This is a genomic window from Endozoicomonas montiporae CL-33 (genome assembly GCF_001583435.1).
Taxonomy (GTDB): Bacteria; Pseudomonadota; Gammaproteobacteria; order Pseudomonadales; family Endozoicomonadaceae; genus Endozoicomonas_A; species Endozoicomonas_A montiporae.
In genome coordinates, this window is sequence record NZ_CP013251.1 from 187,501 (window position 1) to 245,171 (window position 57,671).

The following is a 57,671-nucleotide window of genomic DNA, read 5'->3' on the forward strand; positions in this document are numbered from 1 at the left end:
TTTAGGAGGCGAACCCGGGGAACTGAAACATCTAAGTACCCGGAGGAAAAGAAATCAACCGAGATTCCCCTAGTAGCGGCGAGCGAACGGGGACCAGCCCTTAAGCAATTTTGGTGTTAGTGGAACACTCTGGAAAGTGTGGCCATAGTGGGTGATAGCCCCGTACACGAAAACACCTTTATTGTGAAATCGAGTAGGACGGCACACGTGAAATGTTGTCTGAACATGGGGGGACCATCCTCCAAGGCTAAATACTACTGACTGACCGATAGTGAACCAGTACCGTGAGGGAAAGGCGAAAAGAACCCCGTTGAGGGGAGTGAAATAGAACCTGAAACCGTGTACGTACAAGCAGTGGGAGCCTACTTGCTCTTTATTGAGCGATGGGTGACTGCGTACCTTTTGTATAATGGGTCAGCGACTTATTTTCAGTGGCAAGGTTAACCGAATAGGGTAGCCGTAGCGAAAGCGAGTCTTAACAGGGCGCCGCTCTTTTTAGAGTAACAAGTCGCTGGGAATAGACCCGAAACCGGGCGATCTATCCATGAGCAGGTTGAAGATCAGGTAACACTGATTGGAGGACCGAACCCACTGTCGTTGAAAAGCCAGGGGATGACTTGTGGATAGGAGTGAAAGGCTAATCAAGCCCGGAGATAGCTGGTTCTCCTCGAAAGCTATTTAGGTAGCGCCTCTTGTATCACCATCGGGGGTAGAGCACTGTTTGGGCTAGGGGGTCATCCCGACTTACCAACCCCATGCAAACTCCGAATACCGATGAGTGCAATCAAGGGAGACACACGGCGGGTGCTAACGTCCGTCGTGGAAAGGGAAACAACCCAGACCGTCAGCTAAGGTCCCAAAGTAATAGTTAAGTGGGAAACGATGTGAGAAGGCCCAGACAGCCAGGAGGTTGGCTTAGAAGCAGCCACCCTTTAAAGAAAGCGTAATAGCTCACTGGTCGAGTCGGCTCGCGCGGAAGATGTAACGGGGCTCAAACTATTCACCGAAGCTACGGGTTCAACAGTTTACTGTTGAGCGGTAGAGGAGCGTTGTGTAAGCGGTTGAAGGTGTGCCGGGAGGCATGCTGGACGTATCACAAGTGCGAATGCTGACATGAGTAACGATAAGGGGAGTGAGATCCTCCCCCGCCGGAAGACCAAGGGTTCCTGCGCAACGCTAATCGGCGCAGGGTGAGTCGGCCCCTAAGGTGAGGTCGAAAGACGTAATCGATGGGAAACAGGTTAATATTCCTGTACCCCTTTTGACTGCGACGGAGTGACGGAGAAGGCTAGGCCAGCACGGTGATGGTTATCCGTGTTTAAGGTTGTAGGCAAGGGTCTTAGGTAAATCCGGGTCCCTCTTTAATAGAGAATGCCGAGAACTGATGACGAACCAGCTACGGCTGGGAAGTGGTTGATGCCATGCTTCCAGGAAAAACTTCTAAGCTTCAGGTCAAAAGGGACCGTACCCCAAACCGACACAGGTGGTCAGGTAGAGAATACCAAGGCGCTTGAGAGAACTTGGGTGAAGGAACTAGGCAAAATGGCACCGTAACTTCGGGAGAAGGTGCGCCGGCTGGTGTGAAGGGCTTGCCCCGTAAGCACCGGCTGGTCGAAGATACCAGGTGGCTGCGACTGTTTATTAAAAACACAGCACTGTGCTAACACGTAAGTGGACGTATACGGTGTGACGCCTGCCCGGTGCCGGAAGGTTAATTGATGGGGTTAGACTCTCTTTTAAGAGAATCGAAGCTCTTGATCGAAGCCCCGGTAAACGGCGGCCGTAACTATAACGGTCCTAAGGTAGCGAAATTCCTTGTCGGGTAAGTTCCGACCTGCACGAATGGCGTAACGATGGCCACGCTGTCTCCACCCAAGACTCAGTGAAATTGAAATCGCTGTTAAGATGCAGTGTATCCGCGGCTAGACGGAAAGACCCCGTGAACCTTTACTACAGCTTCACAGTGGATCTTGATGTTGCTTGTGTAGGATAGGTGGGAGGCTTTGAAGTGTGGACGCCAGTCTGCATGGAGCCATCCTTGAAATACCACCCTGGCAATATTGAGGTTCTAACCCAGGTCCCTTATCGGGATCGGGGACATTGTGTGGTGGGTAGTTTGACTGGGGCGGTCTCCTCCCAAAGAGTAACGGAGGAGCACGAAGGTTGGCTAAGCACGGTCGGACATCGTGCGGTTAGTGTAAAGGCACAAGCCAGCTTGACTGCGAGACGTACAGGTCGAGCAGGTACGAAAGTAGGTCTTAGTGATCCGGTGGTTCTGAATGGAAGGGCCATCGCTCAACGGATAAAAGGTACTCCGGGGATAACAGGCTGATACCGCCCAAGAGTTCACATCGACGGCGGTGTTTGGCACCTCGATGTCGGCTCATCACATCCTGGGGCTGAAGCCGGTCCCAAGGGTATGGCTGTTCGCCATTTAAAGTGGTACGCGAGCTGGGTTTAGAACGTCGTGAGACAGTTCGGTCCCTATCTGCCGTGGACGTTGGAAGTTTGAGGAGAGCTGCTCCTAGTACGAGAGGACCGGAGTGGACGAACCACTGGTGTTCGGGTTGTGTCGCCAGACGCATTGCCCGGTAGCTAAGTTCGGACGGGATAACCGCTGAAAGCATCTAAGCGGGAAGCCCCCTTCAAGATGAGACTTCCCTTGGCCCTAGAGGTCACATAAGAGACGTTGAAGACTACGACGTTGATAGGCTGGGTGTGTAAGCGTTGTGAGGCGTTGAGCTAACCAGTACTAATGACTCGAGAGGCTTGACCATATAACGCCAAAGCGATTTGGTGCCATGCACTAGAGAGTGTAAGAGCAAGAACAAAGCTTATTTTACTGACAACGTTCCAGACGTTGTTCAGCATTTCCTCCATCCTTGGAGGTCAGATTTTGGATTCCGGAAGCTAGCTGAACAGCTAACTTCAACCAGTTTTGCCTGGTGACCATAGAGCGTTGGAACCACCCGATCCCATCCCGAACTCGGAAGTGAAACGATGCATCGCCGATGGTAGTGTGGGGATTCCCCATGTGAGAGTAGGTCATCGCCAGGCACTAATTAGAGAAGCCCGATAGAGAAATCTGTCGGGCTTTTTGCTGTGTGCGGAAAAAGAAGCAGAATATAGAAAGTAGCTAACGCTTAATTGATTTATTAAGGTGGGTGAAACACTATGAACTCTCTAATTTAACGTTTTTACAAACGCTGAACTTGAATGTGTTGGATTTTCCCATTAAAAATAACCACATCTTCCAAGCCTGAGTACTCGATTACTTCGCCCGTCTTAGCTTTACCCTTAAAATTAAACTCAAAATGAATGATTCCGGGTTTGATTTCAGAGACATTATTTACTGTCCATTCAAGAGCTGTAAATTGTCCATGATAAGTCTTTTGCATAGGCATGATGTTATCAACACCCAAAAAGAGTTCACCTGTTCCTGATCTGAATGTAGAGCTGTCATCAAACAGTTTTTTGATTTCCCCAAAGTTACTTTCATTCGATAGTTGGAAGTAAAGGTTCGCCATTTCCAAAGGGGTCATTATCTGTAAATCCTCTCATTTTTACTCAGCAAATTTGTATTATAGATTTGTTCTGTCATATAAATTACGCCATCTTGAAACAATAAGAGGTAGTCATGGCAAAAACAGCAGTTGTTGTTGGTGCAACAGGTTTGGTGGGAGAAGAGCTGGTTAAACAGCTGATTCGAAGTGATGGCTTTGACAAGGTGGTAACCGTGACCCGAAGGTCTCTAGATATAGAGTCAGATAAACATCAGAATCACATCATCAATTTTGAACAGTTGGATCAACACGCAGATTTGATCAAAGGTGATATGCTGTTTTCTTGTCTTGGAACAACCAGAAAACAGGCAGGTTCCATTGCAGCTCAACGACGCATAGATTACGACTATCAGTTGCAGATTGCACAACTAGCTGCTAAAAATAATGTTTCACACTATTTGCTGGTCAGTTCCAGTGGCGCAAATGCCAAGAGTTCCGCTGCATACATGAAAATGAAAGGCGAGTTGGAAGAACAGGTTAAACAACTCCCCTTTAAACGAGTCAGTATTTTTCAACCTTCTCTTCTGACGGGTAAACGTAAAGAAACAAGAACCGGAGAAGGCATTGCAGCTTACATCATGCCGGTTTTATGTAAACTGACTTTTCTGCGTAAATATCGACCGATTACGGGTAAACAGGTTGCCAGCAAAATGCTGGAAGTGTCTCTTTCCAAAGGAAAAACACTGGAATATTTTGTTTTGGATGATGTTTTTCCCAAAACACCCTGAACGTTCAATGGCTTGGAAAACCGGCGGCTGGCAAGGGTTTATGCTCCTTGGTTTCTAACAGCTTGTTGTATATAGTCCGCAGCCTTAGCTGTAAGCGGAATGTAAAACGATATGCCTCAATCAAAAGCTCTGTTGTCTGAATACGATGTCATCATTATTGGCGCGGGTGCGTCCGGTTTGATGTGCGCCCTGACGGCAGGCAAACGAGGCCGAAATGTGCTGGTTCTGGATCATGCCAACAAGATTGGCAAGAAGATCATTATCTCTGGCGGTGGGCGTTGTAACTTTACCAATATGTACACAGAGCCTGCCAATTACCTTTCCGGAAATGCACATTTCTGTAAATCCGCCCTCTCCCGTTACACGCAGTGGGATTTTCAGGCACTTGTGGATAAGTACCAGGTTGCCTGGCATGAAAAGACTCTGGGCCAGTTATTTTGTGATGATCGCTCACAGCAGATTGTTGATTTACTGGTCAGCGAGTGCCGCGATGCTGGTGTGACTATTCGCACGAAAACCAAAATTGAACAGATTAAATGCCAACAGCATGGCGAAGCACCTGTTTACCAATTAAATACGACACTGAGCGAATTTGTCTGCCAGTCACTGGTCATAGCAACAGGCGGTCTTTCTTTTCCCACCATGGGAGCAACCGGCTTTGGCTATGAAGTGGCTGAACGGTTTGGACATGAGCTGATTCCTGTGCGCCCTGCCCTCGTGCCTTTCACCATGCCAAAAAAATGGCTGGATCACTTTGCTGAACTGTCCGGTGTCAGTGCTGAAGTGATTGCCAGTTGTAATGGACAGTCTTTCCGTGAAAATCTGTTGATTACCCATCGTGGCGTCAGCGGGCCAGCTATTCTTCAAGTGTCTTCTTACTGGAATGAAGGCGACAAGGTTTCAATAAACTGGTTACCGGGTATGGCTATTTATGACTGGTTAAAGGAATCACAGGAACAACGACCTAGGGCTGCAACCTACACTATTATTTCTCAACATATGACTAAACGACTGGCTCAGGCTTTATGTCAGCATGGGAAGCTGCGACTGATGACTGAAAGTGGTCATAAGACAATGAATCACTACAGTCACGCTGAACTGGAACAGCTGGCAGAGGCTTTGGAAGAGTGGGAACTAATCCCGAGTGGCACCGAAGGGTATAAAAAAGCCGAAGTGACCTTAGGTGGAGTATCAACCGATAAAGTCTCTTCCAAAACCTTTGAAAGCCGGCTTCAGTCAAATCTGTTTTTTATCGGTGAAGTGTTGGATGTGACAGGCCATCTGGGTGGTTTTAATTTTCAGTGGGCCTGGGCGTCCGGACATTGTGCCGGGCAGTATGTCTGAGAGAGTATTAAAAGCCGGGCTAAAGAGCCCGGCCATCTTAACTTGAGAAAGGCGACATCAAGCCGACTGTGGCTGCTGACTTGTGCTCCGACGAGTCAGTACGGCAACGGTCAATGCCAGAAGCACCAGTCCGCACAGTAATCCGGCAATAATAGAACCTGTCACACCCAGTGCCAGGTAACTGGCGATGGCAATCACAGCGGCAATCACAGCGTAGGGCAGCTGGGTTGCCACGTGATCGATGTGGTGGCAGCCAGAACCTGTAGACGACAAGATTGTAGTATCAGAGATCGGTGAACAATGATCACCGAATACACCTCCGGCCAATACGGCAGCCATACTTGGCAGCATCAGGCTGGCGTCCAGAGCGCCTGCAAGGTTTGCCGCAATGGGCAGCATAATGGCAAAGGTGCCGTAGCTGGTACCGGTTGACAGAGCAGCAAAGGCACTCAGTACAAAAATCAGAGCAGGTACAACAGCAACTGGCAGGTTGCCTTCAGCCAGACTTGCCAGATAGCTACCCGTTCCCATGTCAGAGATAACACCGGCAATAGTCCAGGCCATCAATAGAATATAAACGGCAGGCATCATGGACTTTATGCCGGTGCGAATCGCCAGCAGCAGATCAGAACCGGTAACGCCCTGAGCAGCAAACCAGATGGTGGATACGATAGCTGTCGTCAGTCCAGCTGCAAACATGGACCAGGAGCCCGCAGCATTTTCCAGTGCACCAATCAACGAGAAGCTTTGACCATCAGCGGCCAGTGCGTCACCACCAGAATAAAGCATCAGGCCGACAACCAGCGCAATCAACATTGTTAATGGTGCAATCAGGTTCGCAACCCGACCATTTTCCAATTCTGGCAGACCAACTTCTTCGCCGGCAGGCAGACCTTTGCCCGGGTTCCAGAGTTGCCCCTGTGCTGCCCGTTGTTCTGCAGCAGCCATTGGTCCGATATCCAGATTAAAGACGACTACACACAACAGCAGCAGTAAGGCAAAGATGGCATAAAAGTTCATTGGAATCATCTGAACGAATACGCTGAGCGCGCTGCTACCGTCCAATCCGTGAATAGCAATAATGCCTACCAGCAGAGAGATGATGTACGCACCCCAAGTGGAAATCGGGGATACCACACACACAGGCGCAGATGTGGAATCAATGCAGTAAGCCAGCTTTTCACGGGAAACGCCGTACTGATCAGTGACAGGGCGGGCAACATTGCCGACCAGCAGAGCATTGAAGTAATCGTCGATAAAGATCACTGCGCCCAGCATGATGGTTACCAGCTTGGCATCACGACCATTTTGAATTCGCTTTCGTGCCCAGTGACCAAACGCCCGGGTGCCACCCGAAACAGACACCAGAGCCATCAAGACACCCACAGTTAGCAGAAAGCCAATGGTGTAAAGGTTCCAGGTTTCCAGTGCGCCATCGGACCAGACCAGTGCGGTGACACGGCTGAAGGTGTCAGACACCGTGGCGCTGAGGGAGAAATCAGATAACAGAAGAATACCGCTCAGAATACCAAGGCCCAGAGAAAGCAACACCTTACGTGTCACTATGGCCAATGTAATCGCCAACACTGGCGGTAGCAGAGAAAGCGCTGAATCAGCGTAGTTTATATAAGTATCAAGAGCCATCGAATACTTCTTTAGTTTTTTGTACGATGGAGGCTGCTGCCGCAGGACAGGTTAAAACCTGACTGGGGTATACACGCAAATAGTTGTATACCATCCTTCAGTAGCGCTCCATAGTAAATTTCAATGTCTGCCTTCCTGGCGGAGTTACTATGGCAGTGTTGTACCTGTTTAATACAACCCCAGCACAATGGGATGACGCCCAGTGCACTTCGGCATCGAATCCTTTCACTCAACGTCATTGGCTGTCTACCTCGACTGAGTTACTGATAGGCGATGCGCCTCTACATGTCGCAATATACGACGATGGAAAATGCTAGATGAATTCTGTCTAACAAGTCAAGAAATAACGTTTCAGGCTGTCTTATATAATCTGTTTATGTAATGGAGAAAGGACAGGTTGACGATAGACTAATTCAGCCCGTGACACTAATAAAGAGAATAATATGTCGCAGAATTCATACTCTAACCCTTACCGCTACTATGTACTGGCAGTGTTGTTTATCGCCTATGTTTTCAACTTCGTTGATCGTCAGGTTATGACCATTCTCATTGAGCCTATCAAGAATGAGTTTGGTGCTTCTGATACCCAGATGGGATTGTTGTCGGGTTTTGCGTTTGCCATTTTCTATGCATCGCTGGGTGTGCCGGTTGCCCGTTTGGCAGATAAATGGTCAAGACGTAATGTGCTGACGATCTCTATTACTCTCTGGAGTGCTATTACGGCTTTATGTGGTATGGCGGCTAATTTCTGGCAGATGGCCCTGCTCAGAATTGGTGTCGGAGTGGGCAAAGCTGGCGGTACTCCGCCTTCACAGTCATTGTTGTCGGATTATTTTCCACAGGAAAAACGTTCACTGGCGCTGGGTATTTACTCTGCGGCTCCCCATGTCGGTGTTCTGGTCGGTTTGTTTGGTGGAGCCATGATTGCCGATGCTTATGGCTGGCGTGTGGTATTCGTTGTATTTGGTTTGCCGGGATTGTTGCTGGCACCCATCTTATATTTTACCGTTCGAGAGCCGGTTCGTGACATCAAACCTCAGCCTGATGCAAAAGACTCACTCTGGGGAACCGTGAAGCAGCTTTATAAAATGCCAACCTTCAGCTATATCAGTCTGGCCATTGGTGTAACGGCTATTTCGGCTTTTGGTCTTGGTGCCTGGGCGCCCAGTTTTCTGATTCGTATACACGGCATCAGCATTGTAGAAGCAGGGTTATACCTAGGCCTTGTCGGAGCTTTTTGTGGAGGCATCGGTGCCGTATTGGGTGGCTACATCTGTGACCGGATGGCTGCCAGAAACCCTGTGTGGCAGTTGAGGTTTCCGGCTATCAGTATTCTGTTGTCGTTGCCTTTCCTGATGGGTTTTATTCTCTGGCCGGAAACCGACACCGTAGCCATTCTGGGTAAAAATGTTCCGGTGGCCATCCTGTTTATGATGTGTTCCACCCTGTTGGCAGGTTTCTGGGTTGGACCAACTTATGCGGCGGCACAGAACCTGACCCCTCCTGAATGTCGGGCGCAGGCTTCAGCGTTATTACTGCTTGCTTTTAACCTTCTGGGTATGGGGTTTGGCCCTTTCCTGATTGGTGTATTGAGTGATGCTTTCGTTGATACTTATGGCGCAGAGTCAATTCGTTACGCTCTGGCCTGGAGTCTGGTGACAGTGGTGTTGGGAGCGTTCTTTTTCTGGAAAGGCAGTGGACATTACCGGCAAGCAATGGAAGGCAGAGAACAAGAAGAAGACTACCCTGCTGAACTCGGAAACAGCACAGAATCGACAGCCTGATTTTAAATTGGCCTGCGTATGCTTCAGACGTTAACCTTGGGGCAGTTAATTTGCTGTTTTAGTCCCAAGGAATTTCATTGTGAAGTTTGTAAACCGTTGTGTCGTTAACCTCAAACCAGCCCAACCCTTTATCGACTGGGCTAAGTCACTTGGCGCTGATTTGCCTGAAGACTGGTCTCTGGAAGGGGGCGCTTATCTTCTGGATGAACAGGATACCGAGGAAGACCTGAACATCATTATTGATCAGCACGCCCGCGATATGATGGAGAATGAGCTGTCGGCATGGGAAGAAGACACTGCACGCTGGCCGAAGGAGCGCAATGCGGAGCAGCTGCGTCGCTGGTTTCAGGTGCATATAGCGGTAGCGGGTTTCGATCTGGGCAGAGAAGACCTGATGCGTGCCGATCTGGCTGACCTTGAAGTCATGTGAGTCTCCGAAAATTAAACGACTTGGTATAAGAAGGTGTATAGAATGCTGAAACGGATTACGGTTCTGTCGTTACTGTTTCTTATGGCGGGTTGTCAGATGCTGGAAAAGCAGCAGGCAAAATTTCCTTTGTCCATTGTTGTCAGTGCTTCTCCGTCGGGTGATGTCAAAGTGGAAAGTTACTATCCGGATGGTTCTAAAGTCATGGCTGGTCGCGTTGTGGTTAAAACCGTGAATGACCGGAAGGTAGCCGATCAAATGATCGGCGAAGATGGCTCAGTACGCTTTTTCTATTCCGTACAGAACATTCAGCTGCTTATTCAGGTTCAGTCTGAAGAGGGTTTGCGCGGAAGGAGAACGCTGAACATTGGTCAGGCGTTCCCCGGATTGGGCAGTCAGGGCGGTTTCGTTCCTGGCTATTAAAAAGTTATTAGAAAGAAAGTCATTAGGACGTCACCAAAGAGCCAGTTCCAGTCTTGGTCCTATCTCCCTGAACCCCTGTCGTTTGTAGAATGACAGGGTTCTTGCCCACTTGGGTTGCTCAGGGGAACCGACTTCCAGAAACGGCCAGCCTTTGCTTTTAGCGAAGTCTCTGGCCGCATCAATCAGCATTGCGCCCACTCCGGCAGAACGATGCTCCGGTTCAATGTACATTTCCATAATTTCACCGAAATGGCCGCCCGCATAAAGCGCTGCACACTCGCTGAGCGTCATTACTCCCACGGTTTCACCGGTGTGATCCTTAGCCAACAGTGCCCAGAAGCCTGATCCGGAAAGCAGTGTTTCGGCAGCGTTGATAAATGCCTGCTTATCCAGCCCTCCGGTGTTGCCTTCCCAGAGCTCTGATTCCATGCTGAAAGCCATGGTTCCGACCTTCTCAGCCTCTGTGCCGGAGGCTTTGCAAACGGTGTATAACGTTGACATGACAAATTGCTGTTGCTGATAAATCGCCAAGTTTATCAGAGATTCGCTTGCTGATCGGGTCGCAAATACGTAACGTGCGCCCCTTTGAATGAGTAACGAATGTCCGGCAATGATGAATGAAGGCGTAACAAAGGCAGTATCTGAAAAAACCTATGAACCTCTGGAAATCCTTTATCAGGATGATGAACTGGTTGCTGTGAATAAGCCTTCCGGGTTGCTGGTGCACCGATCCATGATTGATCGGCATGAAACCCGTTTTGCCCTGCAGGAAGTCAGGAATCAGATCGGGCAACGGGTTTACCCATTGCATCGGCTGGATAAACCGACATCCGGTGTTTTACTGTTTGCCCTGTCTTCCGAAATAGCCAGACAGATGGGACAGCAGTTTGAATCAAACCGTGTGAGTAAGAAATATCTTACGGTTGTGCGTGGTTATGCGCCGGAGTACGGCACGGTTGAACATGCCCTGAAAGAAGAGCTGGATAAAATGACGGATCGTAAAGCGCGTACAGACAAACCGGCTCAGGAAGCCATCACCGAATTCACTCGTCTGGCGACGGTTGAAATACCCGTGGCGATCGATCGTTATCCACAAAGTCGTTACTCATTGGTTGAATGCCGGCCCCGAACCGGGCGCAAGCATCAGATTCGTCGTCACATGAAGCACATTGCCCACCCGATTATAGGGGATGCAAAACACGGTAAAGGCAATCATAACCGTTACTTTGCAACGCACTTTGGTGCAGACCGGCTGCTGCTGGCCTGTGTTGAAATGGAGGTCAGACACCCTGTCAGTGGCAAAAAACTGTTGTTAAAGGCATCGCTGGATAAACGTTTTTCTGATCTGGTGGTGCGCTTTGGCTGGGCTCAAAACGTGGTTGAATATTTACACACGAAAACACCATAGAAACTAAATTACCTTTTTAATACACAATTTCGCTGTTTTCTATTCTTGTTCTGGAGCTTATTGAATTTATTGGTTATTATTGAGTTTCTGATCTATTTTTTAAGATCGTTAAACGATAATTATCCGTTATGCTCATATTATCCGTTATGCACAGTCCGTTATGCACAAAGAGTGCTACTGAGTTCGATGTATGAATACTCTGGAACGTTTATCTGAATACCGCTTTACGGCTTCCCAGCTGGCTCGTTTTCGCAGGCTTGGAGAGTTTCTCGGGCGTCAGCCGCTGGTGATTCGTCAACAGCCCGAAGTGCTTGATACATTGCGTCAGGTGGCAACACTGGAGTCGGTGGAATACGGCAACAGTCTGGATAATATTCTCGCGCCACGGGAGATTATTCGCAAACTGGTGTTACAGGAAATTCGCCCGCGTACCCCTGTCGAGCGTCAGGTAGCCGGTTACCATGATGTGCTGGATTTGGTGGTTGACCCGGCAGAGCACACCAATCTTTCTGTAAGTCTGATCAGTCAGTTACATGCCTTGCTTTACAGTTATCTGCCCCATGAAGGCGGACGCTGGAAAGCGACCAATAAAGACATTGTCGAGCGTGATGCTTCGGGTACCAGAAAAGGTGTACTTTACCGCACGGTTCCAGCGGCAGAGACTGCTGCCGCTATGCAGAAGACGGTTGAGTTGTATCACGGTGCTCTGGATCGAACGGTTGAACCATTGCTGGTAGTCAGCTGTGCCGTATTGGACTTTCTCTGTATCCATCCTTTCAGCGATGGCAATGGCCGTATTGCCCGTTTGCTGGCACTGATTATGCTGTCTCTGAATGGCTATCAGGCTGGACGATTCATCAGTATGGAACGCATTTTTGCCCGCAATCAGGAAGCTTATTTTGATGCACTGCAGCGTAGCGTTAAAGGCTGGCATGAAGGCACGCATAACCCTATGCCATGGATCAACTTCTTTCTTGATGCATTGATCCAGGCTTATGATGAGCTGGAAGTGCGTGTTGAAGCATTGCAGGGGCAAAGCAGCCGGGCACCAAAATCGCAGTTAATTACGGTGGCCATTGAAGAGCGGGAAGAGCCGTTCTCTGTGGCGGATATCTGCCTGCAGATTCCTACTGTCAGTCGTGAACTGGTGAAGAAAGTGATTCAGGGGTTGCGTGAACAGGGGCGGCTGGAGCCAATAGGCAAAGGTCGTGGATCTCAGTGGCAAAAAGTAAGTTAGTGATTACTTTTAGGGTTAAATAAGCCGGAGATTTCTCCGGCTTATTGCTATCAGAGCATTCTTTTTAATCAGCCGGAGTATGATCCGGCTGCGCTTGGCTAAAGCATCTTCTTCAAAGAATCGTGCTCAGGGGAATCCATAAAGCGATGCTTGAGTACCCCGAGAACGTGCAGAGCAATAATCCCCAGCAATACGTAAGGGATAAAAATGTGAATGCTGTGCAGAGTGCCGGCCATCTCTTTATTGTTTTCAATCACTTCAGGCAGGGTTAGCAATCCAAAGAAAGGAATGGGCTTGCCGCCAAATTCTGACATAAGCATACCGCTGACGGGTACTGCGATCATTAACAGGTACAAAGACAGATGAGCAAGCTTTGCCAGTGCTTTATCGAATGAAGGCAGGCTTTCAGTAATGCCTGGATGTTTGCTTGAAAGACGAATGGCGATGCGTGCAACAATCAGCAGCATAGCCAATACGCCAAACGATTTGTGCCAGAAGTAGATATCGTATTTGTAGGTTGCGACTTCAGGATCCAGACTTGCCATGAACCAGCCACTTCCAATCAGACCCAGAATGGTAATGGCCATGAGCCAGTGCATGAGACGCATCAAGGCAGGATATTTTTCAGTCTCCATGGGCTGTGTTCCTCTTTTTTTATTGGCTTTCAGTCAACTGAGCAACGAGCTGCTGAGGATACAGAGTAGCAAGTTAAGCAGGGATAAACCAAAAAAACGGCTAAAGGATGAAGAGGTAAAGGCTGGCTGTGCGATAACGTTTATGGCACAGCCGTTTATGGGGGAGTGCAACGCTTATTAACTGTCAGCGTCGATTTTATCAACAGTCGATTTTATCAACAATAGAAGCAACAGATTCACTGTACAGTGATTCCAGTTCCTCTGGGGCTGTCACGCACATACCGAGATCCCTGAGCAAACCATCATTAAGGCCGTAAATCCAGCTGTGTACTGCGAGTTCCTGTCCGCGATCCCAGGCATCCCGAACAACGGTGGTCTGGCACACATTCACGACCTGCTCCAGAACATTCAGTTCACACATGCGGTTGAACAGACTCTCGTCACTGGCAATGCGATCCAGCGCTTTCTTGTGCTTGTGCTTAACATCCTGAACGTGACGTAACCAGTTGTCGATCATGCCCAGCTTGCTGTTCTTGGTGGCTTCAACAACACCGCCACAGCCATAGTGGCCACAGACAATAATGTGCTTGACGTTCAGATAGTCCACTGCGTACTGAATAACAGACAGACAGTTCAGATCGCTGTGAATCACCTGGTTTGCAACATTGCGATGCACAAACAGGTCGCCGGGCAGCAGGTCGGTGATCTGGTTAGCAGGAACTCGGCTGTCAGAACAACCAATCCACAGGTACTCGGGAGCCTGCTGTTGTGAAAGCTTTTCAAAAAAGTCCGGTTCTTTCTGGCGGACGGAAGCTGACCACTGTTTGTTTTTGTCAAAAAGGCTTTGTAATCGACGCATAATCCGAATTCCGTATCTTCACCAAATTGAGGTACATCGTAGCAGACAGCCCGAAACCGGCAGAGTTCCGGACTGTAGCGAATTGTTATCGGTACTGGTTTACCTGATCACGCAGCTCAATGGCTGCTGCCCGAGCCGCTTCTGCGAAGTTCTCATCATTACCAGCGTAAATAATGCCGCGGGAAGAGTTAACAATAATACCTTCGCCCTGACTGTTCAGGCCGCTTTTAACCGTCGCTTCCACGTCACCGCCCTGGGCGCCAAGACCTGGCACCAGGAAGGTCATATCACCGGTGATTGCCCGGATACGCTTCAATTCATCCGGGTTAGTAGCCCCGACAACCAGCATGATGTTGTTATGGTGGTTCCAGTCTTTCATGGCGGTTTCAGCGATCACTTCGTAAAGGAACTGGTCGCCTACCTTCAGGTTTTGAATAGCACCTGCACCCGGGTTGGAAGTGCGGCACAGCAAAATGGTGCCTTTCTCTTCGTAGCGGGTAAATGGCTCTACGGTATCAATACCCATATAAGGGTTAATGGTGACGGCGTCGGCACCATAGCGCTCAAAGGCTTCAGTGGCGTACTGATCGGCAGTACTGCCGATATCGCCCCGTTTAGAGTCAAGAATGACCGGAATATCGGGATAGTTATCCTTGATGTATTCAATGGTCATCTGCAGTTGGTCTTCAGCTCCGCGGGCATGGTAATGGGCCACCTGAGGCTTGTAGGCACAGACCAGATCGTGCGTGGCATCAATGATGTACTTGTTGAACTCGAAAATAGACTGGTTCAGCTCTTGAATATGAGCCGGGAATTTTTCAGGCAGAGGGTCGAGGCCAACGCAAACGAGGGAGTTGTTTTTGCGAACAGCAGCACGGACTTGATCCAGAAAACGCATAGCAAAGCCTTTTTACATAATCTGGGCGCGCAGTCTAACAGAATTCAGATCAAACCGGGCGATTTTACGTTCAAAAAAGATGATTAAAAAGCCAGCTGTTTAGAAGAGCGTGATATCTGGGACGGTTATTTTTGCTATCGCCTGAGCCGGTAAAATCAGGTATGGTCTGCGCCTTCTGATTTACCCCATTTACAGGACGCTGTTGCATGCATGAACTTTTAATACCGGACGTCGCACAGATTGAAGCCTGGCTGAGACAGGCCGGTTATGAGTTCTGGATGTGTGACAAATGCGATGGCCTGCATATTTCGGCTTTGCAGCAGCTGGATGGTATTCTGGACAGTCGCCTGTTTATCGAACCTTATGGCATTTTGTTCAGTACGGAAATGGATTTGAAGCTGTCTTCGGTCATGAAGCTGAATGCAGAGCTGGGGCGGTTTAATGCTTCGTTGCCCACCATGAAACTGTTTATGGAAATCATGGATAACGGCGGCGCACTGTTGGTGTCCAGTGATGCCCTGATTACCACCAAAGGTGTCACCTACGACCAGTTTTACGATTTTCTGGATATGACCGTGGAAGCTAAGAAGTGGCTTTTAAACGAATGTCATGAACTGCAGGTGATTTTTCAGGGAGAGACGGGGCCAACGGCACATCAGTCAGAGGTGACCCCTTCACTGCACTGACAGGACTCAGAGTTTCTGCCATCAGGCAGAAGCCAGTGACTCTGAAATCAGGGTCGTACTTGTGTGATATGGAGTTTATCGACGGGTTTGTTCTTTGAAACTCTGGGTGGAAGCAGGATGATTTCCAAAACTTCAGTCTCGGCTGCTGTTAATGGGGCGTTTTGTGAGTCTGCATTCGGATCAGGGATAAAGCTCACTGCCTTAGGATAACGAATGTCCTTTCTGAAGTTTGGATATTCTGGTTTTGGAAAACGTATATCTGGGGCTGATGAAAATTTAATGCGAAGCCTTGGGTCTAATTCCCCGCAGCTTGCTGCGAACTACTCAAGAGCTAACTTGATACCCCGGAGCTTGCTCCCTGGTAGTTCATTAAAAATGCAGTCTGGTTGTAGTCGCTGTCATCAGAGCCTGAAGATGCTCTTGAATCAAAAGTATATCGTAGTAGTCTGGTGCTTAAATCAGATCGGTGATGCAGGTGATTTTCACCGCATGTCATGATTCGGAATGTATTATAATTTTCATCTCTGACTTTTTCTTGATAGTAGTCTAACTTCGTCGTTAATGCCTGCAAGGCAACTGTAGTTTGTATGGGAGTGCTCATAGGGACGACATTAAGAGCAATCCTTTGGTAATCAAGGCCTACAGCTATGACTGGGATAAACATGAACTTTGCTGTTGAGCCATATAATGCGACCTGAGCGAAAGCCCTTGCAAGACTTGTCACCTGTGAGCCTATCTGCAGGCCTTATTTGCCAAGGCCTTTCGCTTAATGTCGTCCCTATGTGGGAGTGCTAGGCGTAGGCACAGGCGATGTTGGTTTGGCAAATGCCTGCATTGAGCCCAGTATGAGAGTGAATGCCGCTTTAAATAAAAGTGATTTATCTTTCATGTTGATAGAGTGCTGAAACCCGATATAAATTGCAGCAAAAGTGTAGTAGCCGCTATCAGGTAAACAAGTGTTAAATCACATTAATATCACCGCTAAAACAGACATGGCTTTTTGGTATGGATGGCCAAAAACGTCACCTTGATATCTGACCGTTCAGGCAGATAAAGATTTTTTTCTTTATGGAACTTTCTCTACGGCAGGGAGTCTTTAAGACTTCAGTCAATCTACCTTGGGAGGAGTCAGATCCCGGGTAATATTTGAGATCGGACCATGAATCCTGTTTTGTTGTTTTCACTTTGTTCCCTGATCTGGGGGTCAACCTGGTTTGCCATTACCTTTCAGTTAGGGGTTAGCAGTCTATGGTCGGTGTTTTACCGCTTTCTTCTGGCGTCCGTTTTGCTGGCGTCTTACTGCTGCCTGCGAACCGGCTTTCCACGTTTCAGCATGGCCCAGCATTTACGTCTGTTCTTTCAGGGGGCTTGCCTGTGTGGCATATCATACTGGCTGGTGTATGAGAGTGAACGATACATCAGCAGCGGGCTGACGGCCGTGTTGAGCACCAGTGTCTTGTACTTCAATGTCATCATCCGGCGTTTATGGCTGGCGAAGCCCGTTGAGGCAAAAGTGGTGACAGGTGGTGTTCTGGGCAGTTTTGGAGTGTTACTGGTGATGCTACCTGAGCTGACTGTTCAATCGGTATTTGATGCTTCCGGCAAAGGTATAGTGCAAGCACTTATAGCCTCTCTGGTACTGTCGATTGGCTGTGTTGCCTGCGAACGCAACGAAGAAGATAACCTGCCGATGTTGCCATCCATTACGCTGAACATGCTGTATGGTTCTCTGACCGTGGCGCTCATTGCACTGGCTCAGGGCATTAAGCCGGAATTCAGTGTTTCTTCAGAGTATATCTGCTCGCTGATTTATCTTGCCGTCTTTGGCTCAGTCGGTGCCCTGTCATCTTACATTGTGCTGATTCGCAAAATCGGTGCGGATCGGGCTGCTTTTATAGATGTGGTTTTTCCGGTGGTCGCTCTTTGCCTGTCTTCGCTGGTGGAAGGTTATGAGTGGAGTTTGACAGCTTTGTCCGGCGTTGCCTTTATAGCGGTGGGCAATACGATTGCGTTGAAGCCAAAGAAAGTGGAACTGCCAGCCAGAGTGTCTGAAAATCAGGGCTAAACTCAATCAGGATCGATTCACGTTTTGCAATTGACTGAGTAGAACCTTATGAGTGAGCACAGCCGCTATATTTCCCGAACTGTCGAGCTGGCAAACCGCGCAATGGAGTCAGGCAATCACCCTTTTGGAGCCTTGCTGGTGCATAATGGCAAGGTGTTGTTAGAGGCAGAAAATACCATCATTTCTGAAAATGATGCGACCCGGCATGCGGAGCTGAATCTGGTCAGCCATGCCAGCCATCAGTTGGCTCCGGACATTTTGCGCGAATGCACGCTTTATACCAGCACTGAGCCTTGCGCCATGTGTGCCGGAGCTATTTACTGGGCAGGTATTCGAAAAGTGGTTTATGGTGGCAGTGCTGAAGTGTTAAGTCAGATCGCCGGGCCGGGCATTGGTATTTCCGGGCAGGAAGTCTTTTCGACCTGCCATCAGTCTGTAGAGTTGATTGGTCCAGTGGCTGAAGAATTGTGCAGTGAAGTGCATTTACGTTACTGGCCCCACCCTTCCTAAAGCAGCGATGATCGAGGCAGATATTGTGTTCTGCCTGCCGTCTTCAGCTGGATTTCTGCATACGTCTTTCCAGCTTTCTGGCAAGAAACGAGAAAAGTAATACCAGCAGCAGATACTCCAGCACCAGAAACGAATAGATTTCCATGGCTCGATATTCCGAAACCTGAAGCTCATTGGCACGTCGGGTTAGCTCCTGAACACCGATGACTGATGCCAGAGAAGACATTTTCAGCATATAGACGAACTGGTTTGCCAAAGGTGGCAGCATGTTGCGAATAGCCTGAGGCAGAACGATCAGCTGCATTTTTCTGACATACGACAGCCCAAGACTATCAGCTGCTTCAAACTGCCCCGGGTTGACGGCCTGTATTCCGCCCCGGAAAATTTCGGCATGAAAGGCACTTTCACACAGAGCAAGGGCCACCACAGCTGCCGCAAAGGCAGGTAACTCAATGCCCGTTACAATGGGCAGCCCATAGTAGATCCACAGAATCATCACCAGAACCGGAATAGAACGCAGAGTTTCAACATAGAAGCGGTTAATTAACCGCAAACCTTTCAGAGTCGAAAGTCCCGGCAGTGCAATCAACAGCCCGACCAGCATGGCAAGCACAAACGCCATCAGGCTGATACCAAGGGTGAAAAGAAATCCATCCATCAGGAAGCCAAGATTGATCCTTCCCGTCTCCGTTTGCGGGGACAGGACATGCCAGCCCCACTCGTAATCACTGCTGCAACCGTTCAGCAGAATGGTCAGAAGAGTTATGCTTGCTTTGAACCGAAAGGCTACTGGCTTCAAAAGACTACTCCAGCCGTTTATTAGAGTTTTTATGGTGGTTAAGCATAACGGTTTTGTGTGTGAAAGCCGAACCTGACATACAGACGCAGACTTTATTGCTGTTTTACGTTAGGGTGTTCCCCTTGAAGCGAAATGAATAACAAGAGAAACGCTTTATATGTTCAAGGGAAAAAAGACATCTCGACTGGCAGCATTTTCTGCTTTTCTGGTTCTGACATCAGCACTGTGGACGGGGATGACCCATGCCAGCTCCAAGCTCCAGTCCATTCTCAAGAGTGGTGAGTTACGGGTGGGAACCACCGGTGACTGGGATCCGATGACGGTAAGAAATCCGGCAACAAACCAGTATCAGGGCTTTGATATTGATCTGGCCAGAGAGCTGGCAAAGGATATGGGCGTAGAGCTTAAGCTGGTTCCTGCTGACTGGAAAACGCTGGTTAATGGTCTTAAGGCCAATAAATACGATATGACCACCAGTGCTTCTAAAAATATGAAGCGTGCGACAGTCGCTGGCTTTTCAGACAGTTACTTTTCTGTGGGGACTGTGCCGGTTACGCAAAAAAAGTATTTGGATAAATACCGGCATTGGAGTGACATCAATCAATCCGGTGTCCGGGTAGCAGTGACTCTGGGTACGGTGTTTGAACAGGAAGCCAGAGAATACTTTCCCGATGCAACCATTCGCACCGTTGAAGCGCCTGCCAGAGACTTTCAGGAGTTACTGTCTGGTCGTTCCGAAGTGGCAGTGACTTCCAATCTGGAAGCCAGAAAGCTGGTGGCGAAATATCCTAACCTTGCCATTGTGCCGGTCAGCAAGCCCCGTAAGGCCAAACAACTCTCCATTATGTTGCCTCAGGATGATCAGGTCTGGATCAACTACATCAATCACTGGATTGAAATGAAAGAGACGCAGGGATTTTTTGATCAGCTGGAAGATAAGTGGATGCAGTAAAGACTTATGAAGGCTGGTGGCTCTGATGCGCTCAGCCTTCATTTATTGATGAGCGTGTCTGCTTCTTTGCTGGTGTTCAGATCAGGTGCGAAAAGATCCAGCAGTTTCTGGTTTGCGTTATAGTTTGTCATTAAGTTTTTTCTGAACAAACGCCATTCCCCACTCTGAATTATTCTTTTGAGAGAATTGCTTTTGGCATCGGGGCGAAATGTGTTGAAGAATTGCTCTATATTTTCAAGGCCTTGTCGTTTAGCAATATTACATAGGGACGACATTAAGCAGCACCGCCTGAGACCAACTCTAATACAGAACGCCCGGTTTGCCTATCTCTGGCCGGGTGTTCACGCTTTGCGCTCTTCTCCCAGAATGAAATCAGGTTTTTCAGGTCACGAGACAAGCACCGGCTTTTTTTCATTAGCGATTTCATGACATTTCCAAAAAGATGAGTGCCACATTTCGCCACTTTATGGGTCGATATTTCAGCATCCATATCGGCTTCCGTTGCATGAGCCAAATATCGCTTCAGTGTTGCTAAAATAAACGACAGTAATACCAGACTGATAACCAGAGTGGCAAATTTAGTATTGAACCGGTGCCAGCCTGCGTATGATTTAACTTCCTTGAATATCAGTTCAATCTGCCATCTCAGGCGATAGCCCAAGAAGACTTGCTCCAAACTGAAATTATCTCTGCTTAAATTGGTGACAATAAATACCCAACACTCTCTCTGGCCATTCCAGCGCACAACAAGGCGAAAGGTTCGCTGACTTAGCTGAGGCCACTCCACATCAAGATCCATGCACTTGTCTTTGGGAAAGGAAGATAATACCTCATTGAGCTTTTTCCCTTCGTAACGGTGATACTGCTTGCTGTCCTCTCTTTCACACCAGCTATTCCCGCTGAATATACGTCTTAAGACGTATATTCAGCGGGAATAGCTGGTCAGCAGCAGAACCTCAATCCAGTTATCGCAGGTTGAAGCGCTTTCTTACCTTGCATACATTCTGTTATCAGTCGATTGCGAAGCTGCTACTTCATTGGTTACCAATGCAAACTTACACGCTCTGCCTGGACAGAACCAACTGGCAGCACGGCCAGAAAGACATCAACTTTCTGGTGCTTTCCATCGCATGGGAGGGCTGCTCAATCCCTATATTCTGGGAGCTTCTGCCAAAGAAAAGCAACAGCAATAGCCAAGAGCGAATAGATCTTATGATACGTTGCCTGGAGGTTATTCCAGCCGACAAGATTGAATGCCTTCTGGCAGATCGTGAGTTCATTGGCATTAAGTGGTTCCAATGGCTGATGGACAACAATATTCGCTTTCGTCTTCGCATTAAGGGAAATACGCCTGTTATTGGCAATAGCGGGAAGCAGATCAAAGCCTGGCAATTATTCAGCCACCTTCGTATAGGGTGCCAGGAAACCTGGATGACTCGGCGAACAGTTGCAGGGTTAAGCTTGCACATTGGCGCTCATCGATCACTTAAGGGACTGCTTATTGTGGTCAGCCCCAATCAACCAGACAACATGGTCAAAGACTATTATCGCCGCTGGAGTATTGAAGTGCTTTTCGCCAATCTCAAATCTCATGGATTTGATCTGGAAAGTACACACATTACAGACCCGGAGAAACTGAAAAAACTCATGGCAGTGATGGCGATAGCGGTGTTGTGGTGCCTTCGGGTTGGTCACTGGAAACACGGCCCTTACAACCAACTTCCACTGCTCAGTCATTGGAGACCGGAAAAGTGCCTTTTCAGATATGGTTTGGATCTTTTACGTCGTTCTCTCAAAAATGATTTTACCCGGCAGGAAAGATTGTTTTTTGAGTTGCTTCAGGTTTTGTCCCCTACCTACATAGGCGAACACTATAAAGTTGTATCGCCCCCATCGTTCCGACCTGAATGCCTCTAACGTAGTGATTACCGTTACTTTTTGAGGTAGCAACACAGACAGTGGCTGAAACAGGATCTTCAGCCACTGCCTGAACCCTTCAGGGTACGTGATAACCTGTAGGTTTATTGTTGTCATGCTGCAGCCAGATTTTGTTCAGCCACTCTTCTTCGCCCAGCCATTCCAGCACCCAGCGCAAGCCGTTGCCCATGTTTTCCTTGTTCCAGGCCATATAACAGCTGTCGTTCATGGGAATATCCACTACATCACAGCTCACCAGTTGTCCGGCGTCGATATGAGGTTTGGCAAAGTGCGATGGCAGAATGGTTGAACCCAGTCCCTTAATCAGACACTCAATCGCCATGCGGAAGCTCGGAACCGTCAATACCTGCTGGTCATCCAGCAAAAGGTTATAGCCGTGTTGGAACACCCGGGAAGTATCCTGAATGGAAATGGTGGTGTGTTCGCGGATAATGTCCTGGGTCAGAGATTCGTCAATCTTCGCCAGAGGATGATCGGGGGAAACAACAAAGTCCCAGCTCAGGTCGCCCATGGGTTTCCATTGAAAACGGTCATTGGCAAGAATGTTGTCCGGTATGTTTTTAGGTGCGCCCAGTACCAGTTGGCAGCGGTTATGGAACAGGGCATCCCAGGAACCATTGTGTACTTCAGTGTTAATAATCAGGTTGGTTTCCGGGCGTACTTCCTGAAAATCTCTGACCAGATCATAAACCATGCCCTGATTGACCACGTTGTCCAGAGCTATACGTAGCTCCTGTTCCCAGCCGGTTGCCATTTGACGGGTGCTCTGCTCCAGCTCTTCCAGCTCCAGCAGCAGGCGGTCCGTGTGTTTGATAAAGTGTTCACCGGCTGGCGTCAGTTCTACCCGCTTGCTGTCTCGCAGAAACAGCTGAACGTCGAGACGCTCTTCCAGTTTACGAACCGTATAACTGATGGCAGAAGGCACCTTATGCAGATGTTTGGCTGCTGCGGTGAAGTTTCTGAAATGGGCGACAGCCCTGACGATCTCAAGGGAGTCCGTTGGTATCATAAGGAGTTACTGCTTTTTTAAAGGGTAGAATGGCGGCAAGGATATAACTAATTCCATCATTCTGTGAACTATTTGAACAGAGAATCCCTGAACATAAAGCATTCTGATTCAAAAATAGAGAATACGCATACAGAATAAGTTAATGTACGTATAGGTTTGATTTCCATAATATACGTCCCTCGCTTCGATGCGCAGCGCAACATGCCTGGTTGCCTGACGCAGTTGCTATGCAGTCTGAACGACATTGTTGCCTGTTCCCGTCGTTCAAAATCCGCAGGCAGAAGCGAATGAGGCTGCACTCAAAAGCAGGCTCAGGTGGATGATCAGCAAAATAACCTCTGTAACTTTGGTGCAGGGGTTTTTTTGCAGTCACCTAACCCCTCCTATAGTATTTTTAGATTAACACTCATCTTCACTCCCCCTTGACGAAATTAGATTAACATCCGTACTATTACTTAGATAATAAGAATCAAGGATGCAACTTCGTCATGGAGCATTTCTACCACCTCGTAGAGTCAAGCCCATCGATCAGAATTGGTGACGTGGTAACTGACGACGATGGCTCTTTCCGCATTGAAAAACCGCTGACATTCAAAGGTGTGATGATGCTGCTTACCAGCAAAGGTAAGCCTGTGTTTGAGCCGAATGCGTTTATCCTGAATCGCCGTATCGTTGAGGGCACCAAGGATATTAAGCCGACATGCTTTCACCTGTTGAGGTACTACCGGTTTCTGGATGCCAACCATCTCAAATGGGACGATCACGAGGAGCAACTTCAACGCTATCCAATATTTCTTTACCGCGTCTATCTGGACAGTGAGATTGAAAGGGGCAAGCTGAGTCGCACTACTGCTGTGGCAGCCCTGTCTATCGCAAGACGGTTTTACATGTTCTGTTACCGGCATGGCTACATTTCAAAGCTACCTTTTAAAGTGACGGGTGTTACCAAATACGGTCAAACGCTGACGGACTGCTCAATCAGGAGTCAAACAAGGGATACCAACCTGCAACCCTTAAACGACATCGATCTTCAGCATGTCAGAGACAACTGGTGCAGTAATGGATTGTCTATGGAGTTTCGCCTGATGGTCAGTGTCATGCTTTGCGTGGGCCTGAGAGCGGTAGAAGTTGCAGATATCAAGCCCGAGCATTTTGCAATCCCAAAAGGATTTAACGGGAAGACAGTGACAGGTGTTTGGATTGGCTCTGACCACAACTGTAAAACCAAGTACGGCACTAACCGGCAGGTCTCCATGCCCGTTTGGTTGATGCAGTCGATTAATCGATACCATCAGAGTCAGCGGTACAAGAAACGGCAGCGGTTGTATTTCATGAATACGGGCGACATGGCAACCCCTGCTTTCATCAATAAGGACGGCGACAGGTTTTCAACTCAAAGCCTCAATACGCTCTGGGGGAAATTAAGAACGGCCATCCAGAAGAACAGTAATCCCCATTTCAAACATAAACAGCATGACTGCCGGGCCACCTTTGGAGCCTATAAACTTGATTCGCTAGCCCAGATACCAGAGCTGTCCATGCTGCAAGCCCTGGAAACTCTAAAAAAAGAAATGGGCCATAAGGATCTGGATACCACCATGCTGTACCTGAAGCACTACGAGGGCAATCCGGAGAAGAATCAAGTTCCAGAAATAACCATGAATCTGCTGGAAGGGGAAGCGTTATCATGACGGATTTTCTGGACACACAACAGAAGGAAAATACACGCACCTACCGCTCCACCCCGACAACTGAAATGGTCACGGATAATACTTTGACCACCATTACTAAATGGAAATATGTTTGGAAAAACAGTAGTGGAGGCAATCAGACCTGTGATTTTTCCGATCTTAAGGTGTATGCCGCAGGTGACAATATTCGCTTGTTGATCTCCAAATTCCAGCAGTCGGGCTGGCGAGACGCAACAAAGGCTGGTCATTTTAAAAGAATCCGGGCAGTGCTGAAACACGCGTTTAATACACAAAGCGGTCAGCAAAAAGCCAAAGTACAGTTCTCGCCGCAAACCTGCACTCAGTTTATTCATGCTAACTATTTGTCCATGGCAAGCACAGGAAAAGGACTGAGCGGCAAACCTGTGAAGGCCACATATCTTGGTTGGATGGGCTCAAATCTGAATGCTCTTTGCAAAAAGTTTGGCTTCGGACAAATCCCCAAAGCAGCCAGAAACCTCGATACCCGGTCAGCCTCACTGGACTCTGATAATTACACAGTCAAAGAGCTACGCACCATTGCCTTTGCGTTACTGGCAGACCGAAAAATATTGTTGGCTCGTTACCAGGATGACAGGCTAAGTGAGGCTCAAAGACGATTAGCCTTTGACAAGCTGACGTACAATGCGGTGTTTCTTACCATCTACTATCTTGGCACCGGTCAGACTGAAACATTAAGCATGTTTTTGGAAGATGAGTGGGTTTGCCAACAGTCCGGAACGGGACGTATCAGCATTGAGGGATTTAAGACACGCGGGAACCAGGTTGAGCTTCGTACGTTCACACCGCGAGCAACCTGTAAGGGGTTCTTTGCATCTCATCTTGCGCTCTCAAAGGCACACTCCGCCAGTTTGGGTCTGGATAGGCATTACCTGTTTCGAAGAGCAGGCGGCAAAGCGCCTTCTGCACAAAACCTTGCTATTTACACTCAGAGCTACCTGGTTAAACACTCAACGCGCCTTCAGTCGTTAATCAGCAGCAACCCAGATTTTCGGCTGAACTGTGAACGGCTGAAATCCTCCATTAAACAGTATGCCGAACAGAAAATGGGCAGAGCGAAGGCGGCAGATAATACGCGCAATGCGCCTTCAACCTATGATAATTCCAAATACGGCAAGGTCTCCAAAGGTGAAGCCCGAAACCAGTTGGTGGTTGGTTTAACGGCCTTGCATCACCTGGGGGAAAGCCCTGATGGTGGCGCTATTGTTGCGGTGGCAAAGGCGAAAGAAGCCGCAGGCGATGTGATCTCACGTGAGGAGTGGGAAGTCCTCAGAATCAACGATAAAAAGCATCAGGTGGTAGAGATTCAGAACGGAGGATTCTGCAAAGGCGCTGACACGCCGGAAAAGAGGAAGTTCCAGAAATACGTTGATCAGGCAGGCACTCTCAGTGATAGAGATAAGTCCGAGCTAGGGTGTGGTTTTGTCGTAAAATGTTTTGGCTGCTCCAACTTCGGTGTGGTGGATGATCCGAACGACATATGGCGTTTACTGTCGTTTGAAAAGCGTCTGAATGAGGCTATGGATGCCCATCAGAATGTCGAGCATTTCATGGCCAATTTCGGTGAGGTGAAAGCCAAACTGAATGCCCTTAAGGGGCGATTCAAGAAAACGCATTTGAAGGCGGCTATGAAGCAACTGGCGCGTGAATGCCACCCATTATGGGATGAAGAATCAGTCATGGATATATTCAGGGGGTAGCGATGTTCAGTGTCAGCATGGATGTCAGAAAATTTGAAAGGTACGCCTTGCCACAAGCCTCCGACCAGTTTGTTATGCCGGATAACAGAACAGTGGTCAGTGTCGATAAAGACGGAAATCCCGTGTCCCACTTTGGTGATGATATCTGGGATTTCAATGCGTTTTTTAACCGCACCAACGAGATTGAGTCGATCTACCAAATTAACTTCCTCCCAGAGAAGCACAACCCAGAATTGCTTCTGGAGTTAAAGCAGCGCATGTATTTTCTGATTTGGGGCGCGAAAGGCAACTTGTTGCACATGGAAGGCGAGACGTTGCGTAAATTTAGTAACTGCCGCGAAATACAGAAAGATTCCAACGCGGCGTTAAGAGTATTCAAAGGCGTCTCTATTAGCTCCTTTTCGTTGCTCAGCAATGAGCTGGTATTCAGTCAAATCCTTCATGCAGGAAAGATGCTTAGTCAAAAGTCAGTCAAAAACCGTATCCAGTGTCTGAGCGTGCTAACTCAGGTCAACTCGCATTTCCCAGAACACTTGCGTTTCACGCTAGGGCTGCCTGAGGGCAAGACTTTTGAGCAAATCGCCAAGCAATACTCTACTGCCGGAGAAGGGCATTACCCGACAGTGATCCCAGTGATTTATGAGCAGATGATGGGGCGATTAATGCAGGAGGTGAACAATGCCCATGAAAAGCTGTCCCACCTGCGTGATGTCAAAGCCTACGCAGCGCAATACAACCTGACAGATCGACTGGCTGTTAATGAATTCAAAGCCATTGAGGGGGCGTGCTTTATGTCACTCTCTGCCTTTACCGGGATGCGTCTCAGTGAGCTGTCTCAGATAAACGTCGCCTCCTACAAGGAGGTTGACCTTGATGGTTTAACGCTTTGCACACTGCGTTCATGGACGCGTAAGTTAGAGAAACTGCCCAGAGAAGATGCCTGGGCCTGCGCGCCTATCTGCAAAAAAGCATTAGAAGTGCTTGCAGTCCTCAATGATGACTACCGCTCAGTTAAAGGCGATATCTACTTTTCTCCGCGCTTTAAATTTGATGGAAACGGTGGCGGTGGCGACAATTTTTTGCGTCAGCTGGAAGATGTCATTTTAAATACAGCCAACCTTAGACGGTTGTTTACGGATTATTCCAAGCACCTTGATATCACTTATGAACCCAGCGAGATGGATGAGGTGTATCGTTTGCTCAATCCGGTTGTTCCCGCTAGATACAACCCGATGAAAACGCGGGAGAACGGTACGTTTTACTGGCATTTTTCCTCGCACTCGCTGAGACGCACCTTTGCACACTTTGTTGTTGGAAATGGTCTGGTGACACTGGCCGCACTAAAACATCAATTTAAACACATCAGTCTCTCCATGACGGCGATCTACGCCAGTCACTCAGAGGTGCTTACCCTGATGGGGATAGAGAACCCCGGGAGCGTTAAAAAAGCCGTTGAAGACGCTGAGATGGAAAGCCATAGGCTGTATTTGAAAGACATGCTCGACAATCCTCATGAACAATCAGGCGGCTATATAAAGTCGTTTGAGGGTGATCCAAGAGTGATGACGGAAGAGCAATTTGAAGCGTTGGCGAAAAGCACCAAAGGAGCCAACAAATCGACCGGCTATGGTCGATGCTTTGCAGGTGAAAAGTGCAAGATGATGCATTTGTTTGAACCATCGAATTGTGTGGGGCGGGATTGCGAGAACCTGAATATCAATCAAGCCGAAGCGATGCGCTGGCAGCAGCGACACAAGCGAATTGGAGAGAGGTTGCAGCAGATGAAAGAGATGGGGTTTTACAACCGCAATACGCTGGCTCGCGAACTATCGGACATACGCGCAGCAGAAAAAGTCATGACTGACCACAACATCACCTTCGAGCGATTTGAATTAGGAGCACTGTGATGCCCAGCGTAAGGACCAAACTGGAAAACGCCCTTCAGGCATTGAAGCAAGAGAACAAGAAAATTAACCCGTCAGCAGTGGAAAAACGGGCGGGTGTCGCCAATGGGTCGCTAAAAAATCATCCAATGCTGAAAGAGATGATTCTGGCAGAGAAAGCCAGGCAGCAGCAACTTAATCCTGATGTTTCACCAGTCACGAAAGATCAACGCAAGCAGGTCTCAAAAGAAAAATACAATGTCCTGGAGGCGAGAAACGGCAAGCTGAAAGCTGAGAACAGCCAGTTTCAAGCCGAGATGAGAGAAATGGCTGACTCGATTGCGCAACTGACGTGGGAGCTGCATCGTTATAAAACAGCTACAAGGAAAGATTCACCTAACGTACACAAAATTAAGGTTTAATCGCCATTTGAAATTCAATGGAGCCGAAGCATATGGCAGTGAGCTTGAGTGATAGATCTATGCGGCTGAAAATTATGGGAAACAAGGCATAGAATAGTGTGTTATATCCGCTGTCTTTTATTCAGATTTTACAAATTCATGAATAGGTGGGGATACAAAGCCAATACAACAGTTCGTTAGTACAACAGTCTATCCCCTAGAGTTTACTCTGAGGGATAGATGCTGGACTAGTTGCGTTTAGTTTAGGGAATATCAAGTCAAAGCATCGTCTAACTGAGATAGTGATTCAACAATTATTGACACCGTCGAACGGTCAAATTCAGCTCTATCACTCTCTTCATGTGTGCCTTTATTCAGATAGCGCCACTCTCGTGAGTTTCCATTTATGCCGGCTAATGCTCTCATAGGCTGAAGGACTAAATCTTTCTGATCGTTTGAAAATGCAGGTTTTTTTAACTTTGTTACTAATTGATCAGTAAGTTGTCTCAGTTCTATCGGAGATTTAGCTGAGCGCATTTTAATGGCTAAATTTCCATCTCCATATTTATTTACATAACTCCATACTTTTCCTTTAGTCAAAGTTTCAAGTGCTTGACGCGATTTAGACAGTGCTTCGCGAATCTCAAGATTTTCTAGGTGACTTTGAGCAGCTAGGATGTAGTTTCTTGGTTGACAGTTAAAGTCAACTCGAATATGCCTTTCATCTAGTTGAGGAAGAAATGTTAAACATTGTGATTTTTTTGTTTTTTCAACTCCTAATAGGTTTTGAATATCTTTAAAAAATTCTTCACCATGGCAGGTAAGAATAATTTGCTTACTTGCAAAAAAATCATCCTCAAAAAGAGTCTTACGAATTGATTCTCGATGATCATCATCAATAGCATTAACAGGGTCGTCAAAAATCAAGAATGGACTGTGTTCCTTAATGTTTTTGGCCAATAGAATAGCCAGACCAATACAGCGAATATGGCCTTCACTAAGAATATGGAGGGCATTGTAATATTTTTCAGGTGCATTTTTAAAAGATATTTCTATTTGTTGACCTGACGTTAAAGGTAGTTTAATGCCAGCTAATAAATCACGGGGCGCATCATTCCGGTTGAATGAATTATAAAGGTTTATAACAATATCACCTAGATCAGCGACTAAGCGGCTAGGAAGCTCCTCTTTGTACTCATTAAGAGCATGCACAAGATATCGATAGCTATTCGAAACTTGGTTATTAATTTCAACCTGAGCAGCTTCAGCTTCAACTTCTTCAATTAGCTTTTTGTTTTCTTGTTCAAAATCATTTATTGATTTTTCAGATTTTTTAATTGTTATTTCGTAAAGTTCACGGCTAGTTTTTAATTTGTTAGCTTCCTTTTCTAACTCCCGAAGTTCTGTCAATTTTTTCTGTTTTTGCTCTCTTTCTTGAATTCCTATCTTGGTTTGTATATCACGTTCTTCGAGAGCTTGCACCTGTATATACAAGTGTTGAATTCCTAAAAGCTCGCCATTTTTCTTGGCTTGGAGTTGATCCCACCAAACAGAGTCAAGACTTGATTTAGAGCTGACTTTATATTGAGATAAAGGATTCTCTCCAGAGTAATTCTGATACTCAGTAGTAGCAATTTCTAAGATATCATAAACAGCTATAATTGCATCAGATAGCTTTGTAGCTAGTTCATCTCGCTCGAGTTCTAATTTTGAAAGGTGAGCAAGTTTAGCAAGTTCGTTTTCTGCAAGCTCAAATGGATTACAAGTCACTTGAGCAAATGGCGTTTTACATGCAGGACAGTAATCGCTTATATCTCCCTGCAATGAGCTTATAGCACTATATAACTGTTTAAATGATAGCTCTGAACTAACTTTAATAAGTTCTTTGTTTTTTATATTAATGCTCCTGATAGTAAGTCCAACAGTATTTATAGAATTAGTCAATTTTTTCTCAGTTAAATTGGTAATTCTGGGTAGCGGCTTTTGCAAGTCATCTTCTAAATTTTTTATCAAGCCAGGCTTAGATGATGTTCCCAATGAAACAATCATATTGGAAAAGCTTGTGCCTTGCCCGAACTGGTTAGCAAGTTCTGTTTCTGATTCTACTAAACAATCAAGTTGTTGATGAGCTTCCTGTATTGTTTTGTAGTGGACATCAAGAGCCTTTCGCTTATCTTGAAGCTCAAGACTCTTTTTTCCTGTCAAATCAATATGGCGCTCACTAATTTCTGAACTAAAGCCCTTTACAAACCCATTAAAACTGTCAAGCCCAAATAGTGTTGAGATCAAAGCTGTTTGCTTAGATGGTGCATGAGCAGCAATACGAGAAAAATTATCAATTCTATTTTTTTCAACAAAAGAGAATCTAAACAATTCCTCATTTGAAGACAGAAGCTTAGCTTCTCCATTTTCACATGAAGCTGTGATTAATGGAGGTTCAAAACGCCCTATAAATGCATTTTTCAAATAATTTTCTTGATTGGTGAAGCGTTTACTCTCAGCCTCTTCGACCGACCCAAGAAGGCCATATTCAAGGGCTTCACAGAAGCTACTTTTCCCAGTGCCATTTGGCCCATATATCAGCACTAACAAGCTATCTAGATCGAAATTTTCTGTTTTCGAAAAACCCCGAAAGGGGCCAACCGACATGTTTTTTAACCGTACTATTTTATTTGGAGTCTCGTTATTTTCGTTAACTGTAATTGATATTTTATCGGGGGTTGTTTGCCAGAGGGTTTGGGCTAGCGCAATAATCTTTTGGATTCTTCTACCTTGGGCTGTTCCCAGAGGTAGAATTTCTTGAAGATGCTCAAGAATAATATTGGCTATTTTTTGAACGCCAGCGGGGGCATCCTTATCCTTTATAACCTGCATAAACCGCAGATATTCATTCCTAATCATATTTTCCCTTGCTAACGCTAACAACCCGTACAAAGCAGGTTTATGTACTAGATGCATACACAATACTTGTAACTATAAGGGGGTTAAATAAGGGGAATTCGCTTTCGTGCATCAAGGTTACGTACCAATGAAAGCTAAGGCGATGGCTTCCGAGAGGTGGCTGTGCAGCTGTTGCGGAAATTAGATAATGCACACCGCTTTACTGTCTAACTTTCCTTGCTACCGATCACCCGATAGCTCCTCTAAAAATGGCTAAAAGTTAGACAGAATCCTTAAATGTTAGATAAAATCCTTGCAGGCCGGATTACACAAGGGTTCTCTAATGATTTATCTATCAAATTAGTTAGATGTACTATCTTGTATGCTAAATTCGGATCAGCAGATGATCTGAAGGACAGCCCTTCCTTCTCTTCTTTCCTCATTGTTGTCGTGGCCCTCGCCACATACCTGCATCCCATAGGACAAGACACATGACCGATCTCACCGCTACCAGCCGTCAAGCACTGCAGCTGATGGATCTGACCTCCCTGAACGACAATGACACACCGGAAGTCATTATTGACTTGTGCCGCAAAGCGAAAACGGCTGCTGGCAACACCGCCGCCGTCTGTGTTTATCCACGCTTTGTGCCGGTTGCCAAAAAGACCCTGAAAGCACTGGGCCTGAACGATGTGACTGTCGCAACGGTCACCAACTTTCCGGAAGGCGGCAATGATATTGATATTGCCGTGACTGAAACCCGCGCTGCCATTGCCTACGGTGCCGATGAAGTGGATGTTGTATTCCCTTATAAAGCTTTCATGGGTGGCGATGAAACCGTTGGTCGTGAGCTGGTGGCTCAGTGCAAGCAAGTGTGCAGTGACAATAACGTCATGCTGAAAGTCATCATTGAAACCGGCGAACTGAAAGACCCGGCACTGATTCGTCGTGCCAGTGACATCAGCATTGAAGCCGGTGCCGACTTTATCAAAACCTCAACCGGTAAAGTGGCTGTGAATGCGACGCCTGAATCGGCCCGCATTATGTTGGAAGCCATTCGTGACAGCGGTAAACAGATTGTTGGTTTCAAACCTGCCGGTGGCATTCGCACCGCTGAAGATGCTGCTGAACATCTTGCCATTGCGGCAGATGTTATGGGGGCCGACTGGATCAATCGTGATCACTATCGATTCGGTGCCAGCAGTTTGCTCGGAAGCCTGCTGACGGCTCTGGGCCTGCAGGACGCTCGGGAAGACACAGGAGCTTACTAAGATGTTTCTGCCGCAGGAAGTGATTCGTCGCAAGCGTGAAGGTGACATTCTCACCGCCGACGAGATCAGGCATTTTGTAAATGGTGTTACCGACAACAGTGTTTCTGAAGGTCAGGTGGCTGCGCTGGCAATGGCGGTTTACTTTCAGGGCATGAACATTGACGAGCGTGTGGCACTGACTTGTGCCATGCGTGACTCCGGCGAAGTGCTGGATTGGGCATCGGCCAACCTGAATGGCCCGGTTCTGGATAAACACTCTACCGGTGGTGTGGGTGATGTTGTCAGCCTGATGTTGGGCCCCATGATTGCCGCCTGTGGCGGTTATGTGCCCATGATTTCCGGGCGAGGCCTCGGGCATACGGGCGGAACACTGGACAAGCTCGACAGCATTCCCGGTTATAACACTCATGCATCCGAAGAGCTGTTGTGCAAAGTAGTCAAAGAGGCTGGTGTGGCTATTGTGGGTCAAACCAGCGAACTGGCACCCGCCGACAAGCGTATTTATGGCATCCGTGATGTGACAGCGACGGTTGATTCTGTTGCCATGATTACGTCGTCTATCTTGGCTAAAAAACTGGCTGAAGGACTGGACGCTTTGGTGATGGATGTTAAGGTCGGCAGTGGCGCGTTTATGCCAACGTTAGAAAAATCGATTGAACTGGCTGAAAGCATTGTTCAGGTGGCCAATGGTGCCGGAGTAAAAACAACGGCGCTGTTAACCGATATGAACCAGTGTCTGGCCTCCAGTGCCGGTAATGCCGTTGAAGTACGTGAAGCGGTGCAGTTTCTGACGGGTGACTTCCGCAACAAACGGTTGCTGGAAGTCACCATGGCACAATCGGCAGAGTTGTTAGTGTCGGGTGGTCTGGCGTCTGACGCTGCACAGGCTCGGGACAAACTACAAACCGTGCTGGATAACGGTAAGGCGGCAGAAGTCTTTGGTCGTATGGTGGCCGGACTGGGTGGGCCGGCTGACTTTGTTGAACATTACGACCAGTACCTGCCGAAGCCAGCCATCAGCAAACCGGTTTATGCTCAGGCTTCCGGTTTTGTCACCGCCATGGATACCCGCAATGTGGGTATGGCTGTGGTTAAACTCGGTGGCGGTCGATCTCATCCGGCAGACAATCTGGATTACAGTGTCGGTATTACCGACATTTGTCGTTTGGGAGATCAGCTGGATGGTTCAAAACCATTAGCCATGCTGCATGCCCGTGACGAATCATCCTGGCAGGCGGCGGCTGATATGTTGCAAAGAGCTGTCACACTGGGCGAGCAGAAGCCGGAATCCAGCCCCTGTATTTACAGACAGATCGGTTAAGTCTTTAAGGTCGTCCGGAAAGGTGCGTAAAGCCCGACAGGGAATGTCGGCTTTATTCGCTGATAGAGGTGTTCACAGCATCCAGCAATTCTTCCGCCAGAAACGGTTTGCTCAGAATGGTAGTGAACAGCTTGGGTGGGCAAAATGCCTTTATACGATCCGCATCGCCAATGCGCCCGCCTCCGGTCATGCCCAGAACCGGCAAGTCCGGATTATCGAGACGAATAGCGTTGGCAAACTGGTTGCCATCGACCTCGGACATTATGATATCGGTAATGGCCAGGTCAAACGGTTCCCTGATGTGCGGCAGGGCGTAAACGGCATCGCTGTATTCTGTGACTTCAAAACCTTCCAATTCCAGAATTTCCCTGACGGTCTCGCGAAATGGCTGGTCATCATCAACCAGTAAAATCCTTTTTGTCATGGTTTAGCTCCTTGTCAGTGGAAAAGTGACGGTAAAGCAGGTGCCCTGACCGGCAGAGGTCGTGAAAGTGATTTCGCCTTCGTTGTCCTGAACCATGCTGTAACACATGGACAGACCCAAACCTGTACCTTTGCCCACAGGTTTGGAGGTAAAAAACGGTTCGAAGATTTTGCTTTGATACTGTTCTGGAATCCCTGAACCCGTGTCTTCGATTTCCAGTATGCCATTCCCGTCTTTTTTATAGCTGCGTATCGTAATCCGCTTTTCGTCCGACTCTTTCAATGCATCCCGGGCATTGGTCAGAAGGTTAGCGACGACCTGCCCAAGCTGTACTGGCGAGGCATAGATATAGATATCCGGAGACAACTCTTTTGCGAGTTGAATTCCGTTCATGGTCAGGTCTTCTTTAATCAATACTTCCGCTTTGCGAATAACCTGATTGAGCTCGATACTGGTTTTGTCTTCGGGTTTGGCATCGCGGCTGATGATACGCAGAGAGTCCATGATTTCCTTGGCACGCATTGCCTGATTCCGTATATCTTCAGCAAACTTCAGACTTTTGTCGTAATCTCTTTGATTCAACGCTTTTGGCAACATCTGACACTTAAGAAGAATGGTGCCCAGAGGCTGACTGAGTTCGTGACCAATGCCAGCCGACATCTCTCCCAGTGATGCCATCTTGTTCATCTCAATCAGCTTATTCTGAAAGTCTGTGCGGGCTGCTTGAGCTTCTATCAGATCCCGGGTCTGCTCACTGACCTTCTGGTTAATAATATGGTTCCGTTTAATCAGCATTCCGGCGCAAATGGTGATCATGGTGCTGAACAGAACGCCAAACAGGAAAACGACATAAGGAAGGGGGGAGATATTGTCGGCAATATAATGCCTGGTCGGGTGTGATGTCACGCTCCAGAGCCGGCCTAGCAAAGGGGGGAGGTCTTTTGCGTAATAAAGAGGCTGTTCGTGGTGTTCATTATGTTCATGCTCGATTTCTGAGAAATTTTCTCCCAGTTTTTCTGCGTTGCCGTCGGTATTGTCCACCATGATCATGTGAATATCGGAAGCCTGCCCTGTCACCTTGGATGCTTTGAACAGGTCGCTGGCTCTGTATATACCTAATACAAAGCCAGTAAGGTTTTTCCTGCGCTCGGCAATGGTTTCGCTGGTGCCACGGAAAACCGGGGCTACTGCCAGAAAGGCCTTCTGTTTTCCTTTTTCCTGAACCAGGGTAATGCTGGCTGATACTTGTGGTTGTCCGGTGTCTCTGGCTGTTTTCAGAGTTTTCCAGCGAGTTGTATCAGAGGAGAGGTCAAAGCCCAGTGCAATTTCATGACCTTTATAAGGCTCCACAAAATACACGGGAAAGTATTCTTCTTTTGTGGAAGCGGGCACCATGATTCCCTGATCTTGACGCTGTGTTATTTCAAAATCAGGATAATGCTCTTTGATGATCTCGAGCTGTTCAGCCTTATTGTCCGATGTAATTCTGGGAATCCATTCCAGAGCGTCTATGTGAGGAAGGTGTTTCATGATTTCTCTGGCAAGCGCCCTGAATTCATCATGATCGGGGACACTGCTTTTTTCGAAAAAAATACCCAAATCGCGCAAGGCTTTAAAATTAAGGGTCAGATCCCAGTGTAATGATGTTGCTCTCAGGTCAACTTCCCGTTGAAACGAGATAATCAGGCTTTTCTTCTCCATCTCATACAGCCAGAAAGCGGTAAAAGCAGATACGGCTATACCGGCAATCAGTAACAGAGGGGCAATGACATGTTCAATTTTCTTTTGCATGCGGTTGTCCTTAACCGTGATGCCTGAATAAAGCTCATTAATAAGTAATCGTATACATCCCTGAATTGTTAAGAATAAAAAAGGCTACCTCTACAGGTAGCCTTCCAATACGCTGACTGATTCACAGATTTATTGATGTGTGCCAAAGCCATCAGACAAGAGTCTCCAAACATGCATAAGCTGTATGTTCTGACCTGAAAAATCCCTGTATTTTTCGTGGGAGACGTTGCAGGGATTTCAAGCATGTCCGCACTGCTCGAAGAAACTGGCCCTTGGTTCTCAGCGTCATTCTGCCAAGATGGCCTGATTTGAGATAACCCCAGACCGATTCATCCGGGTTCAGCTCAGGTGAGTAAGCTGGCAGAATATGAACTCCAAGCAGCCTTGGCTCCTGCTCTATATATTTTTGCACCTTTTTTGCCTTATGGGCCGGGTGGCCATCAGTAACAACAATGATGGGGCGGTCATGAGAAGTAACCAGCTGCTTTAAAAAGCAAATAAACACATCAGTGTTAAAGCGTCCGGGGATCGTCATATACCGCATAGTTCCTTCAGCGCTAACCGCTGAAATCATGTTAATACTGAAGCGTGCTCCTGTTGCTTCAACAATTGGAGTGCAGCCTTTTTTAGCCCAGGTTGTACCACTGTGATAGTCAGAACGGACACTTGATTCATCAGCAAAATAAATCAAGGCATTGCTTTCTTCAGCTTGTTGCCGGATATCCGGGTAACGATCTGTTAACCATTCATCTACTTTTTTTGATCCTGTTGCCAGGCTTTGCGAACAGGACGCTGAGGCGACAATCCCCAGCGGCGCAACATCTTCCCAACAGCGGCAGGGTGCATGGATACATTGAACTCAGTCTTAATGACTGAAGCGACAATATCTCTTGTCCACATGGTTTTGTAGAACCCAAAATCAGTTGGATTTTTTAGTGAAATAATCTGAGTGAGCTGCTCTTGTTGATCAATATTCAGCTTGGGTGGGCGACCATGAATTGGACGAGTCTTTAAAGCGTCAAAACCGCCTTCCTTATAGCGATTCACCCAGAGATACACGCAAGACAGATGTGTTGCGTGAAGTTCAGATAGCTCAGGAACGGAAATGCCGTCAAGCCATTGTTGAACGGCTTGCATGCGGATGGATTCACGAACTTGATGTGGGATTTTACGACCGTCGATTTTGCTCATATACGCCTCAAAAACAGAGGCGCAATTTATACCGGAAACTTACTCGGAAAGTTTTAGCTCACGTCAATAACTTGAGTAATGCCTCGCAAGAGTCCCTTCGAAGAGTTGAGCAAATCACTGGAAAAAAGGTGAATTTCATTAAAGGAGATATTAAGAATCAAGATCTGTTGGATAACATTTTTGCGACTTACCCAATAGAAACTGTGATTCATTTTGCAGGCTTAAAAGCAGTGGGGGAGTCCGTTTCAAAACCACTGGAGTATTACGATAATAATGTCCATGGCAGCAGTACCCTGTTTAAAGCCATGGAACAAGCCGGTGTCAGGAAAATTGTTTTCAGTTCATCCGCCACAGTGTACGGGCAGCAACCACAAGAAAGCATGCCGATTAAAGAAACAGCAAGTCGCTCTCACACCAATCCTTACGGCCATACCAAACTATTGATTGAAGATATGCTCCACTACCAGCATCAGGCCGCGGTTCGATCAAACTCTTCTTGGAAAGTGGCTCTACTACGATACTTTAACCCGATTGGTGCTCATCCTTCTGGTGAAATCGGAGAAGATCCAAAGGGCATACCTAATAACCTGATGCCTTATATTACACAGGTTTCTGCTGGCAAACGCCCTTACCTCAGAGTGTACAAAGGCTATAACACTTCGGATCGCACAGGAATAAGAGACTATATCCATGTAGTGGACCTTGCCAAAGGTCATCTAAAAGCCATTGAAAAGCTTCAGGAGGTGTCCGGTGTTCACGCATGGAACCTTGGAGTTGGCGAGGGTTATAGTGTTTACCAGATGCTAGCCCGAATATTTCATAAAAGGAGGCAAGTTCCGCCCAATCACTTGATATAATTGGGTCGACCAAAAGAAAGCTTCGGAAGAAGCAAACCGGAACTTGCCATGCCCAAATCTACACAAGAACAGCTTCGTTTTCATCCCTCAAATGGAAAAACCATCCGGGCAGACTTCAATGGTGGGGAGTTATCTTCTGACTTTGGCACTCTGCTGCTACGGGAAACCATTCTGCAGAGCGGTCTTATCTGCAAAATGACTGATGCCATCAATGACAGACGCCATCAATCCTATATCGACCACTCCCTGAAAGAACTTCTGGTTCAGCGGGTTCTGCAAATGGCCTGCGGCTATGAAGATGCCAACGACAGTAACCGTTTGCGTAAAGACCCTATGTTCAAACTGGCCACTGGTCGCAATCCGTTGGACAGCGATAACCATCTCGCATCAGCGCCCACTTTTACCCGGCTGGGACAATCTATGACCCGCTCCGACATTTACAGGATGGCTGAAGCATTTGTGCATCACTTTATCAGCAGTTACAAGCTGCCACCTCCGGTGATCGTTATCGATCTTGATCATACACCGGCCATTACTCATGGTGGCCAGCAGATGAACCTGTTTAATGCCAAATATCAGGACTACTGCTACTTGCCCCTGATGATTTTTGAGGGACTCAGCGGCAAGCTGATTACGGCGATTCTTCGTCCGGGGAAAACCCCAACGGGCAAGGAAAATGCAGCCATTCTCGAACGGGTCATTCGGCTGCTTCGGAAAAAGTGGCCGAAAACCCATCTACTGGTTCGGGGAGACAGCCACTTCGCTCAACCGGAGTTAATGTGGGTGGTTCAGAATGCCCCTCATTCGGATTATGTCCTGGGCAAAGGTGCAGGCCACAAAACGGCTTTGCGGCCAAAAGCCAAAGAGTTGTTGGATGAAGCGCGTCAAGCTCTGAAGGTCAAGACTGAGCTGGCAAGACTGAACAACATGCCAGAACCTGATCGGCTCAGACTTTACGGGGAAGCAGAATACCAGGCCAAGAGCTGGAAAGGTCTCGATACCCGGATAATTTACAAGGCGGAGGTCAACCAAAAAGGCGACAACCCTCGTTTCATTGTGACGTCGATGAAGGAAGCTTCTCCAGAGGTAATTTATGAAGAGCTTTACTGTCCAAGAGGACAGGATGAGAACTTCATCAAACATCTGAAAAGTGATCTGTCCGGCGACAGATTGTCCGATCAGGGCTTTTTGGCTAACCATTTGAGAATGTTTTATGCCTGTGCCGCTTATGTTTTGCACTATGAGTTAAGAACCAAGACTTTGAAAGGTACGGAGCTGGAAAAAGCGCAGCCATCAACGGTGATCATGAAGCTCTGTAAAGTTGCAGCAATTCCCGACCTTTATCAAAAGCCCCCAGCTATCAGGCTTTAGAGCGTGATAAAAAAATCTGCAACCGCACAATTGAACGACTATTTTTGACCTTATGCTGCATGATCTGACCGGTTGCAACCATGGCCAAGCCCATTCAAAAAAATTGCACGCACCTGACTGCCAGCCACCTTATTAAAGAGGTTACTGACTGTCTGGTTGACATTCCCGATCACCGACCTAATCACTGCAAGAATGGCATTCCCTTTGGCAACTTTGCCAAGTCCGCTTTTGCCATGATGCAAATGAAAATGCCGTCCATGCTCCGCTTTGATAGCCAAAGGGAAGACCCTGTCCAGGCTCACAATCTGGAAACCCTGTTTGATGTCGTCAATGGCAGAGTTCCCAGTGACACCCGGATGCGAGAAGTACTTGACCAGCTTTCTCCACACTGGTTTCAGAAGCCTTACAAAAAAATCTTCTCACGCTTTCAGCGTTCGGGGCACCTGCAGAAGTTTGAGTTTCACATCGGCCACCTTAAAAACCATTATTTGCTGGCCATTGATGGTACACAAACCTTCTTCTCCGGAAAGCTACACTGCGACGACTGCTGCGTAAAAAATCAGGGCAAAGCCAATGAGGCTTATTATCACCAGCTGATGGGCGGTTGCATTGTCCACCCCGACCAGAAAGTCGTTATACCATTGGCTCCCGAAGCTATTGTACGACAGGATGGTTGTACCAAGAACGACTGTGAAAAGAGTGCCCTTAAGCGCTTTCTTGCCAACGTAAAAAAAGACCACCCCTACCTGAAACTGATTATCGTACTGGATGGCTTGTATGCTGACGGACCAACTATCCGCCTGATCAAGAGTTACGGCTGGCATTACATTATCATTGCGAAAGACGGCAATCACGGCTCGCTGATTGAAGCTGTAGATGAACTGGATAAGCAAGGAAAAGTGGCACGTTGCCTCAAAACTGACCCGGTGACTGGCATCAAGTACTGGTATCGTTTTACTAACGATGTGCCCCTCAACAAGTCTAACCCCGTTGAGCATGTCAACGTGCTGGATTTTGTTGAGACGGACAAAAAAGGTGATCGTCACACCTGGAGTTGGATCACTGACATACCTCTGACAGAAAAGACCATTGAAGCCCTGATGAAAGGAGGACGATGCCGATGGCACATTGAAAACCAAACGTTCAATACCCTGAAGAAACAAGACTACCACCTTGAGCACAACTACGGGCACGGTGAACAGCACCTTGCCACCAATCTGGCTTACCTGACGGTACTGGCCTTTCTGGTTGACCAGCTGCAACAACTGGGCAGCCCGGAGTTTCAAAAAGCCCTGAAAGAACGAACGCGAGGTGTACGAATACATCTGTGGGAGTTGATGAAAGGTTATTTCCAGACCTGGCTGATCAAAACCTGGGAAGGGTTGTTTGATGCCATCATTAGCCGTACCGTCGCGGGAATAGTGCCTTACGACAGTTCATAAAGAATGTGGGGCAGTCTGGTTTCAGGGTTCAAAATTTTTGTTCGTTCAAGATTCGCTGGAAGTGAAGGACACTCCCTGAACGTATTAAATGTTCCTTGCCTACACCAACTTAAACGTCTTAAGACGTATATTCAGCGGGAATAGCTGGTAAAGTTGCAGTCAAAGTGGTTGAATATAAAGACCGAATTAAACTTCATCTGCCGCGTAGCTGCCCATTCAAGAGGCTTTTGCAGCATGTGACAGAAGTCTTTTACCAGATGCCGATACTTCGACCGGGGTAGCAACTTTCATAAGACTCAATCAAGGTACATAGCAACCAGATGAAAGAGCCTTTGGGCTTTCCGTTATCCTGAAATAGCAGGATTCGTTGATTAGCGTCTAATCTGTAAGCAAGTATGGGCTGCAATGTCTTTCACATGGTTAACAGAGCAACAGGCTTGCGGAAAAGTCCAAAATTAAGAGGATGGGATGGTAGTTGCTGCTTGTTTATGAAATATCCGGGCTAGACGCTTTCCAGAAATACAATCGAGTTAATATACACGCGAAGGCCGACTTTTTCTGATTTACAACAAAGTCGGCCACCCGTTGATTTCCAAGGTCTAGAGGAAAATATATTGCACATAAGTACATTAAAAATACAGCAAAATCGACGCATTTGGACGACACATGTCTTTCGAAATGCGGCAAATTAATGTTGTAACATGGTGCTATTTTCTTATCTAAGCCTTGGGAATTCTGAAAAGTCCGAATTTTGGCATTTACAGTAAAAGTCGGTCTTCGCGTTAATATACCTTACCGGGATGAAGGCAGAAGGGAAGGAGACATTGACACCTGTTATGCCGATGTCAGTAAAGCCGAAGCAGAATTGGGCTGGAAAGCTCAGTATGGTTTGGAGGAAATGGTCAGGCACGCCTGGGTCTGGCAGCAGAAATACCCTGACGGGTATCGCTAAAACAGCACAGCGCCTTCCTTCGAATGAGCAAGGCGCTGTTAAGACGGTTTACTGATCAAACACTTCTGCCTGAATACGCTTGATGCCAATATGGCGTACGTCTTTACCCTTCACCAGATAAATCACATACTCGGCAATGTTGCGGGCATGGTCACCAATACGCTCTAACGAGCGCAGCACCCACATGATGTTCAGCACGCGGGTAATTGAGCGAGGATCTTCCATCATATAGGTCACCAGCTCACGGGTAGCACTCTTGTACTCGCGATCTACGGACTTGTCTTCTTTTGCCACGGCCAAAGCCAGATCCGCATCAAACCGGGCAAAAGCATTCAGGGCATCCTGAACCATCTGACGAACGTGATTACCAATATGGCGAGCTTCAATATAGCCCTTTGGGGCTTCACCCTGCTCTGTCAGGGAGATAGCAAAGCGGGCGATTTTAGCGGCTTCATCACCAATGCGTTCCAGATCGGTCGATGCTTTGGTACAGGCCAGAACCAGGCGCAGGTCGCTGGCAGCAGGCTGCCGCCGGGCAAGGATACGACTGCATTCTTCATCAATGGTCAGTTCCATGGCATTTATGTCTGTATCTTTTTCGCACACAGAAATAGCGCCTTCACTGTCGGCATTGATCAGAGCCTCGATGGCGTCTGACACCTGTTTCTCGACCTGACCACCCATCGACAACAGGTTATTACGCAATTCCTCCAGTTCATTATTGAACTGTTGAGAAATATGGTGGCTCAAAAGATCTGTTTTCGTATCCATATACTTATTCTGCCTCAGCCGTAACGGCCGGTAATATAGTCTTCAGTCTGCTTCCGGGCAGGGTTGGTGAAAACGGTATCAGTGTCACCAAACTCGATTAACTTGCCCATGTACATAAAAGCAGTGTAATCGGACACACGGGCTGCCTGCTGCATGTTGTGTGTCACAATCACGATAGTGAATTTTGATTTCAGTTTGTTGATCAGCTCTTCGATTTTCAACGTTGAAATCGGGTCCAGTGCCGAAGCCGGTTCATCCAGCAACAAAACCTCGGGTTCAACCGCAATAGTGCGGGCAATCACCAGTCGTTGCTGCTGACCACCCGACATACCCAGCGCACTTTCATGCAATCGATCCTTCACTTCATCCCACAGAGCCGCACTTTTTAACGCCCATTCAACCACTTCATCCAGAACCCGCTTCTTGTTGATACCCTGAATTCGCAGTCCATACGCCACGTTTTCATAAATACTCTTGGGAAACGGATTAGGTTTCTGGAACACCATGCCAACCCGACGACGCAGGTCGGCAGCATTCACCTCTTTGTCATAGATGTCGTGATTATCAAGCAGAATTTTGCCGGTAACGCTGCAATCTTCCACCAGGTCATTCATGCGATTCATCGTCCGCAGCAGCGTTGATTTACCGCAGCCGGAAGGCCCAATAAAAGCGGTGACCCGTTTCTTGGGAATCTTCATGGAAATGTCGAACAACGCCTGTTTCTTGCCATAATGCAGATTTAACTGCTCGACGCTAAAACAGGTTGCCTCCTGATCCAGAAACAACTTACGACGACTACGCCCCAAGCTTTCCAGATTAAACGCCGGGCTGGAAGTTTCCGTCGTCTCGGGCTTGGCAATTTGTTGCCCTTCCTCAGTCCGGGTTGATGTTCTCACGTCCAGTGCCTCACTCAGCATGGTAGTTACCCTGTTTTTACTATAGAAGCAGGCCAGGGATCAAAAATGACTCTCAAGATGAGATGAGACACCTTACCCACACCATATACCATTAAAAAGTTACATTTATATGACTGAGAGCCATCAGGCTTCCAGACTCTTATATTTTTCCCGCAGATGGTTGCGAATAGCGACAGCCGACAAATTCAGCACCGCAATCACCACCACCAGCAATAACGCGGTGGCATACACCAGAGGTCTTGCAGCCTCGACATTCGGGCTCTGGAAACCTACGTCATAGATATGAAAGCCCAGATGCATAAACTTCTGATCCAGATGCAGGAACGGATAGTTCGCATCCAGTGGCAGGCTCGGAGCCAGTTTCACAACACCCACCAGCATCAGCGGTGCCACTTCGCCAGCCGCTCGAGCCACAGCCAGAATCAACCCCGTCATCATTGCCGGGCTCGCCATCGGCAAGACCACACGCCAGAGCGTTTCCGCTTTCGTCGCGCCCAGCGCCAGACTGCCTTCACGCACCGAACGGGGAATGCGGGACAAACCTTCTTCTGTTGCCACAATCACTACAGGAAGAGTCAGCAATGCCAACGTAATGGACGCCCAGAGCAATCCCGGCGTACCAAAGGTTGGTGCAGGCAAGGCTTCCGGGAAAAACAACTGATCGATCTGTCCACCAGCAAAATAGATAAAAAAGCCAAGACCAAAGACGCCATAAACAATGGATGGCACACCGGCAAGGTTGTTCACAGCAATACGAATAGCTCGTGTCAGCCAACCCTGTGAGGCGTATTCACGCAGATAAACCGCTGCCACGACACCAAAGGGCGTCACGATGATCGACATCAGAATCACCATCATAACGGTACCGAAAATGGCAGGAAATACACCACCTTCCGTATTCGCTTCGCGGGGATCTTCGGTAATGAACTCTTTCAGCTTGCTGAAGTAGAAACCGATTTTCTGCCAGACTGACATGGCGTTGGGTTTATAAGCCCTGACAATTTTGCTGAAGGACAGCTCGGTTTCCCGCCCTTGAACCGTTGTTGCGATAAAACTGTCACGGTTAAAAGCGGTATAAAGCTGCGCCAGACGGTCTTCCATCACCTTGTATTCAGCCTGATAAGCACGACGCTGTGCTTCTATATCCATCAGCCGTTCCGGCGTCAGACGATCTTTCAATTCAAGACTTCGCTGCTGCAGGCGCAATCGTTCTAATCTGGCATTAACCGAGCCAATTTCATGCTTTTCAATGTCATAGATCTCTTGGTGTATTGCCAGAGCCCGATCCAGACGGGTTTGCAATTCATCCCAGGCCTCAGCGCCAGTGGAAACGATAACTCCATCTTGCTTAATGCTTTGCAGATAGCCATAGAAGTTACCCCACTCCCGACGTTCTAACGCCATTATGTCTTCAGGGTATTTGCGCTTAAGCAGCCAGCGATCCACTACCCACGCAAAATCCGAACCGTAAATATCACGGTTCCCGACTTTTAGCAGATCCCGAATGACTTCGTCTTCATTATCTTCGATGGGCAAACCCGCTGCTTTCAATCGGGCAGCAGGCACTTCTTCAGATTCAACAATCTCGCCAGCCACTATTCTCGGAGCCTGTCCGGGAATCTGGTATTCCGTAACGATAATACTACCCGGCCAGAAGTGTCCGAGCCCACGAAAGGCAATCAGTGCCAGCAGACCCACCACCAGAATCACACTGATCGCAACCGCTCCGGCATTTAACCAGACCCAGGGAGAGCCACTGCTAAACCAGTTGCCGACTGACGTTTTATGAGACGCAGACGCTTTGTTTGTCACTGCTTTCATTATTATGATTCCTTTTACAGTGAACTGTATTTCTTGCGCAGACGATGACGAACGATTTCAGCTGCAGTGTTAACGACAAAGGTAAATAAAAACAGAACCAGTGCAGCAAGGAACAATATCCGGTAATGACTGCTACCGACTTCTGATTCGGGCATTTCTACCGCAATATTAGCCGCCAGTGTTCGCATACCTTCAAAGATATTTACGTCCATGATCGGTGTATTACCCGTGGCCATCAACACAATCATGGTTTCACCCACAGCCCGGCCCATGCCAATCATAACAGCAGAGAAAATACCCGGACTTGCGGTCAGAAGCACTACCCGAACCAGTGTCTGCCAGGGTGTTGCACCCAGAGCCAGAGAGCCATAACTAAGGTGTTTTGGCACGCTGAAAATAGCGTCCTCAGCAATGGAGAAAATGGTGGGAATCACTGCGAAACCCATCGCCAGCCCGACCACCAGAGCATTTCGCTGGTCATAGGGAATACCCAGTTCCGAGGTCAGCCAGGTACGCATATCGCCATTGAAGAAAGTGACTTCCAGTACAGTGTTCATGGAGAAAGCGACATAACCACTTAACAAAACGACAGGTACCAACAAAGCAGCCTGCCAGCCTTCAGGCACCGAGTGTCGAATTTTGCTTGGCAATGCATCCCAGATAAAGGCAAACAGAAGAATACCTACCGGCACAAAAAGCAGCAGTGCAAAAATTCCCGGCAAATTGTTTTCAATCAATGGCGCCAGCCACAAACCAGCCAGAAAACCCAAAATAACGGTAGGCAAGGCTTCCATAAGCTCAATCATAGGCTTCACCTTGCGGCGCATGCCCGGAGCCATAAAGTAAGCGGTGTAAATAGCACCGGCTATGGCCAGTGGCGTTGCCAGCAGCATGGCGTAAAATGCGGCTTTCAGGGTACCGAACGAAAGCGGTGTGAGGCTGAGCTTAGGCTCGAAATCATTGTTGGAGGCCGAGGATTGCCAGATATATTCAGGCTGTTCATAACCTTCATACCAGACTTTTTGCCACAAGGCAGAGAATGAGACTTCAGGATGCTCATTCTTTACTCTCAGGAACTCAACGCCGTTTTGTCCATCTACCAGCAGGTAATTGCTTCTTGGAGAGATGGCCATCTGGTTAATCACACCATCAGAGAGTTTTTCCCTGATAATCGAGCGTCCGGCAGTAGTATAAAAAACACCGACATTGCCTTCAGTATCAGCCGCCAGAAAGCCTTTACGACGATGTTCAGGTTTTATACTGGTAATCGGATTGTCTGTTAGTTTGAAATCACGAATCCGCTGCAAAGACCATTCATTGTTATCATCACGCACCATAGACCACTGGCTTATTAAACCACTGTCGTCGCCTGTAAGCAGTGAAACACCACCCAGAAGAAACTGAATATCGGTAATATTGGCATCACCAACCGTCAGGTCGGTAACAGAGTGCAAATACAACTGGTTCATCCGGGCGACATTGATAATTGCCATCTCGTCACCCGTCATTCGAACAAACAACCAACGCTGGTCAGGCTCAATTTTCAGCTGCTCCGGTGTGCCGGGAATAGCCGGTAAGGTAATAGGCTGCTGTTCCAGAGTCACCTCTTCAGTCAGAAAGTTTTCTTCTTTACTGAAGGCTGTAGCCACCATTTTGCCGTTGCTGATTGCTGCAATGAATAGCTGCCTGTCATTGTCAGCCAACGTAATATCACTGAGACTTGCATTCCCCAATGTCAGGGGTTCTTTTCCATAGGGGTATTCGACCACCGGCGTGATTACCCGCTGATCATTGGGCCAGCTGATTTTGTGCCCATACTTGAAAACAATCGCCTGACCATCACTTAAACCGGCAGCCATGAGGGTTGAGTCAGCCGAATCACTGGTCAATGTGGTGACTTCCGTACCGGTAGGAAGCGGTAAATAAAATCTGGCTTTATCGTCACCCGTCCGGGTCGAACGAAAATTCAATTCACCCAGACGGTTGATGCTGAGGGCAATTTCTCCCTGTTCCTCCATGCTCATATAGAGTGAAGGCTTGTCCTGATCAATACTCTGGGTCCAGGTACTCTGAGGGGTGATCGTAGCGCCTTTAAACAACGGCGCTACTTCATAGACCAGATAGAAAAATATGAGGGTTATGGCGGCAATAACGCCAAGCCCGCCAACAGCTACTGCCCAACGGGCAACATTGTCTTTTAAAAAACGCAAAGAGCGCTTCCGCTTGAGGGCCGGGGTGTTGAAATCGACACCAGGGCTGTTTTCTATAGTTTTTTGGTACATGGCACTGGTCGCACGGATTAATGAGCGTACGATAAAACGAATATGTGACAAAATTGTTACAATAGGAAAATAAATGATCAATCCCGTTGTTTATTGCCACGATATTTCGGATTCGTTCAAGCTTTAACCGGCGCGAATATTACGTTTGCACAGAATAGGAAAAATCAGTATTTTAAAAAAACTCGAGATAAGGACGCAGTACATTAATTGAGACTACTCATGTTAATACAACAATTAAGCCCACAAAATGGGCAATGCTATCAGGAATACCCCTCCTGCTTAAAAAATCGTTCATTCAACAGCATTGATGCAATGTCTGCCGCTGTCACCTCTCTGCATTCCCACCAACACCATCATTCCCATCATTGATTCCTTCTCGGGAACCTTTGTTTCATAGCAACTGTTAAAAGTTCAACGCCACAAAATTAGTCCATATTGGATAGTGGTTAAACGAAAGCTGGCTGCAATAAAGAAAGTAAACAAGTATTCAGTTAGCTGGGAATAACAATCAGGAAATTCAATGAACGCAGTAATTCTAGCTGTAACCGTTATGCTGGCGCTGAGTTTGATGCGCGTCAACGTTGTGATGGCACTGTTTCTGGGTGCCCTTGCGGGAGGTTTGTCTGGTGGACTGGACATCCATGAAACCATTGCCGCATTTTCAGAAGGTCTGGGCGGAGGCGCAGGCATTGCCCTGAGTTATGCCATGCTGGGTGCTTTTGCCGTTGCCATTTCACGCTCGGGTGTCCCCGAGTGGCTGGCAGGCAAAATCATTAAGAAGGTTAAAAGTGGAGCATCATCCGATAGCAACGGTGGCAATAGTTCACTGAAATACGGTGTCTTTGTGATGGTGCTTCTGATGGCATTTGCCTCCCAGAACCTGGTACCCGTACACATCGCTTTTATTCCGGTATTGATTCCACCTCTGCTGTCAGCTTTTGCTGCCATGCATATTGACCGTCGCCAGATTGCCTGCCTGCTGACGTTTGGTTTGACTGCGACCTACATGCTGGTACCTGTTGGCTTCGGTAATATCTACCTGATGCAGATACTGGGTGGCAACCTGCAGAAAAATGGCCTGGATATCGATTTGAGCCTGATGCCTTCTGCCATGATGATTCCGGTCGGAGGTATGTTTCTGGGTCTGCTGTTTGCCCTGTTCGTCAGCTACCGTAAACCCCGTACTTACCGGGTTGAAGAGAGTCAGCTGGCTCAGGATGAAGAAGTGACTCTGACCACCGCCAATGTTGTTTCTGTTGTACTGGCTATTGCTGCTGCACTGGGGATTCAGTTAAGTACCGGTTCCATGTCTCTGGGTGCCGCAACCGGCTTCATCATCATGATTCTGGGCAGGGTCGTTTGCTGGCGTGAAGCCGATGACGTTTTCTCAAAAGGTCTGCGCATGATGGCGGCTTGTGGCTTTATCATGATCTCTGCCGCCGGTTTTGCCGAGGTGCTGCGTGCTACAGGTGATATTCCTGTACTGGTGAACATGGTTGAAGATCTGGTTGGTGGCAGCCAGGCGATGGCAGCCCTTATGATGCTGCTGGTTGGCCTGCTGGTGACCATGGGAATCGGTTCTTCCTTCTCCACAGTGCCTATTCTTGCCACTCTGTATGTACCACTGGCTATGGCTCTTGGCTTTTCACCACTGGCAACAGCTGCATTGGTCGGTACAGCAGGTGGTCTGGGCGATGCGGGCTCTCCGGCGTCCGACTCCACCATTGGCCCAACTGCAGGTCTGAATGCTGACGGTCAGCACGATCACATTCGTGACTCAGTGCTGCCTACTTTCCTGCACTATAACGTGCCAATGATTATCTTTGGCTGGATTGCTGCGATGGTGCTGTAAACCCGCTGCTCTGAATTCACGAAACAGAATAAAAAAATCCCCGCAATGCCAGAGCCATGCGGGGATTTTTTATTCCAGAATCCGAACTATCAAAGATCCAGTTCACTCAGATATTTCTCAACCACTGTCGTAGGCAGCGGGATATAGCCATCTTTCACCACCACTTCCTGACCCTGACGGGACAGAACCATCTTCAGGAACTCACGCTCCAGAGGAGGCAGGGCACGGTTTGGCTGCTTGTTCACATAAACATAGAGGAAACGAGCCAGTGGGTAGCTGCTGTTAACCGCATTGGCCGGTGTCGCATCCACAAATGCCTGACCGGCTTTCTTTGCCAGAGGGACAGTACGAACACTGGACGTCTTGTAACCAATACCGGAGTAACCCAGACCATTAATGGAAGCAGATACCGACTGCACCACAGACGCAGAACCCGGCTGCTCGTTGACGTTGTTGCGGAAGTCACCCTTACACAGTGCTACTTTCTTGAAGTAACCATAAGTGCCGGATACAGAGTTACGGCCATACAGCTGAATGGAACGATTTTCCCATGGTCCACCCAGACCGGCTTGCCCCCAGGTGGTAATGTTCTGTTCGCCACCACAACGGCGGGTTGTGGAGAAGATAGCGTCCACCTGAGCCATGGTCAGACCTTTGATAGGGTTGTCCTTGTTGACAAAAACAGCCAGAGCATCAATTGCCACAGGAACAGGTGTCGGCTTGTAGCCGTAGCGCTTTTCAAACGCTTCCAGCTCTTTGTCCTTCATCTTGCGGCTCATGGGGCCAATGTTGGAAGTGCCTTCAGTCAGAGCAGGAGGCGCAGTAGAAGAACCGGCTGCCTGAATTTGTACGTTAACGTTCGGGTATTCGCGTTTGAAGTCTTCTGCCCAGAGCGTCATCAGGTTAGCCAGCGTATCGGAACCAACGCTGGACAGGTTGCCCGATACACCGCTGGATTTTTTGTAGACCGGCATATCCGCATCTATCTGGCTGGCCACCGCGCCCTGCATGCCTGCAGTAAGAGCCACTGCAGTGATGAGTGCTTTCAGTTTCATGTGTAGTCTCTCCTGAGAGGGTTCTTGTTATTCGCTGCGGTTCCATTCCGCGTTAGAGACGATACAGACCCAACAGCCATGAACGGTTTTGTCTGCACTGCAGGCGGGAACAAAAGTTCATGGTAATAAGATTGTCTGATGGCTGAAATCATAGGGAGGGAATATGACAATTTTGTGAACAGCAGAAAAAACGAACCGTCAATAGCCTCAAACCCAATGATCATTTTGCAGAATAAGGCTGTGGCTGGGTATAATCGACAACGAAAATTACAGCATTGCGATAACAACTGAAATGTAATTTTCAAGACTTTACCATGCAGTCAGGCAGTCTCGCTCATGGCATTGTCTTTAACCATAACAATAATAAATCAGGGGCATATCATGAAATCCGGCTGGATTGTGCTGCACAGAGTTGTAGCCGGGATTGATCAGTTGACGGAAAAAACCGGTCAGCTAATCAGTTGGTTTAACCTGTTACTGGTCTTGTCTGTCTGTCTTGTTGTTCTGCTGCGTTACTTCCTGAATATTGGCTCCATTGCCCTGCAGGAAACAGCCATGTACTTTCATGCGCTGATTTTTCTGGGAGCCAGTGGTTACACTCTTAAGCATCAGGAACACGTCAGAGTCGATGTCTTTTACCGACGAATGTCGCCTAAAGGGCAGGCTCTGGTGAACAGTCTTGGAACACTATTTCTGCTCATTCCTGTTTGCCTGTTTATCGGATTTATGAGCTGGGAATACGTTGTCCGGTCCTGGTCCATCATGGAAACCTCCACCGACCCGGGCGGGCTGCCCGCTGTCTTTCTGCTGAAAAGCCTGATCCTTTTTCTCGTATTCAGCCTGTTTTTACAGGGTATTGCCGAGCTGCTGCGTTCATTAATGCTTCTGGCCAATGCTCCGGAGGTGCAGCATGGTTGAATGTATTCCTCTGATTATGTTCGCCTGTGTTTGCGCTGTATTAATGATCGGCTACCCCGTCGCTTTTTCTCTGGCAGGCACCGCATTGATGTTTGCCGCTATTGGTACACTGACCGGATACTTCGACAGTTCTTTTCTAACCGCATTACCCAGTCGTTTATTTGGCATCGTGGGTAATCAAACATTACTGGCTGTACCACTGTTCGTCTTTATGGGCGTGATGCTGGAAAAATCCCGTGTGGCTGAAAACCTGCTGGAAAGTATGGCGCGCCTGTTCGGCCAGATGCGTGGGGGGCTGGGGCTTTCTGTAACAGTCGTGGGAATGTTATTAGCAGCGAGTACCGGTATTGTTGGTGCCACGGTCGTTACCATGGGGTTGTTGTCTCTGCCCACCATGATGCGCCGGGGTTATTCAGCCCAGCTCGCCACCGGCACCATTTGTGCGACCGGTAGCCTTGGTCAAATCATTCCACCTTCCATCGCTTTAGTGCTGTTAGGTGATGTTTTATCCACAGCCTATCAGCAGGCTCAATTGAATATGGGTGTCTTCTCACCGAAAACGGTCTCTGTTGGAGATCTGTTTGTGGGTGCATTAATTCCCGGACTACTACTGGTTCTGGCCTACTCACTGTATGTCATGATAACCGCATGGTTAAAGCCAGACTCTGCACCCGCCTTAACCGATGAAGAGATCAGGCAGTTCGACGAAAACAACCAGTCATCGCTGTTGATGACATTGCTGCCCCCGATCATGCTGATTGTTGTTGTGCTCGGTTCCATCCTTACGGGCATCGCAACACCCACAGAAGCAGCTGGCGTTGGTGCTCTCGGAGCGATTGTTCTGGCAGCCATCCGCCGTCAGGTTCACCGGGACATTCTTTACGAAGTGGTCACCTGTACCAGCAAAATCACCTGCATGGTGTTCCTGATTCTGATCGGAGCCTCGGTCTTTTCGCTGGTGTTCCGCGGGTTTGGTGGCGAAGAACTGATCCAGTCGTTGTTTGAGAGTCTGCCCGGCGGTGTATTTACAGCGGTGTTGCTGGTCATGGTTGTTATGTTCCTGTTGGGCTTTATTCTCGACTTTATTGAAATCACCTTTGTTATTGTGCCCATGGTTGGCCCGGTTCTGCTGGCTATGGGAGTTGATCCGGTCTGGCTTGGCATTATGATTGCTGTTAATTTGCAGACCTCTTTTTTAACGCCGCCTTTTGGCTTTGCACTGTTTTATCTGAGGGGTGTCGCTCCCAAAGAAGTCGCAACAGCGGATATTTACAAAGGTGTTGTGCCTTTTATTGCTATTCAGCTGATGATGCTGATGGCTCTGGCCATCTGGCCGCAACTGGCCACCTGGCTGCCAGCACAAATTTACGGCTCATAATGCCGGGGCCGCTTCAACATTGAATAAGAGCAGTATTAAACAAGTGCAGCACTAAACCAGTGCATGCTGAACCCGCAGCAAAATAAGAAAAACCGGGAGAGAACGAATGAATCTTGTGAGTGACACAATTCCGGTGCCAGAAGGCGAGTTGACCCTGAAGGTACTGGCAGACAACCAATCCACCAATCATACCGGTGATGTATTTGCTGGCTGGGTTGCCATGAACGTTGATCAGGCCGGAGAGATTCAGGCCAGAAAAGTGGCCAAAGGTCGGGTTGTTACCGTCAGCATTGGCTCCATGAGCTTTATGCGCCCGGTTCAGGTCGGTGACATTCTCGGTCTCTACACCCGGGTAACAGAAGTAGGGAAAACATCCATCAGGGTTGTGGTAGAAGCCTGGATAGAAAACGACAGCATTGATCCCGGATCACAAAAGAAACTGACGGAAACCTCAATGGTATTTGTTGCCATTGATGGCTCTGGCAGTACCCAGCGAATTAACCGCTGAGCTTGTCATACCAGCGCTGCAACAACCCGGTCATCTTCTCAACCGTAACAGGCTTGTCTATAAAATCATCCATGCCTGCCTGACGGCAGGTCTGTTGGTCTTCATCCTTGGTATTCGCGGTAAAGGCAATGATAGGAATCTGGTGGTGAGCAAGCCCTGACGTTCTCACAGCCCTGGTCGCGTCAAAGCCATCCATAACCGGCATAATGCAATCCATTAATACCAGATCAAACGATTCCTGCTCTAACTTCAGCACGGCTTCTTTACCGTTCTCTACGATGGTTGTTGAGCAGCCCAGTTTTTTCAACAAAGCCCCAACGACCATCTGGTTTACCTTGTTGTCCTCTGCAACCAGAATATGGAGCTTAAAAGTAGGTAATGTTTCTGACACCAGATCATCCTTTCTGAAGCTATATAATTAAATATCTAGCGTATGAATAAGATCTTTAGAAAGCCTTGCAGGTTGTTTCGATAGAGAAAACATTTTTTATCGTCAACTCCAGCTGATCACCCGCATACAAAGGCGCAACACCCTTAGGTGTTCCGGAAAGGACAATGTCTCCGGGTTCCAGAGTGAAATGACGGCTGATAAAACTCAACAGCCCCGGAATAGACGTCAGCATATGGGCACTGGTGTCCTGCTGCCGCACTTCTCCATTGACCTTCAAACTGAACTCGATGCTATCCAGATTGGGTAAATGTTCTTTTGCAACAAAGGATGAAATCGGGCAGCTGCCGTCAAACGCTTTGGCAATTTCCCATGGCAACCCTTTACTTTTCATTTTTGACTGCAGATCCCTCAGTGTCAGATCCAGAGCCAGTCCCAGTGCTTTAATGGCACTGGTGGCTTCGTGCTCACTGGCATTGCACAATGGCTTATCAATCAGCAGGGCAATTTCTGTTTCAAAATGAACGTCGCCACGATCCTGCGGAATTTTGAAGGGCAGCTCCAGATGCACGGCAGAACTGACCGGTTTAATAAACAACACCGGGTCATCCGGAAGAGGATTGTTTAATTCTTCAACGTGTTCGGCATAGTTTCTACCGACACAGACTATTTTTCCTGTTGGCAGGTTAATACGGTCGCCACTAAGCCAGCGGTGCCTGTACTTCATCTAGGCTTCCTTTTTATCTTATCATTGTAATGTGGCCGATACGTTCCCGGCAGCCAGTGGCCAAAAAAGGATACACATCGGTTATGAATCAATCCATCAGGCTTCCAAGCCGAAGGAGAGTGCCATGTCAGAAGAACTCCATCTCAATATCCAGGATCTGCACGACTTGCTGGAAGGTCAGCCTGTTGATGATTGCACAGCTGGCTCCCTGAAACAGATCACCGACGAAATCCAGTTGGCACTGGCACAGGCAGAGGGGGAAATCCCACTGCAGGAGTACAACGAACAACTGGAACAGGAGGCCATACGCTTCAGCGAAGCTCATCCCGCTATATCTCAAGCCATCAGGCAGGTGATAACCACTTTGTCCAGTATTGGCATCTAACCCCTGCGGGGTATGTTAACCTTTCCTGACCACAGGTTTAACCCTTCATAAGTAGCAGAACCACAGCGCGACAGCTAATCACTAAAATCTGATGCAAAAAAACCAGCTTCCAGCTGTCGCTGTGGTATCATTTTCAGCCCAAACAGGCAGCTGGTACGGACTCCGGCTACTCTGTCCTAAACCAGAGCGTCCTAAACCAGAGCGTCCTGAAATAGAGCGTCCATAAACAGAACAGCCTGAACCGGATACACAGCCCCTCATTAAAAAAACAACGTCTGTGTGACCGGAGCTATAGAAAAAAACAACTGAGCGAACGATATGTCATCCACATCTCTGGACAAGAGCAAGATTAAATTCCTTCTGCTGGAAGGTGTACATCCCTCAGCCGTAGAAGCCCTGAAAGCTGCGGGCTACAGCAACATAAACTATGTCACCAAATCATTGCCAACAGAAGAGCTGAAGTCACGGGTGGCAGATGCCCACTTCATCGGTATTCGCTCACGCACCCAGCTGACTGACGATATTTTTGAAGCTGCCAAAAAACTGATTGCTGTTGGCTGCTTCTGCATCGGAACCAACCAGGTTGACCTGAATGCCGCCACCATTCGCGGTATCCCTGTGTTTAATGCGCCTTATTCCAACACTCGCTCGGTGGCCGAGCTGGTGTTGGCAGAAGCCATTTTACTACTGCGTGGAATTCCGGAAAAAAATGCTCTGGCACATCAGGGTGGCTGGCTGAAAAGTGCAGCAAATTCTTATGAAAGCCGGAGTAAAAAGCTGGGCATTGTCGGCTATGGCAACATTGGCAGTCAGTTGAGTATTCTTGCCGAATCTCTGGGCATGGACGTCTATTTTTACGACACCGTCACCAAACTGCCAATGGGTAATGCCAAGCCGGTCTCTGACCTGAACCAGCTGTTGGCTATGTCAGACGTTGTCAGTCTGCATGTGCCGGAAACCCCTGCAACCAAGTGGATGCTGGGTGCAGAACAGTTTGCGGCCATGAAAGACGGCAGTGTTCTGATCAACGCCTCCAGAGGCACCGTGGTTGATATTGAAGCGCTAGCTACCGCTCTTGAAACCGGCAAACTGCTGGGGGCTGCCATCGACGTATTTCCTGAAGAACCCCGCTCTAACAACGACGAGTTCATCAGTCAGCTGCGCGGCATGAACAACGTCATCCTGACTCCGCACATTGGTGGCAGTACTCAGGAAGCCCAAGAAAACATTGGTGGTGAAGTGGTGGATAAGTTCATCAAATACAGTGACATTGGTACAACACTGTCGTCTGTTAACTTCCCTGAAGTGTCTTTGCCGACCCACACAGGCAAACACCGCTTGCTGCACATTCACAAAAACATTCCCGGTGTACTGGGTTCGGTCAACCAGATTTTCTCCGACAACAACATCAACATCAGCGGTCAGTATCTGCAAACCAATGATCAGGTGGGTTACGTGGTCATTGACGTGGATGCGGAACGTAGCGAAATAGCTCTGGAGAAGCTGAGAGAGATAGAAGGCACCATTCGTTGCCGGGTGCTGTACTGATCAGCACCTTCACCCGGGGGAACTTTTGCCGTCATGGTGCGTCTAAACAGGTAGATGTTAAAGAAAAGGATTTCTGCCATGAATGGTATACCGTCCACAGGGCAATTCAATGACCACCATTTTCGAGGCCGACGCACCCAAGGCACAGCTAGTGGAAGCTCTTCTAATGAGCAGCAGGCTTTTTATCGTTCCAACCGTACCTATGCCCCGCGAACTACTACTCACCAACCTGATGGCACAAATCATAAGCCAGCAAAAGCCAAAAAGCCGGAACAACCATGCTTTATGGAACGGCACTGTGGAAAAATATCTGTGCTGGGCGGAGCGGCTTCTCTGGCTGGAGTACTGCTGTGTTTTGCCTCTATTCCTTTGGGCATATCACTATTTGCACCAGCCTTCACGACGTTCTGGCTGGGTTTTGCATACACAGGTGTCATCAACAAAGCCCTTGGCTGCTAAGTGATAAAGCTACAAATTCCGGATATTTTCCGCCTCCAGTTCGGCAAAATACCTCAGGGTTTTCACCCTGAGCTCCATAGTTGCATCATCATCACAGACAATCATGGCTTTTGGGTGCATTTGCAAGGCAGAGACCGTCCAAAGATGATTAACAGCACCTTCAACGGCTGCTTTCAGGGCCTGTGCTTTTTCTGATCCGGTCACCAGAATCATCACTTCACGGGCATCCATCAATGTTCCGACACCAATGGTCAACGCTAATTTCGGTACCTGATTCATATCACCATTAAAGAAACGGGAGTTGGCCTGACGGGTTTTATCGGTCAGTGTTTTGATGCGGGTGCGTGAGGCCAGTGACGAACCCGGTTCATTGAAAGCAATATGCCCATCATGACCAACACCACCCATAAAGAGTTCAATTCCACCAAGGGCTTTGATCTTCTGCTCATAACGCAGACATTCAGCCTCGAGATCTTCAGGATTACCATCCAGCAGGTTGATGTTTTCCAGCGGAATATCAATGTGCTCAAAGAAATTCC

The 57,671-nt window shown here is 47.9% G+C and carries 51 protein-coding genes, 2 rRNA genes and 1 riboswitch (2 of these 54 only partly in view); of the genes, 31 read left to right on the plus strand and 22 right to left on the minus strand.

What is annotated here, in order from left to right; translation table 11 throughout:
- Nucleotides 1-2,777, plus strand: a 23S ribosomal RNA gene (locus tag EZMO1_RS00875); it begins 169 nt to the left of the window's first position.
- A gap of 164 nt (nucleotides 2,778-2,941) precedes the next feature.
- Nucleotides 2,942-3,057 (plus strand): 5S ribosomal RNA (rrf, locus tag EZMO1_RS00880).
- Between the two features lie 140 nt (nucleotides 3,058-3,197).
- Here the strand turns inward: rrf and EZMO1_RS00885 are convergent.
- Nucleotides 3,198-3,542, minus strand: a complete 345-nt coding sequence (locus EZMO1_RS00885; RefSeq protein ID WP_034879133.1) for a hypothetical protein — start codon at nucleotides 3,540-3,542, stop codon at nucleotides 3,198-3,200.
- Between the two features lie 95 nt (nucleotides 3,543-3,637).
- Between EZMO1_RS00885 and EZMO1_RS00890 the strand changes: the two genes are divergently transcribed.
- Entirely contained in the window at nucleotides 3,638-4,291 is a 654-nt protein-coding gene (locus tag EZMO1_RS00890) for an NAD(P)H-binding protein (protein WP_034879134.1), read from the plus strand.
- Nucleotides 4,292-4,402: 111 nt separating this feature from the next.
- The gene (locus EZMO1_RS00895; protein ID WP_034879137.1) at nucleotides 4,403-5,635 is read left to right on the plus strand and encodes a BaiN/RdsA family NAD(P)/FAD-dependent oxidoreductase; all 1,233 of its coding nucleotides are present in this window, start codon (nucleotides 4,403-4,405) and stop codon (nucleotides 5,633-5,635) included.
- Nucleotides 5,636-5,692: 57 nt separating this feature from the next.
- On the opposite strand, the gene EZMO1_RS00900 is transcribed toward EZMO1_RS00895, so the two are convergent.
- Nucleotides 5,693-7,279 (minus strand): Na+/H+ antiporter NhaC family protein, encoded by a 1,587-nt coding sequence (locus EZMO1_RS00900; protein WP_034879138.1) that lies wholly within the window; start codon nucleotides 7,277-7,279, stop codon nucleotides 5,693-5,695.
- Between the two features lie 93 nt (nucleotides 7,280-7,372).
- A riboswitch (Lysine riboswitch) is annotated at nucleotides 7,373-7,571 on the minus strand.
- 151 nt (nucleotides 7,572-7,722) lie between these two features.
- Between EZMO1_RS00900 and EZMO1_RS00905 the strand changes: the two genes are divergently transcribed.
- From EZMO1_RS00905 to EZMO1_RS00915, 3 genes are all read left to right on the plus strand, one after another.
- The gene (locus EZMO1_RS00905) at nucleotides 7,723-9,063 is read left to right on the plus strand and encodes a spinster family MFS transporter (RefSeq protein ID WP_051790605.1); all 1,341 of its coding nucleotides are present in this window, start codon (nucleotides 7,723-7,725) and stop codon (nucleotides 9,061-9,063) included.
- Between the two features lie 79 nt (nucleotides 9,064-9,142).
- Complete coding sequence (locus tag EZMO1_RS00910; protein WP_051790607.1) at nucleotides 9,143-9,493, plus strand: hypothetical protein; 351 nt, start codon at nucleotides 9,143-9,145, stop codon at nucleotides 9,491-9,493.
- 42 nt (nucleotides 9,494-9,535) lie between these two features.
- Entirely contained in the window at nucleotides 9,536-9,913 is a 378-nt protein-coding gene (locus tag EZMO1_RS00915) for a hypothetical protein (protein WP_034879139.1), read from the plus strand.
- A gap of 30 nt (nucleotides 9,914-9,943) precedes the next feature.
- Here EZMO1_RS00915 and EZMO1_RS00920 read toward each other — a convergent pair whose 3' ends face one another.
- Nucleotides 9,944-10,444, minus strand: a complete 501-nt coding sequence (locus EZMO1_RS00920; protein ID WP_222842170.1) for a GNAT family N-acetyltransferase — start codon at nucleotides 10,442-10,444, stop codon at nucleotides 9,944-9,946.
- A 58-nt stretch (nucleotides 10,445-10,502) separates the two neighbouring features.
- Between EZMO1_RS00920 and truC the strand changes: the two genes are divergently transcribed.
- Nucleotides 10,503-11,321 carry a tRNA pseudouridine(65) synthase TruC gene (truC, locus tag EZMO1_RS00925; protein WP_236632085.1) on the plus strand — a complete coding sequence of 273 codons (819 nt, stop codon included), beginning with the start codon at nucleotides 10,503-10,505 and terminating at the stop codon, nucleotides 11,319-11,321.
- A 190-nt stretch (nucleotides 11,322-11,511) separates the two neighbouring features.
- A complete protein-coding gene (locus EZMO1_RS00930; RefSeq protein ID WP_034879142.1) occupies nucleotides 11,512-12,558 on the plus strand; it encodes a Fic family protein in 1,047 nt (348 codons plus the stop codon).
- 98 nt (nucleotides 12,559-12,656) lie between these two features.
- Here EZMO1_RS00930 and EZMO1_RS00935 read toward each other — a convergent pair whose 3' ends face one another.
- The 3 genes from EZMO1_RS00935 to pyrF form a co-directional block, all read right to left on the minus strand.
- Nucleotides 12,657-13,193: a cytochrome b gene (locus EZMO1_RS00935; protein WP_034879144.1), complete on the minus strand. Its 537-nt coding sequence runs from the start codon at nucleotides 13,191-13,193 to the stop codon at nucleotides 12,657-12,659.
- 199 nt (nucleotides 13,194-13,392) lie between these two features.
- Nucleotides 13,393-14,052, minus strand: coding sequence for a carbonate dehydratase (gene can, locus EZMO1_RS00945; protein ID WP_034879146.1), 660 nt, complete (start codon nucleotides 14,050-14,052; stop codon nucleotides 13,393-13,395).
- A gap of 85 nt (nucleotides 14,053-14,137) precedes the next feature.
- Nucleotides 14,138-14,950 (minus strand): orotidine-5'-phosphate decarboxylase, encoded by an 813-nt coding sequence (gene pyrF, locus EZMO1_RS00950; protein ID WP_034879148.1) that lies wholly within the window; start codon nucleotides 14,948-14,950, stop codon nucleotides 14,138-14,140.
- A 206-nt stretch (nucleotides 14,951-15,156) separates the two neighbouring features.
- Here pyrF and EZMO1_RS00955 point away from each other — a divergent pair, with 206 nt between their 5' ends.
- The 3 genes from EZMO1_RS00955 (at nucleotide 15,157) to EZMO1_RS00970 (ending at nucleotide 18,211) form a co-directional block, all read left to right on the plus strand.
- Nucleotides 15,157-15,636: a YbjN domain-containing protein gene (locus tag EZMO1_RS00955; protein WP_051790609.1), complete on the plus strand. Its 480-nt coding sequence runs from the start codon at nucleotides 15,157-15,159 to the stop codon at nucleotides 15,634-15,636.
- Nucleotides 15,637-16,795: 1,159 nt separating this feature from the next.
- Complete coding sequence (locus EZMO1_RS00965; protein WP_051790612.1) at nucleotides 16,796-17,701, plus strand: DMT family transporter; 906 nt, start codon at nucleotides 16,796-16,798, stop codon at nucleotides 17,699-17,701.
- A gap of 48 nt (nucleotides 17,702-17,749) precedes the next feature.
- The gene (locus EZMO1_RS00970; RefSeq protein WP_034879150.1) at nucleotides 17,750-18,211 is read left to right on the plus strand and encodes a nucleoside deaminase; all 462 of its coding nucleotides are present in this window, start codon (nucleotides 17,750-17,752) and stop codon (nucleotides 18,209-18,211) included.
- A gap of 43 nt (nucleotides 18,212-18,254) precedes the next feature.
- Here the strand turns inward: EZMO1_RS00970 and EZMO1_RS00975 are convergent, their stop codons facing one another.
- Complete coding sequence (locus EZMO1_RS00975) at nucleotides 18,255-19,010, minus strand: amino acid ABC transporter permease (protein ID WP_051790613.1); 756 nt, start codon at nucleotides 19,008-19,010, stop codon at nucleotides 18,255-18,257.
- Between the two features lie 157 nt (nucleotides 19,011-19,167).
- On the opposite strand from EZMO1_RS00975, the gene EZMO1_RS00980 reads away from it, so the two are divergent.
- Nucleotides 19,168-19,962 (plus strand): transporter substrate-binding domain-containing protein, encoded by a 795-nt coding sequence (locus EZMO1_RS00980; RefSeq protein WP_086936369.1) that lies wholly within the window; start codon nucleotides 19,168-19,170, stop codon nucleotides 19,960-19,962.
- 274 nt (nucleotides 19,963-20,236) lie between these two features.
- On the opposite strand, the gene EZMO1_RS00990 is transcribed toward EZMO1_RS00980, so the two are convergent.
- Entirely contained in the window at nucleotides 20,237-20,761 is a 525-nt protein-coding gene (locus EZMO1_RS00990; RefSeq protein WP_034879152.1) for a transposase, read from the minus strand.
- A gap of 194 nt (nucleotides 20,762-20,955) precedes the next feature.
- Between EZMO1_RS00990 and EZMO1_RS00995 the strand changes: the two genes are divergently transcribed.
- Entirely contained in the window at nucleotides 20,956-21,879 is a 924-nt protein-coding gene (locus EZMO1_RS00995) for an IS4 family transposase (protein ID WP_236632086.1), read from the plus strand.
- A 79-nt stretch (nucleotides 21,880-21,958) separates the two neighbouring features.
- Here the strand turns inward: EZMO1_RS00995 and EZMO1_RS01000 are convergent, their stop codons facing one another.
- Nucleotides 21,959-22,909, minus strand: a complete 951-nt coding sequence (locus EZMO1_RS01000; RefSeq protein ID WP_051790616.1) for a LysR substrate-binding domain-containing protein — start codon at nucleotides 22,907-22,909, stop codon at nucleotides 21,959-21,961.
- 488 nt (nucleotides 22,910-23,397) lie between these two features.
- Between EZMO1_RS01000 and EZMO1_RS01005 the strand changes: the two genes are divergently transcribed.
- Genes EZMO1_RS01005 through EZMO1_RS01020 form a run of 4 tightly spaced genes read left to right on the plus strand, consistent with a single transcriptional unit; the run spans nucleotide 23,398 to nucleotide 28,644 of the window.
- Entirely contained in the window at nucleotides 23,398-24,600 is a 1,203-nt protein-coding gene (locus EZMO1_RS01005; RefSeq protein ID WP_034879154.1) for a tyrosine-type recombinase/integrase, read from the plus strand.
- Nucleotides 24,597-26,339 (plus strand): hypothetical protein, encoded by a 1,743-nt coding sequence (locus EZMO1_RS01010; protein WP_034879156.1) that lies wholly within the window; start codon nucleotides 24,597-24,599, stop codon nucleotides 26,337-26,339. Before EZMO1_RS01005 ends, EZMO1_RS01010 begins: the two co-directional genes overlap by 4 nt.
- A 2-nt stretch (nucleotides 26,340-26,341) precedes the next feature.
- Nucleotides 26,342-28,246 carry a site-specific integrase gene (locus EZMO1_RS01015; RefSeq protein ID WP_034879157.1) on the plus strand — a complete coding sequence of 635 codons (1,905 nt, stop codon included), beginning with the start codon at nucleotides 26,342-26,344 and terminating at the stop codon, nucleotides 28,244-28,246.
- The gene (locus EZMO1_RS01020; RefSeq protein WP_461781995.1) at nucleotides 28,243-28,644 is read left to right on the plus strand and encodes a hypothetical protein; all 402 of its coding nucleotides are present in this window, start codon (nucleotides 28,243-28,245) and stop codon (nucleotides 28,642-28,644) included. The genes EZMO1_RS01015 and EZMO1_RS01020 overlap by 4 nt, the downstream gene beginning before the upstream one ends.
- Before the next feature lie 252 nt (nucleotides 28,645-28,896).
- On the opposite strand, the gene EZMO1_RS01025 is transcribed toward EZMO1_RS01020, so the two are convergent.
- Entirely contained in the window at nucleotides 28,897-31,581 is a 2,685-nt protein-coding gene (locus EZMO1_RS01025) for an AAA family ATPase (protein WP_201772235.1), read from the minus strand.
- A 413-nt stretch (nucleotides 31,582-31,994) separates the two neighbouring features.
- On the opposite strand from EZMO1_RS01025, the gene deoC reads away from it, so the two are divergent.
- A complete protein-coding gene (deoC, locus tag EZMO1_RS01035; protein ID WP_034879160.1) occupies nucleotides 31,995-32,774 on the plus strand; it encodes a deoxyribose-phosphate aldolase in 780 nt (259 codons plus the stop codon).
- Between the two features lies 1 nt (nucleotide 32,775).
- Complete coding sequence (deoA, locus tag EZMO1_RS01040; RefSeq protein ID WP_034879161.1) at nucleotides 32,776-34,095, plus strand: thymidine phosphorylase; 1,320 nt, start codon at nucleotides 32,776-32,778, stop codon at nucleotides 34,093-34,095.
- A gap of 52 nt (nucleotides 34,096-34,147) precedes the next feature.
- On the opposite strand, the gene EZMO1_RS01045 is transcribed toward deoA, so the two are convergent.
- From EZMO1_RS01045 to EZMO1_RS01060, 4 genes are all read right to left on the minus strand, one after another.
- Entirely contained in the window at nucleotides 34,148-34,519 is a 372-nt protein-coding gene (locus EZMO1_RS01045) for a response regulator (protein ID WP_051790618.1), read from the minus strand.
- A 3-nt stretch (nucleotides 34,520-34,522) separates the two neighbouring features.
- Nucleotides 34,523-36,310 carry a CHASE domain-containing protein gene (locus EZMO1_RS01050; protein ID WP_034879162.1) on the minus strand — a complete coding sequence of 596 codons (1,788 nt, stop codon included), beginning with the start codon at nucleotides 36,308-36,310 and terminating at the stop codon, nucleotides 34,523-34,525.
- Between the two features lie 151 nt (nucleotides 36,311-36,461).
- Nucleotides 36,462-37,001 carry an IS630 family transposase gene (locus tag EZMO1_RS01055; protein ID WP_051790620.1) on the minus strand — a complete coding sequence of 180 codons (540 nt, stop codon included), beginning with the start codon at nucleotides 36,999-37,001 and terminating at the stop codon, nucleotides 36,462-36,464.
- 59 nt (nucleotides 37,002-37,060) lie between these two features.
- Nucleotides 37,061-37,501, minus strand: a complete 441-nt coding sequence (locus tag EZMO1_RS01060) for a helix-turn-helix domain-containing protein (RefSeq protein WP_051790621.1) — start codon at nucleotides 37,499-37,501, stop codon at nucleotides 37,061-37,063.
- On the opposite strand from EZMO1_RS01060, the gene galE reads away from it, so the two are divergent.
- The 4 genes from galE (at nucleotide 37,471) to EZMO1_RS01080 (ending at nucleotide 42,123) form a co-directional block, all read left to right on the plus strand.
- Nucleotides 37,471-38,358: a UDP-glucose 4-epimerase GalE gene (gene galE, locus EZMO1_RS01065; RefSeq protein WP_086936370.1), complete on the plus strand. Its 888-nt coding sequence runs from the start codon at nucleotides 37,471-37,473 to the stop codon at nucleotides 38,356-38,358. The genes EZMO1_RS01060 and galE overlap by 31 nt on opposite strands.
- Nucleotides 38,359-39,729, plus strand: coding sequence for an IS1380 family transposase (locus tag EZMO1_RS01070; protein ID WP_061509244.1), 1,371 nt, complete (start codon nucleotides 38,359-38,361; stop codon nucleotides 39,727-39,729).
- 80 nt (nucleotides 39,730-39,809) lie between these two features.
- Nucleotides 39,810-41,171 carry a transposase gene (locus tag EZMO1_RS01075; RefSeq protein ID WP_034872820.1) on the plus strand — a complete coding sequence of 454 codons (1,362 nt, stop codon included), beginning with the start codon at nucleotides 39,810-39,812 and terminating at the stop codon, nucleotides 41,169-41,171.
- Between the two features lie 751 nt (nucleotides 41,172-41,922).
- Nucleotides 41,923-42,123, plus strand: a complete 201-nt coding sequence (locus tag EZMO1_RS01080) for a GDP-mannose 4,6-dehydratase (RefSeq protein ID WP_034879163.1) — start codon at nucleotides 41,923-41,925, stop codon at nucleotides 42,121-42,123.
- 48 nt (nucleotides 42,124-42,171) lie between these two features.
- On the opposite strand, the gene phoU is transcribed toward EZMO1_RS01080, so the two are convergent.
- From phoU to EZMO1_RS01100, 4 genes are all read right to left on the minus strand, one after another.
- A complete protein-coding gene (gene phoU / locus EZMO1_RS01085) occupies nucleotides 42,172-42,894 on the minus strand; it encodes a phosphate signaling complex protein PhoU (protein WP_034879164.1) in 723 nt (240 codons plus the stop codon).
- A gap of 14 nt (nucleotides 42,895-42,908) precedes the next feature.
- Complete coding sequence (pstB, locus tag EZMO1_RS01090) at nucleotides 42,909-43,811, minus strand: phosphate ABC transporter ATP-binding protein PstB (RefSeq protein WP_082212335.1); 903 nt, start codon at nucleotides 43,809-43,811, stop codon at nucleotides 42,909-42,911.
- Between the two features lie 123 nt (nucleotides 43,812-43,934).
- The gene (pstA, locus tag EZMO1_RS01095; protein WP_051790623.1) at nucleotides 43,935-45,632 is read right to left on the minus strand and encodes a phosphate ABC transporter permease PstA; all 1,698 of its coding nucleotides are present in this window, start codon (nucleotides 45,630-45,632) and stop codon (nucleotides 43,935-43,937) included.
- Between the two features lie 14 nt (nucleotides 45,633-45,646).
- On the minus strand, nucleotides 45,647-47,965 hold the full coding sequence (locus tag EZMO1_RS01100; protein WP_338030494.1) for an ABC transporter permease subunit: 2,319 nt from the start codon (nucleotides 47,963-47,965) through the stop codon (nucleotides 45,647-45,649).
- A gap of 469 nt (nucleotides 47,966-48,434) precedes the next feature.
- Between EZMO1_RS01100 and EZMO1_RS01105 the strand changes: the two genes are divergently transcribed.
- Nucleotides 48,435-49,766: a Na+/H+ antiporter family protein gene (locus tag EZMO1_RS01105; protein WP_034879168.1), complete on the plus strand. Its 1,332-nt coding sequence runs from the start codon at nucleotides 48,435-48,437 to the stop codon at nucleotides 49,764-49,766.
- 89 nt (nucleotides 49,767-49,855) lie between these two features.
- Here EZMO1_RS01105 and EZMO1_RS01110 read toward each other — a convergent pair whose 3' ends face one another.
- Nucleotides 49,856-50,821: a PstS family phosphate ABC transporter substrate-binding protein gene (locus EZMO1_RS01110; protein WP_034879170.1), complete on the minus strand. Its 966-nt coding sequence runs from the start codon at nucleotides 50,819-50,821 to the stop codon at nucleotides 49,856-49,858.
- A gap of 381 nt (nucleotides 50,822-51,202) precedes the next feature.
- On the opposite strand from EZMO1_RS01110, the gene EZMO1_RS01120 reads away from it, so the two are divergent.
- The 3 genes from EZMO1_RS01120 (at nucleotide 51,203) to EZMO1_RS01130 (ending at nucleotide 53,625) form a co-directional block, all read left to right on the plus strand.
- On the plus strand, nucleotides 51,203-51,739 hold the full coding sequence (locus EZMO1_RS01120) for a TRAP transporter small permease subunit (protein ID WP_034879172.1): 537 nt from the start codon (nucleotides 51,203-51,205) through the stop codon (nucleotides 51,737-51,739).
- Nucleotides 51,732-53,117, plus strand: a complete 1,386-nt coding sequence (locus EZMO1_RS01125) for a TRAP transporter large permease (RefSeq protein WP_034879173.1) — start codon at nucleotides 51,732-51,734, stop codon at nucleotides 53,115-53,117. Before EZMO1_RS01120 ends, EZMO1_RS01125 begins: the two co-directional genes overlap by 8 nt.
- Nucleotides 53,118-53,223: 106 nt before the next feature.
- Nucleotides 53,224-53,625 (plus strand): acyl-CoA thioesterase, encoded by a 402-nt coding sequence (locus EZMO1_RS01130; RefSeq protein WP_034879174.1) that lies wholly within the window; start codon nucleotides 53,224-53,226, stop codon nucleotides 53,623-53,625.
- Here the strand turns inward: EZMO1_RS01130 and EZMO1_RS01135 are convergent.
- Both EZMO1_RS01135 and EZMO1_RS01140 read right to left on the minus strand, forming a co-directional pair.
- The gene (locus EZMO1_RS01135) at nucleotides 53,615-54,016 is read right to left on the minus strand and encodes a response regulator (RefSeq protein WP_034879175.1); all 402 of its coding nucleotides are present in this window, start codon (nucleotides 54,014-54,016) and stop codon (nucleotides 53,615-53,617) included. The genes EZMO1_RS01130 and EZMO1_RS01135 overlap by 11 nt on opposite strands.
- Nucleotides 54,017-54,071: 55 nt before the next feature.
- Nucleotides 54,072-54,740 carry a fumarylacetoacetate hydrolase family protein gene (locus EZMO1_RS01140; RefSeq protein WP_034879176.1) on the minus strand — a complete coding sequence of 223 codons (669 nt, stop codon included), beginning with the start codon at nucleotides 54,738-54,740 and terminating at the stop codon, nucleotides 54,072-54,074.
- A 124-nt stretch (nucleotides 54,741-54,864) separates the two neighbouring features.
- On the opposite strand from EZMO1_RS01140, the gene EZMO1_RS01145 reads away from it, so the two are divergent.
- From EZMO1_RS01145 to EZMO1_RS01155, 3 genes are all read left to right on the plus strand, one after another.
- The gene (locus EZMO1_RS01145; protein ID WP_034879178.1) at nucleotides 54,865-55,125 is read left to right on the plus strand and encodes a DUF4404 family protein; all 261 of its coding nucleotides are present in this window, start codon (nucleotides 54,865-54,867) and stop codon (nucleotides 55,123-55,125) included.
- Nucleotides 55,126-55,443: 318 nt separating this feature from the next.
- Nucleotides 55,444-56,673, plus strand: a complete 1,230-nt coding sequence (gene serA / locus EZMO1_RS01150; protein WP_034879179.1) for a phosphoglycerate dehydrogenase — start codon at nucleotides 55,444-55,446, stop codon at nucleotides 56,671-56,673.
- A 78-nt stretch (nucleotides 56,674-56,751) separates the two neighbouring features.
- The gene (locus tag EZMO1_RS01155) at nucleotides 56,752-57,132 is read left to right on the plus strand and encodes a hypothetical protein (RefSeq protein ID WP_145912428.1); all 381 of its coding nucleotides are present in this window, start codon (nucleotides 56,752-56,754) and stop codon (nucleotides 57,130-57,132) included.
- A gap of 9 nt (nucleotides 57,133-57,141) precedes the next feature.
- Here the strand turns inward: EZMO1_RS01155 and nagB are convergent, their stop codons facing one another.
- On the minus strand, nucleotides 57,142-57,671 hold the 3' portion of the coding sequence (nagB, locus tag EZMO1_RS01160; protein WP_236632087.1) for a glucosamine-6-phosphate deaminase. It continues 346 nt past the right edge of the window; the window shows 530 of its 876 coding nt (coding positions 347-876); the start codon falls outside the window, past its right edge; the stop codon is at nucleotides 57,142-57,144.

Bases quoted from the DNA above. Each gene is read 5' to 3' on its own strand.
- can (WP_034879146.1), bottom strand. From the start codon at position 14,052: ATGCGTCGATTACAAAGCCTTTTTGACAAAAACAAACAGTGGTCAGCT.
- EZMO1_RS01125 (WP_034879173.1), top strand. From the start codon at position 51,732: ATGGTTGAATGTATTCCTCTGATTATGTTCGCCTGTGTTTGCGCTGTA.
- EZMO1_RS00935 (WP_034879144.1), bottom strand. From the start codon at position 13,193: ATGGAGACTGAAAAATATCCTGCCTTGATGCGTCTCATGCACTGGCTC.
- EZMO1_RS00970 (WP_034879150.1), top strand. From the start codon at position 17,750: ATGAGTGAGCACAGCCGCTATATTTCCCGAACTGTCGAGCTGGCAAAC.
- EZMO1_RS01060 (WP_051790621.1), bottom strand. From the start codon at position 37,501: ATGAGCAAAATCGACGGTCGTAAAATCCCACATCAAGTTCGTGAATCC.
- serA (WP_034879179.1), top strand. From the start codon at position 55,444: ATGTCATCCACATCTCTGGACAAGAGCAAGATTAAATTCCTTCTGCTG.
- deoA (WP_034879161.1), top strand. From the start codon at position 32,776: ATGTTTCTGCCGCAGGAAGTGATTCGTCGCAAGCGTGAAGGTGACATT.
- EZMO1_RS00965 (WP_051790612.1), top strand. From the start codon at position 16,796: ATGAATCCTGTTTTGTTGTTTTCACTTTGTTCCCTGATCTGGGGGTCA.
- pstA (WP_051790623.1), bottom strand. From the start codon at position 45,632: ATGAAAGCAGTGACAAACAAAGCGTCTGCGTCTCATAAAACGTCAGTC.
- EZMO1_RS00900 (WP_034879138.1), bottom strand. From the start codon at position 7,279: ATGGCTCTTGATACTTATATAAACTACGCTGATTCAGCGCTTTCTCTG.
- EZMO1_RS01130 (WP_034879174.1), top strand. From the start codon at position 53,224: ATGAATCTTGTGAGTGACACAATTCCGGTGCCAGAAGGCGAGTTGACC.
- EZMO1_RS00905 (WP_051790605.1), top strand. From the start codon at position 7,723: ATGTCGCAGAATTCATACTCTAACCCTTACCGCTACTATGTACTGGCA.
- EZMO1_RS01140 (WP_034879176.1), bottom strand. From the start codon at position 54,740: ATGAAGTACAGGCACCGCTGGCTTAGTGGCGACCGTATTAACCTGCCA.
- EZMO1_RS01015 (WP_034879157.1), top strand. From the start codon at position 26,342: ATGTTCAGTGTCAGCATGGATGTCAGAAAATTTGAAAGGTACGCCTTG.
- EZMO1_RS00890 (WP_034879134.1), top strand. From the start codon at position 3,638: ATGGCAAAAACAGCAGTTGTTGTTGGTGCAACAGGTTTGGTGGGAGAA.
- EZMO1_RS00895 (WP_034879137.1), top strand. From the start codon at position 4,403: ATGCCTCAATCAAAAGCTCTGTTGTCTGAATACGATGTCATCATTATT.
- pyrF (WP_034879148.1), bottom strand. From the start codon at position 14,950: ATGCGTTTTCTGGATCAAGTCCGTGCTGCTGTTCGCAAAAACAACTCC.
- EZMO1_RS00990 (WP_034879152.1), bottom strand. From the start codon at position 20,761: ATGGATCTTGATGTGGAGTGGCCTCAGCTAAGTCAGCGAACCTTTCGC.
- truC (WP_236632085.1), top strand. From the start codon at position 10,503: ATGAGTAACGAATGTCCGGCAATGATGAATGAAGGCGTAACAAAGGCA.
- EZMO1_RS01120 (WP_034879172.1), top strand. From the start codon at position 51,203: ATGAAATCCGGCTGGATTGTGCTGCACAGAGTTGTAGCCGGGATTGAT.
- EZMO1_RS01110 (WP_034879170.1), bottom strand. From the start codon at position 50,821: ATGAAACTGAAAGCACTCATCACTGCAGTGGCTCTTACTGCAGGCATG.
- EZMO1_RS00955 (WP_051790609.1), top strand. From the start codon at position 15,157: ATGCATGAACTTTTAATACCGGACGTCGCACAGATTGAAGCCTGGCTG.
- EZMO1_RS01155 (WP_145912428.1), top strand. From the start codon at position 56,752: ATGAATGGTATACCGTCCACAGGGCAATTCAATGACCACCATTTTCGA.
- EZMO1_RS00930 (WP_034879142.1), top strand. From the start codon at position 11,512: ATGAATACTCTGGAACGTTTATCTGAATACCGCTTTACGGCTTCCCAG.
- EZMO1_RS01145 (WP_034879178.1), top strand. From the start codon at position 54,865: ATGTCAGAAGAACTCCATCTCAATATCCAGGATCTGCACGACTTGCTG.
- EZMO1_RS01105 (WP_034879168.1), top strand. From the start codon at position 48,435: ATGAACGCAGTAATTCTAGCTGTAACCGTTATGCTGGCGCTGAGTTTG.
- EZMO1_RS01075 (WP_034872820.1), top strand. From the start codon at position 39,810: ATGGCCAAGCCCATTCAAAAAAATTGCACGCACCTGACTGCCAGCCAC.
- deoC (WP_034879160.1), top strand. From the start codon at position 31,995: ATGACCGATCTCACCGCTACCAGCCGTCAAGCACTGCAGCTGATGGAT.
- EZMO1_RS00980 (WP_086936369.1), top strand. From the start codon at position 19,168: ATGTTCAAGGGAAAAAAGACATCTCGACTGGCAGCATTTTCTGCTTTT.
- EZMO1_RS00885 (WP_034879133.1), bottom strand. From the start codon at position 3,542: ATGACCCCTTTGGAAATGGCGAACCTTTACTTCCAACTATCGAATGAA.
- EZMO1_RS01045 (WP_051790618.1), bottom strand. From the start codon at position 34,519: ATGACAAAAAGGATTTTACTGGTTGATGATGACCAGCCATTTCGCGAG.
- pstB (WP_082212335.1), bottom strand. From the start codon at position 43,811: ATGCTGAGTGAGGCACTGGACGTGAGAACATCAACCCGGACTGAGGAA.
- phoU (WP_034879164.1), bottom strand. From the start codon at position 42,894: ATGGATACGAAAACAGATCTTTTGAGCCACCATATTTCTCAACAGTTC.
- EZMO1_RS00915 (WP_034879139.1), top strand. From the start codon at position 9,536: ATGCTGAAACGGATTACGGTTCTGTCGTTACTGTTTCTTATGGCGGGT.
- EZMO1_RS01005 (WP_034879154.1), top strand. From the start codon at position 23,398: ATGGAGCATTTCTACCACCTCGTAGAGTCAAGCCCATCGATCAGAATT.
- EZMO1_RS01050 (WP_034879162.1), bottom strand. From the start codon at position 36,310: ATGCAAAAGAAAATTGAACATGTCATTGCCCCTCTGTTACTGATTGCC.
- EZMO1_RS01010 (WP_034879156.1), top strand. From the start codon at position 24,597: ATGACGGATTTTCTGGACACACAACAGAAGGAAAATACACGCACCTAC.
- EZMO1_RS01000 (WP_051790616.1), bottom strand. From the start codon at position 22,909: ATGATACCAACGGACTCCCTTGAGATCGTCAGGGCTGTCGCCCATTTC.
- EZMO1_RS01025 (WP_201772235.1), bottom strand. From the start codon at position 31,581: ATGCATCTAGTACATAAACCTGCTTTGTACGGGTTGTTAGCGTTAGCA.